The sequence below is a fragment of the Caballeronia sp. AZ7_KS35 genome (assembly GCF_023631045.1).
Lineage (GTDB): Bacteria > Pseudomonadota > Gammaproteobacteria > Burkholderiales > Burkholderiaceae > Caballeronia > Caballeronia zhejiangensis.
The window spans coordinates 57672-114749 of sequence record NZ_JALQDV010000038.1 but is presented as its reverse complement, the minus strand read 5'-3'; the positions used below and the strand labels follow the sequence as shown (position 1 = coordinate 114749).

Annotated in this window: 55 protein-coding genes (2 of these 55 running past the window's edge); 40 read left to right on the top strand and 15 right to left on the bottom strand. The window is 62.8% G+C overall.

Going from position 1 to position 57078, the window contains the following annotated elements; all coding sequences use genetic code 11:
• The 6 genes from NCT05_RS23230 to NCT05_RS23205 form a co-directional block, all read right to left on the bottom strand.
• Window positions 1-342: the 5' portion of an NAD(P)H-quinone oxidoreductase gene (locus NCT05_RS23230; RefSeq protein WP_250503261.1), read on the bottom strand. 678 nt of this gene lie to the left of the window's left edge; only the first 342 of its 1020 coding nucleotides appear in the window; its start codon is at window positions 340-342; its stop codon lies off the left edge, out of view.
• The gene (locus tag NCT05_RS23225) at window positions 339-875 is read right to left on the bottom strand and encodes a 2,4'-dihydroxyacetophenone dioxygenase family protein (protein ID WP_250503260.1); all 537 of its coding nucleotides are present in this window, start codon (window positions 873-875) and stop codon (window positions 339-341) included. Before NCT05_RS23225 ends, NCT05_RS23230 begins: the two co-directional genes overlap by 4 nt.
• A gap of 48 nt (window positions 876-923) precedes the next feature.
• Window positions 924-1628 carry an ABC transporter ATP-binding protein gene (locus NCT05_RS23220; RefSeq protein ID WP_250503259.1) on the bottom strand — a complete coding sequence of 235 codons (705 nt, stop codon included), beginning with the start codon at window positions 1626-1628 and terminating at the stop codon, window positions 924-926.
• Entirely contained in the window at window positions 1612-3396 is a 1785-nt protein-coding gene (locus tag NCT05_RS23215; RefSeq protein WP_008348195.1) for a branched-chain amino acid ABC transporter ATP-binding protein/permease, read from the bottom strand. The genes NCT05_RS23220 and NCT05_RS23215 overlap by 17 nt, the downstream gene beginning before the upstream one ends.
• A gap of 18 nt (window positions 3397-3414) precedes the next feature.
• Window positions 3415-4287, bottom strand: coding sequence for a branched-chain amino acid ABC transporter permease (locus NCT05_RS23210; RefSeq protein WP_034470891.1), 873 nt, complete (start codon window positions 4285-4287; stop codon window positions 3415-3417).
• A gap of 83 nt (window positions 4288-4370) precedes the next feature.
• Window positions 4371-5588: an ABC transporter substrate-binding protein gene (locus NCT05_RS23205; protein WP_250503258.1), complete on the bottom strand. Its 1218-nt coding sequence runs from the start codon at window positions 5586-5588 to the stop codon at window positions 4371-4373.
• Between the two features lie 290 nt (window positions 5589-5878).
• On the opposite strand from NCT05_RS23205, the gene deoC reads away from it, so the two are divergent.
• From deoC to NCT05_RS23165, 8 genes are read left to right on the top strand one after another with little or no spacing between them, the layout of a single operon-like run.
• A complete protein-coding gene (gene deoC, locus NCT05_RS23200; RefSeq protein ID WP_250436587.1) occupies window positions 5879-6886 on the top strand; it encodes a deoxyribose-phosphate aldolase in 1008 nt (335 codons plus the stop codon).
• A gap of 26 nt (window positions 6887-6912) precedes the next feature.
• Entirely contained in the window at window positions 6913-9303 is a 2391-nt protein-coding gene (locus NCT05_RS23195; protein WP_250503257.1) for an aldehyde dehydrogenase family protein, read from the top strand.
• 60 nt (window positions 9304-9363) lie between these two features.
• On the top strand, window positions 9364-9846 hold the full coding sequence (locus NCT05_RS23190; protein ID WP_008348185.1) for an RbsD/FucU family protein: 483 nt from the start codon (window positions 9364-9366) through the stop codon (window positions 9844-9846).
• Complete coding sequence (gene rbsK / locus NCT05_RS23185) at window positions 9843-10775, top strand: ribokinase (protein ID WP_250503256.1); 933 nt, start codon at window positions 9843-9845, stop codon at window positions 10773-10775. Before NCT05_RS23190 ends, rbsK begins: the two co-directional genes overlap by 4 nt.
• Window positions 10772-11815, top strand: coding sequence for an ABC transporter permease (locus tag NCT05_RS23180; RefSeq protein WP_008348180.1), 1044 nt, complete (start codon window positions 10772-10774; stop codon window positions 11813-11815). The genes rbsK and NCT05_RS23180 overlap by 4 nt, the downstream gene beginning before the upstream one ends.
• Window positions 11816-11867: 52 nt before the next feature.
• Window positions 11868-12872 (top strand): substrate-binding domain-containing protein, encoded by a 1005-nt coding sequence (locus tag NCT05_RS23175; protein ID WP_250436582.1) that lies wholly within the window; start codon window positions 11868-11870, stop codon window positions 12870-12872.
• Window positions 12873-12919: 47 nt separating this feature from the next.
• Window positions 12920-14440 (top strand): sugar ABC transporter ATP-binding protein, encoded by a 1521-nt coding sequence (locus tag NCT05_RS23170; RefSeq protein ID WP_250503255.1) that lies wholly within the window; start codon window positions 12920-12922, stop codon window positions 14438-14440.
• Window positions 14441-14478: 38 nt separating this feature from the next.
• Window positions 14479-15498, top strand: coding sequence for an ABC transporter permease (locus tag NCT05_RS23165; RefSeq protein ID WP_250503331.1), 1020 nt, complete (start codon window positions 14479-14481; stop codon window positions 15496-15498).
• 74 nt (window positions 15499-15572) lie between these two features.
• On the opposite strand, the gene NCT05_RS23160 is transcribed toward NCT05_RS23165, so the two are convergent.
• Window positions 15573-16295, bottom strand: coding sequence for a DeoR/GlpR family DNA-binding transcription regulator (locus tag NCT05_RS23160; protein ID WP_008348173.1), 723 nt, complete (start codon window positions 16293-16295; stop codon window positions 15573-15575).
• Window positions 16296-16407: 112 nt separating this feature from the next.
• Window positions 16408-17088, bottom strand: a complete 681-nt coding sequence (locus tag NCT05_RS23155; protein ID WP_250503254.1) for a dihydrofolate reductase family protein — start codon at window positions 17086-17088, stop codon at window positions 16408-16410.
• A gap of 125 nt (window positions 17089-17213) precedes the next feature.
• On the opposite strand from NCT05_RS23155, the gene NCT05_RS23150 reads away from it, so the two are divergent.
• From NCT05_RS23150 to NCT05_RS23130, 5 genes are all read left to right on the top strand, one after another.
• Window positions 17214-18428 carry a YeeE/YedE family protein gene (locus NCT05_RS23150; protein WP_250503253.1) on the top strand — a complete coding sequence of 405 codons (1215 nt, stop codon included), beginning with the start codon at window positions 17214-17216 and terminating at the stop codon, window positions 18426-18428.
• Between the two features lie 79 nt (window positions 18429-18507).
• Window positions 18508-18759 (top strand): hypothetical protein, encoded by a 252-nt coding sequence (locus tag NCT05_RS23145; RefSeq protein ID WP_250440998.1) that lies wholly within the window; start codon window positions 18508-18510, stop codon window positions 18757-18759.
• Between the two features lie 262 nt (window positions 18760-19021).
• Window positions 19022-19309, top strand: coding sequence for a DUF3649 domain-containing protein (locus NCT05_RS23140; RefSeq protein WP_175980978.1), 288 nt, complete (start codon window positions 19022-19024; stop codon window positions 19307-19309).
• Window positions 19276-20934, top strand: coding sequence for a PepSY-associated TM helix domain-containing protein (locus NCT05_RS23135; protein WP_502800891.1), 1659 nt, complete (start codon window positions 19276-19278; stop codon window positions 20932-20934). The genes NCT05_RS23140 and NCT05_RS23135 overlap by 34 nt, the downstream gene beginning before the upstream one ends.
• Window positions 20931-21227, top strand: coding sequence for a DUF3325 domain-containing protein (locus NCT05_RS23130; protein WP_034470898.1), 297 nt, complete (start codon window positions 20931-20933; stop codon window positions 21225-21227). The genes NCT05_RS23135 and NCT05_RS23130 overlap by 4 nt, the downstream gene beginning before the upstream one ends.
• On the opposite strand, the gene NCT05_RS23125 is transcribed toward NCT05_RS23130, so the two are convergent.
• Both NCT05_RS23125 and NCT05_RS23120 read right to left on the bottom strand, forming a co-directional pair.
• A complete protein-coding gene (locus NCT05_RS23125; RefSeq protein ID WP_250503251.1) occupies window positions 21215-22339 on the bottom strand; it encodes a DSD1 family PLP-dependent enzyme in 1125 nt (374 codons plus the stop codon). The two genes, NCT05_RS23130 and NCT05_RS23125, sit on opposite strands and share 13 nt — an antisense overlap.
• 22 nt (window positions 22340-22361) lie before the next feature.
• The gene (locus NCT05_RS23120; protein WP_250503250.1) at window positions 22362-22658 is read right to left on the bottom strand and encodes a hypothetical protein; all 297 of its coding nucleotides are present in this window, start codon (window positions 22656-22658) and stop codon (window positions 22362-22364) included.
• A gap of 166 nt (window positions 22659-22824) precedes the next feature.
• On the opposite strand from NCT05_RS23120, the gene NCT05_RS23115 reads away from it, so the two are divergent.
• The 13 genes from NCT05_RS23115 (at window position 22825) to NCT05_RS23055 (ending at window position 36628) form a co-directional block, all read left to right on the top strand.
• Window positions 22825-23130 carry a non-heme iron oxygenase ferredoxin subunit gene (locus NCT05_RS23115; protein WP_250440994.1) on the top strand — a complete coding sequence of 102 codons (306 nt, stop codon included), beginning with the start codon at window positions 22825-22827 and terminating at the stop codon, window positions 23128-23130.
• Window positions 23131-23144: 14 nt separating this feature from the next.
• Window positions 23145-24389 carry an NAD(P)/FAD-dependent oxidoreductase gene (locus NCT05_RS23110; protein WP_250503249.1) on the top strand — a complete coding sequence of 415 codons (1245 nt, stop codon included), beginning with the start codon at window positions 23145-23147 and terminating at the stop codon, window positions 24387-24389.
• Window positions 24376-25668: an aromatic ring-hydroxylating dioxygenase subunit alpha gene (locus tag NCT05_RS23105; protein WP_034470908.1), complete on the top strand. Its 1293-nt coding sequence runs from the start codon at window positions 24376-24378 to the stop codon at window positions 25666-25668. Before NCT05_RS23110 ends, NCT05_RS23105 begins: the two co-directional genes overlap by 14 nt.
• A complete protein-coding gene (locus NCT05_RS23100) occupies window positions 25669-26178 on the top strand; it encodes an aromatic-ring-hydroxylating dioxygenase subunit beta (RefSeq protein WP_034470910.1) in 510 nt (169 codons plus the stop codon).
• Between the two features lie 20 nt (window positions 26179-26198).
• Window positions 26199-28604: a xanthine dehydrogenase family protein molybdopterin-binding subunit gene (locus NCT05_RS23095; protein ID WP_250503248.1), complete on the top strand. Its 2406-nt coding sequence runs from the start codon at window positions 26199-26201 to the stop codon at window positions 28602-28604.
• Window positions 28601-29437: an FAD binding domain-containing protein gene (locus NCT05_RS23090; RefSeq protein WP_250503247.1), complete on the top strand. Its 837-nt coding sequence runs from the start codon at window positions 28601-28603 to the stop codon at window positions 29435-29437. Before NCT05_RS23095 ends, NCT05_RS23090 begins: the two co-directional genes overlap by 4 nt.
• A 10-nt stretch (window positions 29438-29447) precedes the next feature.
• A complete protein-coding gene (locus NCT05_RS23085) occupies window positions 29448-30638 on the top strand; it encodes a xanthine dehydrogenase family Fe-S subunit (protein ID WP_250503246.1) in 1191 nt (396 codons plus the stop codon).
• Between the two features lie 71 nt (window positions 30639-30709).
• The gene (locus NCT05_RS23080) at window positions 30710-31675 is read left to right on the top strand and encodes an amidohydrolase family protein (RefSeq protein ID WP_250503245.1); all 966 of its coding nucleotides are present in this window, start codon (window positions 30710-30712) and stop codon (window positions 31673-31675) included.
• Window positions 31676-31709: 34 nt separating this feature from the next.
• On the top strand, window positions 31710-32462 hold the full coding sequence (locus NCT05_RS23075; protein WP_034471022.1) for a maleate cis-trans isomerase family protein: 753 nt from the start codon (window positions 31710-31712) through the stop codon (window positions 32460-32462).
• Window positions 32463-32473: 11 nt separating this feature from the next.
• A complete protein-coding gene (locus tag NCT05_RS23070) occupies window positions 32474-33322 on the top strand; it encodes an alpha/beta fold hydrolase (protein WP_034470923.1) in 849 nt (282 codons plus the stop codon).
• Window positions 33309-34343 (top strand): 2,5-dihydroxypyridine 5,6-dioxygenase NicX family protein, encoded by a 1035-nt coding sequence (locus tag NCT05_RS23065; protein WP_250503244.1) that lies wholly within the window; start codon window positions 33309-33311, stop codon window positions 34341-34343. The genes NCT05_RS23070 and NCT05_RS23065 overlap by 14 nt, the downstream gene beginning before the upstream one ends.
• Window positions 34344-34361: 18 nt before the next feature.
• Window positions 34362-34985 carry an N-carbamoylsarcosine amidohydrolase gene (locus tag NCT05_RS23060; protein ID WP_008348163.1) on the top strand — a complete coding sequence of 208 codons (624 nt, stop codon included), beginning with the start codon at window positions 34362-34364 and terminating at the stop codon, window positions 34983-34985.
• 47 nt (window positions 34986-35032) lie between these two features.
• Complete coding sequence (locus NCT05_RS23055; protein ID WP_250503243.1) at window positions 35033-36628, top strand: MFS transporter; 1596 nt, start codon at window positions 35033-35035, stop codon at window positions 36626-36628.
• Here the strand turns inward: NCT05_RS23055 and NCT05_RS23050 are convergent, their stop codons facing one another.
• The gene (locus tag NCT05_RS23050) at window positions 36629-37135 is read right to left on the bottom strand and encodes a MarR family winged helix-turn-helix transcriptional regulator (RefSeq protein WP_200889168.1); all 507 of its coding nucleotides are present in this window, start codon (window positions 37133-37135) and stop codon (window positions 36629-36631) included.
• A 290-nt stretch (window positions 37136-37425) separates the two neighbouring features.
• Between NCT05_RS23050 and NCT05_RS23045 the strand changes: the two genes are divergently transcribed.
• Both NCT05_RS23045 and NCT05_RS23040 read left to right on the top strand, forming a co-directional pair.
• Window positions 37426-38748, top strand: a complete 1323-nt coding sequence (locus NCT05_RS23045) for an MFS transporter (protein ID WP_239294831.1) — start codon at window positions 37426-37428, stop codon at window positions 38746-38748.
• 75 nt (window positions 38749-38823) lie between these two features.
• Window positions 38824-40032, top strand: a complete 1209-nt coding sequence (locus NCT05_RS23040) for a benzoate/H(+) symporter BenE family transporter (RefSeq protein ID WP_250503242.1) — start codon at window positions 38824-38826, stop codon at window positions 40030-40032.
• A 1-nt stretch (window position 40033) separates the two neighbouring features.
• Here NCT05_RS23040 and ptsG read toward each other — a convergent pair whose 3' ends face one another.
• The gene (gene ptsG / locus NCT05_RS23035; protein ID WP_250503241.1) at window positions 40034-41818 is read right to left on the bottom strand and encodes a PTS glucose transporter subunit IIBC; all 1785 of its coding nucleotides are present in this window, start codon (window positions 41816-41818) and stop codon (window positions 40034-40036) included.
• Window positions 41819-41841: 23 nt separating this feature from the next.
• Complete coding sequence (gene ptsP / locus NCT05_RS23030) at window positions 41842-44373, bottom strand: phosphoenolpyruvate--protein phosphotransferase (protein WP_175980932.1); 2532 nt, start codon at window positions 44371-44373, stop codon at window positions 41842-41844.
• Window positions 44374-44693: 320 nt separating this feature from the next.
• Between ptsP and NCT05_RS23025 the strand changes: the two genes are divergently transcribed.
• Both NCT05_RS23025 and NCT05_RS23020 read left to right on the top strand, forming a co-directional pair.
• Window positions 44694-44906: a DUF6900 domain-containing protein gene (locus tag NCT05_RS23025; RefSeq protein WP_250440982.1), complete on the top strand. Its 213-nt coding sequence runs from the start codon at window positions 44694-44696 to the stop codon at window positions 44904-44906.
• Between the two features lie 152 nt (window positions 44907-45058).
• The gene (locus NCT05_RS23020; RefSeq protein WP_008348147.1) at window positions 45059-45970 is read left to right on the top strand and encodes a LysR family transcriptional regulator; all 912 of its coding nucleotides are present in this window, start codon (window positions 45059-45061) and stop codon (window positions 45968-45970) included.
• A 9-nt stretch (window positions 45971-45979) separates the two neighbouring features.
• Here the strand turns inward: NCT05_RS23020 and NCT05_RS23015 are convergent, their stop codons facing one another.
• Together NCT05_RS23015 and NCT05_RS23010 are read right to left on the bottom strand one after the other, a co-directional pair.
• Window positions 45980-47284 carry an MFS transporter gene (locus tag NCT05_RS23015; protein ID WP_175980928.1) on the bottom strand — a complete coding sequence of 435 codons (1305 nt, stop codon included), beginning with the start codon at window positions 47282-47284 and terminating at the stop codon, window positions 45980-45982.
• Window positions 47285-47384: 100 nt separating this feature from the next.
• Window positions 47385-48194 carry a class II aldolase/adducin family protein gene (locus NCT05_RS23010; protein ID WP_250503240.1) on the bottom strand — a complete coding sequence of 270 codons (810 nt, stop codon included), beginning with the start codon at window positions 48192-48194 and terminating at the stop codon, window positions 47385-47387.
• 337 nt (window positions 48195-48531) lie between these two features.
• Between NCT05_RS23010 and NCT05_RS23005 the strand changes: the two genes are divergently transcribed.
• The 10 genes from NCT05_RS23005 to NCT05_RS22960 form a co-directional block, all read left to right on the top strand.
• Window positions 48532-49764, top strand: a complete 1233-nt coding sequence (locus NCT05_RS23005) for an urea ABC transporter substrate-binding protein (protein ID WP_008348141.1) — start codon at window positions 48532-48534, stop codon at window positions 49762-49764.
• Between the two features lie 72 nt (window positions 49765-49836).
• A complete protein-coding gene (locus NCT05_RS23000; RefSeq protein ID WP_008348139.1) occupies window positions 49837-50706 on the top strand; it encodes an ABC transporter permease subunit in 870 nt (289 codons plus the stop codon).
• A gap of 8 nt (window positions 50707-50714) precedes the next feature.
• Complete coding sequence (locus tag NCT05_RS22995) at window positions 50715-51797, top strand: ABC transporter permease subunit (RefSeq protein WP_250503239.1); 1083 nt, start codon at window positions 50715-50717, stop codon at window positions 51795-51797.
• A complete protein-coding gene (locus NCT05_RS22990) occupies window positions 51794-52504 on the top strand; it encodes an ABC transporter ATP-binding protein (RefSeq protein ID WP_008348134.1) in 711 nt (236 codons plus the stop codon). Before NCT05_RS22995 ends, NCT05_RS22990 begins: the two co-directional genes overlap by 4 nt.
• Window positions 52501-53208, top strand: coding sequence for an ABC transporter ATP-binding protein (locus tag NCT05_RS22985; protein WP_250503238.1), 708 nt, complete (start codon window positions 52501-52503; stop codon window positions 53206-53208). Before NCT05_RS22990 ends, NCT05_RS22985 begins: the two co-directional genes overlap by 4 nt.
• A 12-nt stretch (window positions 53209-53220) precedes the next feature.
• Window positions 53221-54207 (top strand): acetamidase/formamidase family protein, encoded by a 987-nt coding sequence (locus tag NCT05_RS22980; RefSeq protein WP_008348131.1) that lies wholly within the window; start codon window positions 53221-53223, stop codon window positions 54205-54207.
• 81 nt (window positions 54208-54288) lie between these two features.
• Window positions 54289-55443, top strand: a complete 1155-nt coding sequence (locus NCT05_RS22975) for a transporter substrate-binding domain-containing protein (RefSeq protein ID WP_008348129.1) — start codon at window positions 54289-54291, stop codon at window positions 55441-55443.
• A gap of 1 nt (window position 55444) precedes the next feature.
• The gene (locus tag NCT05_RS22970) at window positions 55445-56095 is read left to right on the top strand and encodes an ANTAR domain-containing response regulator (RefSeq protein ID WP_008348127.1); all 651 of its coding nucleotides are present in this window, start codon (window positions 55445-55447) and stop codon (window positions 56093-56095) included.
• A gap of 46 nt (window positions 56096-56141) precedes the next feature.
• Entirely contained in the window at window positions 56142-56906 is a 765-nt protein-coding gene (locus NCT05_RS22965; protein ID WP_008348126.1) for an SDR family NAD(P)-dependent oxidoreductase, read from the top strand.
• Window positions 56907-56935: 29 nt separating this feature from the next.
• A protein-coding gene (locus NCT05_RS22960) for an amidase (protein WP_250503237.1) crosses the window boundary here: on the top strand, window positions 56936-57078 show its start. 1399 nt of this gene lie beyond the right edge of the window; the window shows 143 of its 1542 coding nt (coding positions 1-143); it begins with the start codon at window positions 56936-56938; its stop codon lies off the right edge, out of view.

Here is a 57078-nt window from a genome sequence, read left to right as displayed (position 1 = left end):
CGATGCATCCGTGATGCAGTATTGCGCGTAGCCGCCGCCGGGCACGAGCGCGCAGACTTCATCGCCGGCGCGCCATTGCGTGACCTCCGCGCCCGTCGCGACGATGCGCCCCGACACCTCGAGTCCCAGATGCGGCGATGCGCCCGGCGGCGGCGGATACGAACCCGAGCGTTGCAGCACGTCGGGTCGGTTCACGCCTGCGTAGGCGACTTCGATCAGCACGTCGTTCGGGCCGGGCGAGGGCAGGGGTCCCTGCGCGAGCCGCATGCAGTCGGGCGCGCCGCCCGCGCCGTGGTCGACGTATTGCATCGATGCGGGAAGAGTGGATGTCATGGCGTTCATCGGATGATGGATTCGATGTAATCGGCGGGCAGACCGATCGACGCATAGTGCCGGCGCGCCGCCTCGATCTTCGTGAAGACGTCTTCGTAACCCTGCGCGACGCCTTGCGGATCGACATAGGTATAGCCGCCCGTGACATGGAACCAGGTAATCATCTCGGGCACGTCTTCGGGCACGAAGAGCGTGTGCGTTTCGCCCGCGGGCTCGAACGCATAGCCGCCTTGCTCCGCGACCCAGTCGTGTTCGAGGTAGTACCAGCGGCCCTTGAGCACCATCGCATGAACGGCGCCGCTATGACGATGCCGCGAGATCACGCCGCTGCGGCGCACGCGCAGCAGATTCACGTAATAGCCCTGGCTCGCGTTGAGAATGAGCGGCTTGAACGACACGGTTTCGGTCGCGGGCACCCACAGGTTGTCGTCTTCGAGCCAGTCGGTCATGACGCCGCCGTGCACGAGATCCTTCGACATGTACGGCACTTGCGGCAACTGATAGGCGATGACTTGTTCGTCGGGTTTCACTTCGATTTGCATGAGTTTTAATCTCCGTGGTTTCTGGATGCGATGCGCCGGTTCGCTGAATCAATGACCGAGATAGGCGCGCCGCACGTGGGGACTATCGAGCAATTCTGCGCCCGTTCCGGAAAGCGCGATGGCGCCGTTTTCGAGCACGTATCCGCGGTTCGCGAGCTTGAGCGTGTGGAACACGTTCTGTTCGACGAGCAGCACCGTCACGCCGCGCGCCGCGACCGTGCCGACGACTTCGAACATCTGCTCGACGAGCAAGGGCGAAAGACCGAGCGACGGTTCGTCGAAGATCAGGAGCTTCGGCGCGGACATCATGCCGCGCGCGATGGCGACCATCTGCTGCTCGCCGCCCGACAGCGATCCGGCAAGTTGCGTGAGACGCTCGCGCACGCGCGGAAAGAGCTCGAGCACTTCGTCCATGCGTTCGCGCCGCGCGCTTCGTGCGGCGTGACGAAACGCGCCCATCAGCAGGTTCTCTTCGACGCTCAGGAACGGGAAGAGCTGACGGCCTTCGGGAATCATCGTGACGCCCATCGCGACGATGTCGTGCGAGGACTTGCCGACGAGTTCCTGTCCCTGAAACGCGATGCTGCCGCCGCGCGCCGCGACGATTCCGCATAGCGTCTTCAGCGTCGTGGTCTTGCCCGCGCCGTTCGCGCCGACGAGCGTGACGATCTCGCCTTCCTGCACATCGAGCGAGACGCCGCGCAGAACTTCGCTCTTGCCGTAGCCGGCCGAGACGTTATGCAGCTTGAGCATCGAGATACCCCTTGCCGAGATAGGCCTGAATCACCTCAGGATCGTTGACGACATCGGACGGCTTGCCTTCCTTCAGCATGCGCCCGGCATTGATGACGATGATGCGGTCCGACAGCGCCATCGTCGCCTGCATCATGTGCTCGATCATCAGCACGGCGATTCCCGAATCGCGGATGCGCCGCACCATGTTGATCGCGCGCGCGATGTCGGCGGGATTGAGACCGGCCATCACTTCGTCGAGCAGAAGCGCGCGCGGGCGCGTGGCGAGCGCGCGCGCCACTTCGAGACGCTTCATGCCGCCGACCGTGAGGCTGCGCGCTTCGGTATCGAGCAAGGACGTGAGATCGGTGATCTCCGCGACTTCGCGTGCGATCGATTCCGCTTCGACGCGGACCCGCGTATGCATGAACGCGCCGAGCATGATGTTCTCCAGCACCGAGAGACCCGCGAACGGCTGCGCGATCTGGAACGTACGGCCGACGCCGTCCTTCGCGAACGCATCGGGCGTGCGCGGTTCGGCCCAGGTGCCATCGGCGAGGCGAATCTTCACGATGCCTTCGTTCGGCCGGATGAAGCCCGAAAGCTGATTGAAGACCGTCGTCTTGCCCGCGCCGTTCGGGCCGATCACACCGAGAATCTCGCCGGCGTGCAGCGTGAGGGAAACATCGTCGGTCGCGACGAGTCCGCCGAAGCGCTTCTTCAGATGCTCCGCGACGAGCAGCGGCGTGCCGAGCGGCAACGCATCGGCGGGCGCGATCGACTTCGCCCGTGCGGGCGGCGGCGTGCGCGCGCCGGGCAGACGGTCGATGAAGCGCAGCACGAAGCCGCCCAGATGCCCGACGAGTCCGCGCGGAATGAACAGCACGACGAGCACCAACACGACACCGTAGACGAAGCCGTGCGTGCCGCTGCCGAACGAGCTGAGCCAGCCGCGCGCAAGCTCGGCGATCGGCAGCACGAGGACGGTGCCCGCGAGCGGCCCGGCGACGCTGCCGAGTCCGCCGATCAGCGCGAACATCGCGATCTGCACCGACAGTTCCAGCGAGAACGCCGCGGACGGATCGATGAAGGTGAGATACATCGCGTGGAAAGAGCCGATGAGACTCGTCAGCACCGCCGAGATCACCGCCGCGCCGATCTTCACCTTCACCGCGTTCACGCCGACCGCGCGCGCCGCATCTTCACGTTCGCGCACGGCGATCAGGTAGAAGCCGAAGCGCGAGCGGCGGATGAGCCACGCGGCCCACAACGTCACCAGAAGAAAGCCGAACGCGATCAGCAGATACGCCCACTTTTCGCGGAACACCATCCATTGCAGGCCGATGTTGAGCGGCACGTTCAGGCCCGCCGAGCCGCCCGTCCAGCTTTCCTCGTGCACCGTGAGCAGGCGGCACACTTCGAGGAACGCGATCGTGGCGAGCGCGAAGAACGGTCCGCGCAGACGCAGCGTCGGATACGCGATGACGATCGCCGCCATCGCCGAGATCACCGCGCCCGCGAACATGCCGAGCCACGGCGTGATGCCGAAGTTGATGACGAGCAGCGTCGCCGCGTACGAGCCGATGCCGTAGAACACCGCGTGTCCGAGCGACAACTGCCCGGCGAATCCGCCGACGATATTCCACGCCGTCGCGAGCGCGCCGAAGATGCACACGAGCACGGCCAGGTGAAACGCGAACGGCGATTGCAGCGCGAACGGCACGGCGAGCAGCGCGACGAGCGCCAGCGCGCCCATGTAGCCGCGCGGATGCAGGAGATTGGGAAACATCGAATGCCTCGCTGAACGTTATTCGGAGCCGCGTCCGAGACCGAAGAGACCGGTCGGGCGCACCACAAGAATCACGAGGAAGATCGCGAAGTAGACGACTTCCTTCATGTCGGGCGAGATGTAGTAGCCCGCGAGACTGTCGATGAGCCCGATCACGATCGAGCCGACGAGCGCGCCCGGCAAGCTGCCGAGACCGCCCAGCACGACGATGACGAACGCGGTCAGCACGAAGTACTGGCCGACGGTCGGGAACACCGGATACTGCGCGACCAGCAAGCCCGACGCGAGCCCGACCAGCGCCGCGCCGATGCCGAACGCGAGCACGTACGTCGTCTTCACGTTGACGCCCATCAGCGAGGCCGCGTAGCGATGTTGCGCCACCGCGCGAAACGCGCGACCGGTGTAGGTGCGTTGCAGGAACAGATGCAGCCCGCCCGCGACCGCGAGCGCGGCGGCAAACGTGATCAGTTGCCCGCTCACGATGTTGATGTCGCCGAACTGCAGATGCTCGGTGCCGAAGCTCACATCGACGGGATGCACGTCCGCGCCGAAGATCATCAGCGCGAGATTCACGAGCGCGGTCGACACGCCGACGGTCGCGAAAATCTGAATGTGCGCGTCGGCGGAAAGCAGCGGCTGGATGATGAAGCGCTGGATCAGCACGCCGAATGCGAAGAGCAGCAGCGCGACCGGCACCGCCGACACATACGGATGCCAGCCGAGCTTCGCGGCGAGCAGCCAGACGGCGTACATGCCGACCATCAGCAGCTCGCCGTGCGCGAAGTTGACCACGCGCACGACGCCGAAGATCAGCGTGAGGCCGATGCTGATGATCGCGTACGCGCCGCCCAGCAACAGGCCGTTGACCAGAAGTTGCAGAAGAATGGACATGCTCGTTTCCTGGACACCGCGCAGCGCGTGTCACGCGCCGCACGGTTCGAGTGAAAGAGAAATGCGGGTCGACAGCGGCGGTTTTACTGCGCCGCGACGGGCTTCGCGATCGCGACCGCTTCCGGATAGACGGTGACGAGCTTGCCGCCTTGCCACTGCATCACGTTGGTGGTCGCGAGCTGGTTCTGGCCGTTGTCGGCGAACTGGAAGCCCCAGCCAGCGGCGGTCGTGCCCGTCGGCTTCTTGTAGGCGAGCACGGCGGCGCGGATCTTGTCCTTGTCGGTGGATTTCGCGTTGGCGAGCACATCGAGGAACGCTTTCGCGCCGACATAGTTCACGAGGCTATGGCCCGAGCGCGGCGCCATGCCGAAGTGCTTCTGATATTCGGTGGTGAATGTTTCGAGGCCGGGTGCGCCTTTCTCGTTCATCGCGACTTGCGGGAAGTCGATGTCATATACGCCGTTCATTTGCGCGCCGACGGCCTTGGCCGTATCCGACAGCGAATAGCCGCCGCCCGCGCCGATGACCGCCTTCGGCTTGAAGCCGGCCTGCGCGGCCTGGCGGAAGAACAGGATCGAGTCGTTCTGATACGAGGTCTGCAGCACGATATCGACGTCCGCGCCCTTCAGACGCAGAATCAGCGACGACAGATCGACGCTCTTCGCCGAATACGGCAGCACCTGCACGACGTTCAGACCGAGCTTCTTCGCGCCTTCCTTCTGAAAGCCGGAGACGAGCGTGCCGTACGGCCCGTCTTCCGCGATGATCGCGATCTTCAGCGTCTTCGGATCCACCTTGAGTTGCGGCGCGACGACCTTGGTCAGCGCTTCGAGCGTGCCGTCCGCGAAGGTCTTCGTGGTCGAGTTGCTGCGATACAGATACTTGAAGCCGCGGCTCGTGATGGTGTCCGCCGTCGCGCCGAGTTCGAAGAACGGCACGCCCGCGAGCTCGGTCACTTGCGTCGCCGCCGACGACACCGCCGACGAATAACTTCCGAACACCGCCGACACGTTTTCCACCGACGTCAGACGCCGCGCTTCGCCGACGGCCTGATTGGCATCGACGGCATCGGCCTTGACGAGCACCACTTTCTCGCCGTTGATGCCGCCCGCCGCGTTGCGCTCGTCGACGGCGAGTTGCACGCCGCGATAGCTTTCGTCGCCGAGCAGCGCGAGTCCGCCGCTGAAGGGGAAGAGCGCGCCGATCTTGATGTCGGCGGCGTGCGCGGCAGTGAGACTCGATGCTGCGACGCACGCGGCGGCGAGCGCGCGCAGGACAGTGCGGGGAAAGTGCGAGGACATGCGGTGTCTCCTTGTATCGTTCGAAATTGAAGCGCTTCAAATCGAAAGCAAGAAAGTTCGGTCGCGTTGCCGAATTTGCTCTGTTTGGGTTGATCGATTGGATTTGAAGCGCTTCAAGTTTGCGTCGATGAACGCAAAGACGTCAACCGAGGGTTTGCACGGAAGAGTGAGACTCGGCGCGGTCGTCTCCGAACTTTCCCTATGTCACGATCCTAACAAGAATGCTATAAACTGAGATCAATCTATCAAAAACTGTTGTGCGTCGCACAAGACGCCGGCATACCGATCTCATGCTGGAAACTGCATCGAAGTCCATCGTCGCGTGGCCCGGCAAGGCCCAGGTTCACGCCAGCGCGCGCAATCCCGGCGTGCCGTTCGATCTCGCCTGGCTCGACGGCCTGCGCGTGAATCAGTCGGCGGTGACGCGCCGCGCGTCGACGCTCGGCACGCGCCGCGCGGTCAAGAAAGACGCGCAGGCGGCGTGGCTGCTCAAGGCCATCACCTGCATCGATCTCACGACGCTTTCCGGCGACGACACGCATGGCCGCGTCGAACGTCTCTGTGCGAAGGCGCGCCGTCCATTGCGCGACGATCTGCTCGACGCGCTCGGCATGCCGCCTCTGTCGATCAAAACGGGGGCGGTGTGCGTCTATCACCGTTACGTCAGGACGGCAGTGAACGCGCTCGAGGGCAGCGGCATTCCGGTCGCGGCCGTATCGACGGGCTTTCCCGCTGGCCTCAATCCGCACGAACTGAAGTTGCGCGAGATCGAAGCATCGGTGAGAGATGGCGCGTCCGAGATCGATATCGTCGTCACGCGCGAGCATGTGCTGACGGGTAACTGGAAAGCGCTCTACGACGAGATGCGCGATTTCCGCGCGGCATGCGGCGACGCGCACGTCAAGGCGATTCTCGCGACCGGCGATATCCGCACGCTGTCGAATGTCGCGAAGGCATCGATGATCTGCATGATGGCCGGCGCCGATTTCATCAAGACATCGACGGGCAAGGAAAGCGTCAACGCGACGCTCGACGTGTCGCTCGTGATGGTGCGGATGATCCGCGACTATCTCGCGCGCACGGGCGTCATGATCGGCTTCAAGCCGGCGGGCGGCGTGTCGACTGCGAAGTCGGTGCTCGAGTATCAGATCCTCATGAAGGAAGAGCTCGGGCGCGAATGGCTCGAAGCGGATCTGTTTCGCATCGGCGCATCGAGCCTGCTCGCGGATATCGAACGCCAACTCGAACACCATGTGAGCGGACGTTATTCGTCGTTCAATCGCCATCCCGTCGCCTGATCCAACAGACTTCACTAAACAGCCTCATGAGCGTTGCCGAATACTTCTCTTCGATGGAATACGGACCCGCACCGGAAGACGATCGCGCCGCGCGCGCATGGCTCGATCAGCATGACGGGCGCTTCGGTCACTTCGTCAACGGCGCATGGCGCGACAGCGACGACGCCGCGCGCTTCGACTCACGAGAACCCGCGACCGGCCGCGTGCTCGCATCGATCGCGCAAGGCACGGGAGCGGATGTCGATGCCGCTGTGCAAGCCGCGCACGATGCGCTCGAAGGCTGGCAAGCCATCGGCGGAGCGGGGCGCGCGCGTCATCTCTATGCGCTTTCGCGCATGGTGCAGCGGCACAGCCGTCTCTTCGCCGTGCTCGAATCGCTCGACAACGGCAAGCCGATCCGCGAGTCGCGCGATATCGATATACCCCTTGTAGCAAGGCATTTTCTGCATCACGCGGGATGGGCGCAACTGCAGGACAAGGAGTTCGCGGACTGGGCGCCGCTCGGCGTGATCGGCCAGATCGTGCCGTGGAATTTCCCGCTGCTGATGCTCGCGTGGAAGATCGCGCCGGCGCTCGCGCTCGGCAATACCGTCGTGCTGAAGCCCGCGGAATTCACGTCGTTGACGGCGTTGCTGTTCGCTGAATTGGCGCATCGCGCGGGCTTGCCGAAGGGCGTGCTCAACATCGTCACCGGCGATGGCAGCACGGGCGCGGCGCTCGTCGAACATCAACGCGTCGCGAAGATCGCATTCACGGGATCGACCGAAGTGGGCCGTCAGATTCGCGCGAGCACGGCGGGTTCGGGCAAGTCGCTCACGCTCGAACTCGGCGGCAAGTCGCCGTTCATCGTGTTCGACGATGCCGATATCGACAGCGCCGTCGAAGGTGTCGTCGATGCGATCTGGTTCAATCAGGGACAAGTGTGTTGCGCGGGCTCCCGTCTGCTCGTGCAGGAAGGCATCGAAGCGCGCTTCGTCGAGAAGCTGAAGCGCCGCATGGATACGCTGCGCGTCGGCACGTCGCTGGATAAGGGCATCGACATGAGCGCGGTCGTCGACGACATTCAGCTCGAACGCATTCGCGCGCTCGTCGACAAGGGCGAGCGCGAAGGCTGCGAAGTCTATCGATCGCCGCGTGCCACGTTGCCCGAGAGCGGTGCATTCTTTCCGCCGACGCTCGTCACCAACGTCGCGCCCGCATCGACGCTCGCGCAGGAAGAGATCTTCGGGCCCGTGCTCGTGACGATGAGCTTCCGCACGCCGGAAGAAGCCGTTGCGCTCGCAAATAACACGCGCTACGGCCTTGCCGCGAGCGTGTGGAGCGAGAACATCAGCCGCGCGCTCGACGTCGCCCCGCGCCTGCAATGCGGCGTCGTGTGGATCAACGCGACCAATCTCTTCGATGCGGCGGTCGGCTTCGGCGGATATCGCGAGTCGGGCTTCGGACGCGAAGGCGGACGCGAGGGCATCTACGAATACCTGAAGCCGCGCGCATGGGCCAAGCTTCCGGTTCGCGGCGAAACGAAATCGTTGCAGGCGCAACCGGATTCGCTCGTCGATGCGGGCAATGTGAGTGCGCTCGATCGCACGGCGAAGCTCTTCATCGCCGGCAAGCAGGCGCGGCCCGACAGCGGTTATTCGCGGCTCGTGCATTCGCCCGCCGGTGAGATCGTCGGCGAAGTGGGCGAAGGCAATCGCAAGGACATACGCAATGCGGTCGCGGCCGCGCGCGGCATGACGAAATGGTCGTCGGCGAGCGCGCACAACCGCGCGCAAGTGCTGTACTACCTCGCGGAAAACCTGAGCGCACGCGCCGATGAATTCGCGAAGCAGCTCGTCACGCGCGCCGGTTCGAGCGAGCGCGATGCGAAGCGCGAAGTCGATGCATCGATCGCGCGGTTCTTCACGTATGCCGCCTGGGCCGACAAGTACGACGGCGCCGTGCATGCGCCCCCGCTGCATGGCGTCGCGCTGGCGATGCACGAAGCGCTGGGCGTGATCGGCATCGTGTGTCCCGATGAAGCGCCGTTGCTCGGGTTCGTGTCCCTCGTCGCGCCCGCGCTCGCGCTGGGCAATCGCGTGGTCGTCGTGCCGAGCGAGACGTGTCCGCTGATGGCGACGGACTTCTATCAGGTCGTCGAGACATCGGATGTGCCGGGCGGCGCGCTGAACATCGTCACCGGCGACGCGCGTTCGCTGGCTCAAACGCTCGCGCAACACGATGACGTCGATGCGCTCTGGTGCTTCCACGGCGCGTCGCTATCGGCGATGGTGGAGCGCGAGTCGATCGGCAATCTGAAGCGCACGTTCGTCGATCAGGGCCGCGTGTTCGACTGGCACGATGCCGCAAGCGAAGGGCTGCCTTTCCTTCGACAGGCGGTGCAAGTGAAGAACATCTGGGTGCCGTACGGAGACTGATCAAGGAATTGACTCGGCGCGATTCCGATACGGAACGCGCTCATGCATGGAGGAGACGCTGTGCTGAAGAACATCGATCCGCTCTTGAACGCCGATATCCTGTACGCGCTTGCCGCGATGGGCCACGGCGACGAAGTGGTGATCTGCGATGCCCATTTCCCCGCTGACTCTGTCGCGCGTAAAACGGTGCTCGGCCGCGTGCTGCGCATGGACGGCGTGAGCGCGCCGCGTGCGGTGCGCGCCGTGTTGTCGGTGCTGCCGCTCGATACGTTCGTCGACGATCCCGCGGGCCGCATGGAGATAGTTGGCGATGCAACTACCTTGCCCGCCGTGCAACGCGAAGCCCAACGCGAAGTGGACGATGCCGAAGGCCGCGCGCTGCCCTTCGCGCCGGTCGAACGCTTCGCGTTCTACGAGCGCGCGAAGAACGCATATTGCGTGATCGCGACGGGCGAAGCGCGCGGCTATGGCTGCTTCATCTTCAAGAAGGGCGTGCAACTCGCGCCGGATGCGCCCGAAGCCGCGCACGGAGGCACGCGATGAAAAGCGTCGTCATTCTCGGCATCTATGTGACGGACCTCGCGTTTCGCGCGCAACGCATGCCGCTGCTCGGCGAAACGGTCGCGGGTTCCGCGTTCCAGATGGGACCGGGCGGCAAGGGCTCGAATCAGGCGGTGGCCGCCGCACGCGCGGGCGCGGACGTGATCTTCTGCACCCGCATCGGCGCGGATGCGTTCGGCGATATCGCGCAGGCGACATGGAGCGCCGAAGGCATCACATCGCGCGCAACGGTAATGAACGATGTCGCGACGGGTGCCGCGCATATCTATGTCGATGAGAACACGGGCGGCAATGCGATCATCGTCGCGGCGGGCGCTGCGGGCACGCTCGCGCCCGAAGACGTCGATGCGATCGAAGACGATATCGCGCGTGCCGGCGTCTTCGTCACGCAGCTCGAACAACCGATTCCGGCCGCGCGCCGTGGACTCGAACTCGCGCGCAAACATGGCGTGACGACGGTGTTCAATCCCGCGCCCGCCTTGCCGCTGACGGACGATATCTATCCACTTTGCGACTACATCACGCCGAACGAAACCGAAGCGCAGGCGCTCACCGGCATCGAGATCGCTTCGGTGGACGACGCACGCCGCGCCGCGAACGTACTGCTCCAAAAAGGCGCACGCGCCGTGATCGTCACGCTCGGCGAAGCGGGCGCGCTCTTGCATACGTCGAACGAATCGACGCTCGTGCCTGCTTTCGAATGCGGCCGCGTCGTCGAGACGGCGGGCGCGGGCGATGGCTTCACCGGCGGCTTCGCGGCGGCCCTCGCACGCGGCGAAAGCCCTGTGGATGCAGTGCGCTTCGGCTGCGCGCTCGCGAGCATTTCGGTGACGCGTCCGGGCACCGCGCCGTCGATGCCGCGTCTCGACGAAATCAACGCGCTGCTAGCGGAAAGGAGCGTCACGCAATGAAAGCGTCGAAGTGGCTCGCGGATCGCCAGTTCAACTTTCTGATCGGCGTGAACGTGCTCGTGGTGATCGTCGCAACGTGGATGTCGCACGGCCAGTTCCTCGACATCGACAATCTTCAGTCGATGGGCGGCCAGTTGCCCGAGCTCGGCCTGCTTGCGCTCGGCATCATGCTGTCGATGGTGTCGGGCAACGGCGGCATCGATCTGTCGGGCGTGGGCCTTGCGAATCTCTCCGGCATGGTCGCCGCGATGATGCTGCCGCATATGGTCTCCGCCGACGATTCGCCCGCGCTCTATACCGCGGTATTCGTATGCATCGTCATGGTGATGGGTGCGCTCGGCGGCTTGCTCAATGGCGTCGTCATCGCGAAGCTGAAGCTCACGCCGATTCTCTGCACGCTCGGCACGCAGTTGCTCTTCACCGGCATCGCGGTGGTGTTGAGCAACGGCGCATCCGTGCGCGTGGAATACGTCGATCCGCTGTCGAACATCGGCAACGGCACCTTCCTGCAAGTGCCCATTTCACTGTGGATCTTCATCGCCGCGGTTCTGCTGCTCGGCTGGATTCTGAAGCGTACGCCGTTCGGCCTGCGTCTCTATCTGATGGGCACGAACCCGAAGGCCGCGTTCTACGCGGGCATTCCGCGCGCGCGCATGCTGATTCTCACGTATGGGATGTGCGGCGTGCTCGCCTCGCTCGCGGGTCTCATCAGCGCAACGCATACGTCGAGCGCGAAGTGGGACTACGGCAATTCGTATCTGCTGATCGCGATCCTGATCGCGGTGATGGGCGGCGTGAATCCGGCGGGCGGTTATGGACGCATCGTCTGCGTGTTTCTCGCCGCGACCGTGTTGCAATTTCTGTCGAGCCTCTTCAATCTGCTCGGCGTATCGCAGTTTTTCGGCGATTGCGCTTGGGGCTTCCTGCTGCTCGCATCGCTTGCATTCGCGGGCGGCGATCGCGTGCGCGCGATCTTCGGCATCGGCGGAGCCGCGCCCAAGAGCAATGTTCCACCGCCGCCCGCATCGACCGGACGTTAGTGTTGCGTGTGATGTTCAAAGAGACCAATGGATAGATAAAGGAGACAACGCAATGAAGCTGAGCAAACTGGGCACCGCACTCACCGCGATCGCACTCGCGGCGGGCGCGATCGCAGCGGCGCAGGCCGCGACCAACGAAACCATCGTGACGGTCGTGAAAGTGACCGGCATCAACTGGTTCAATCGCATGGACGAAGGCGTGAAGGAGTTCGGCAAGGAGAATCCGAACATCAACGCATATCAGACGGGTCCGGGCCGCGCCGACGCCGCGCAGCAACTCAAGATCATCGAGGATCTGATCGCGAAGAAGGTCACGGCAATTGCGGTAGTGCCCTACGATCCGCCGACGCTCGAACCCGCCCTCAAGAAAGCGATGGATCGGGGCATCAAGGTTGTCACGCATGAAGCGGACAACGCGAAGAACACGATGGTCGACATCGAAGCCTTCGACAACACCGCATACGGCGCGGGCCTGAACGAGCGTCTCGCGAAGTGCATGAACAATCAGGGCAAGTGGGCGGTGCTGGTCGGCTCGCTCGGCTCGCGCTCGCAGGTGCAATGGGCCGATGGCGGCATCGGCAATGCGAAGGCCAAGTATCCGAAGATGGATCTGGTCGAACCGAAGCTCGAAACGAATAACGATGGCGAGCGCGCGTATCAGGTCGCGAAGGAAGTGCTGCGCAAGCATCCGGATCTGACGGGCTTCCAGGGTTCGTCGTCGCTCGACGTCATCGGTATCGGCCGCGCGGTCGAAGAGGCCGGCAAGGTCGGGAAGATCTGCGTGTACGGCACCGGCTTGCCGACGGAAGCGGCCAAGTTCCTCGAAAGCGGCGCGATCAACGGCATCGCGTTCTGGGATCCGAAGCTCGCCGGTCTCGCGATGAACAAGGTCGCGCAGATGCTCGTCGACGGCAAGGAAGTGCAGAACGGCGCAGACCTCGGCATCACCGGCTATAACAAGGTGACGGTCACGAAGGGCCCGGGCAAGGGCGTGATCGTGCGCGGCACCGGCTGGGTCGATGTCGACAAGTCGAACTACAAGCAATACAACTTCTGATGCCATTCGCGAGGCGCACTGCGGTGTGCCTCGCTCGACTACACGATATGACACCGCTCCTCGAAGTCGTCGATATCCATAAACGTTTCACCGGCGTCTATGCGCTGCGTGGCGTAAGCCTCTCGTTCGAGCGCGGCCAGATCTATCACTTGCTCGGCGAGAACGGTTGCGGCAAGAGCACGCTCATCAAGATCATCTCGGGCGCGCAACCGCCCGATGAAGGCGAGCTCGTGATCGAAGGCGCGCGTCACAAGAAGCTTTCGCCGCTCGAATCGCTTTCAGCGGGCATCGAAACCGTTTATCAGGACTTGTCGCTGCTGCCGAACATGAGCGTCGCGGAGAACGTCGCGCTGACATCCGAACTCGCGGAACATGCGGGCAAGCTCGCGCGCACGTTCGATCGCAAAGCGCTCGCACAAACCGCCGCGCGTGCGCTAGAAGCCGTCGGACTGCCGGGCGACGCGGATTTCCAGAAGACGCTCATCGAGCAACTGCCGCTCGCGACGCGCCAGCTCGTTGCGATCGCGCGCGCCATTGCGAGCGAAGCGAAGTTCGTCATCATGGACGAGCCGACGACATCGCTCACGCAGAAAGAAGTCGATAACCTCATCGCCGTGCTTGCGCGTTTGCGCGCGGATGGCGTCGCCGTGCTGTTCGTGAGTCACAAGCTCGACGAGTGCTATGCGATCGGCGGCGAAGTGATCGTGCTGCGCGACGGCCAGAAGATGGCGCAAGGTCCGATCGAAAACTATACGAAGGCGCAGATCAGCGAGCTCATGACGGGCAAGCATCTGTCGACGGAACGCTATCGCGCGGAAGATGACGGAGCCGCGTCGCAGATCGTGCTCGACGTGCAAGGTCTCGGCCGCAAGGGCCAGTTCGCCGATGTGTCGTTCAAGCTGCACAAGGGCGAGATTCTCGGCGTGACGGGGCTGCTCGATTCGGGCCGCAACGAACTTGCGCGTGCGCTTGCGGGCGTCGCGCCTGCGGACACGGGCACGGTGACGCTCGACGGCATGCGCGTGCGTCTGCATTCGCCCGCGGATGCGAAGGCGCAACGTATCGGCTATGTGCCCGAAGACCGCCTGAACGAAGGGCTTTTTCTCGACAAGCCGATTCGCGACAACGTCGTCACCGCGATGATCGCGAGCCTGCGCGACCGCTTCGGTCAGATCGATCGCAAGCGTGCGCAAGAGCTTGCCGAGCGCACCGTGAAGGACTTGCAGATCGCGACGCCCGATGTTGACAAGCCGGTGCAATCGCTTTCGGGCGGCAACCAGCAGCGCGTGCTGATCGGCCGCTGGCTCGCGATCGATCCGCGCGTGCTGATCCTGCATGGTCCGACCGTGGGCGTCGATGTGGGATCGAAGGACATCATTTATCGCATCATGCAGCGGCTGTCGAAGGAGGGCATCGGCATCATATTGATCAGCGACGACCTGCCCGAACTGCTGCAGAACTGCGACCGTATTCTGATGATGAAGAAAGGCCGCGTCGCGAACGAATATCGCGCGGACCGCTTGAACGAGGCCGATCTTTATCACGCGCTACTTTCAGAGGCAGCATGAGCATGAGCGAATCCATCCGCCGCACGGGAAGCGAGACGATGCCGCAACACGCGGCCCAGGTCGCGCCGCGCGTGCGCAAGGGCAATCTGTATGCGCAACTGATGCGCAATCCGGAGTGGTTCACGGTCGGGCTGATCGTGGTGACGTGTCTCGTCGTGGGCAGCATCAATCCGCGCTTCTTCCAGTTCGCGACACTGTTCGACATGCTCCATTCCGCGACGACGGTCTCGCTCTTCGCGCTCGGCACGCTCGTCGTGCTGGCGTCGGGCGGCATCGACGTGTCGTTCACGGCAATCGCCGCGTTGACGATGTATTCGATCACGAAGGCTGTCTTCGCTTGGTGGCCGGAGTGCCCGTTCGTGCTGATTCTGCTTGCGGGCGCAATCGGCGGCGTGATTCTCGGCGTCATCAACGGCATGCTCGTGCATCGATTGAAAGCGCCTTCGCTGATCGTCACCATCGGCACGCAATATTTGTATCGCGGATTGTTGCTGACGTTCGTCGGCACGCAGTTCTTCATGAACATTCCGCACAGCATGGATACGTTCGGGCGCCTGCCGCTGTTTTTCTATCACACGCCGGATGGCTTGCGCGCGGTTTTGCCGGTGTCCGTGCTCGCGCTCGTGATCGCGGCGATCGTGACCTGGTGGCTGCTCAATCGCACGATGATGGGCCGCGGCGTCTATGCGATGGGCGGCTCGCTCGCCATTGCAGAACGTCTCGGTTATGACTTGCGCGCCATTCATCTTTTCGTGTTCGGCTATACCGGCTTGCTGGCGGGCGTGGCGGGCATCCTGCACGTGTCGACGAACCGGCTTGCGAACCCGTTCGATCTCGTCGGCACGGAACTCGATGTGATCGCGGCGGTGATTCTCGGCGGTGCCCGCATCACGGGCGGTACGGGAACGGTGGTGGGTACGCTTTTGGGCGTCGTGCTGGTGACGCTCATCAATAGCGTGCTGATTCTCATCGGCGTGCCGAGCACCTGGCAGAAGGTCATCATCGGCGCGTTCATTCTCGTTGCGGGGACGTTGTTCGCGCTGGGACGCAGACAGTAACGCCCTTCGAAAAGCGGAACAAAAAAGGCTCGTTCGAAACCTGAACGAGCCTTGCTGATTTTTATCGGAACGATTCAGACGCGTTTGCGGAGCTTCTGACCTTCCTCGGTAATCACCGAATCGAACTCGGAAAGCTGCGAGAAGCGCACGGCCTTGACCTTGCCGAACTTGCTCGCATCGACGACGAGATGACGTTCCACCGAACTCGCCATCGCGGCTTGCTTGATGGCGACTTCATGAAAGTTCCAGCACGTCACGCCGCGCGCTTCATCGACGCCGCCCGCCGACATGAACGCCTTGTTGATGCCCATGCGCCGCAAGGTTTCGACGCTCTCGTCGCTGGCGAACGATTCCGATGACGGCACATAGACGCCGCCGAGCAGGATCATCCGCACGTTGGGCTTGCGCCGCAAAATTTCCGCGACATTGAGCGAATAGCACACGACAGTGAGATGCATCTCCGTGGGAATCTGCCGCGCGAGCGTGGTCAGCGTCGTGCCGCAATCGATGAAGATGGTTTCGCTATCCGCGAGCAGACGCGCCGCGTGATTCGAAGCGACGGCCTTCGCTTGCGCGAAATGGTCTTTCTCTTCCTCGATCGTGTAGCCCGCGTTGGGGACATCGGCGGCGCTGACGATATAGCCGCCGAGATAGGTGAACTGGCCGGGATGCGCGGCGATATCGCGGCGCACCGTCATCTCCGAAACGCCGAGCAGCGCGGCCGCATCGCGCAGACGCATCACGTTCTGTTTTTCGAGCGCGCCGGAAAGGGCACGCAGGCGGTCGTTCTTGGCCATCGGAGCGGCGCGAGGAATGATGTTAGCTTTTATTCGCGGGATGAAAGAATTATAACAATGCAAGCCGCATTTTTAACGGCTTGCATGCGGTGGCGCGGGTAAATCCCGAGGTTCAGGACTTGCGCGTATAGCGCAGCCACACGACGTCGTGTTCCAGTTTTTCGATGGAATCCAGCTTGAGGTAGGCGGGCGTTTTCCACTTGTCCATCGCGACTTCGAACGACGACGTATGCGCTTTGCGTCCATCGACGAGCGGCATGATCAGCACGCTGACTTCATCGGCAAGCTGCGCATTGACGAACGCGCCCGACACATGTCCGCCGCCTTCGACGATCAGCTTCTTGATCTTCAACTCGCGTTCGAGCGTTTCGACGACGCGCTTCAGTTCGATATCGTCCTTGCCGCCGAACACATACGATGCGTCGATCGATTGCAGATACGCGAGGTAATCGTCATCGACGCTCTCGCTCAGCACTTCGACGATATGCGATTCGAGCGCCGTATTGCTCTTCCAGGCGACACGTCCCTTCGGATCGATGGAAATCGCGTACTGGCTCGCGTCGCGTTTCGCGAAATGATCGGTGCGTGGAATCGGACCCTTCGCGAGCCCGCGCGGATAGTCGCGGTCCTTGCCATGCGAGATTTCCTGCATCGTGACGCGGCCGCATACCCACGCATCGGCGTTGAAGCGCGCGGCGGTGTCTTCGTAGGTGGGCGACGCGAAATCGAGGTTCCAGTTGTCGGTGAGACTGCGGCCGTCGATCGACGACATCATGTGACAGACGATATGCATCTTCTTCTCCGTGCAGGAAAGGGCTTCGATGCATCGGCCGATGCAAGCGCTGTGCCGCCTGCGAAGATCAGCCAAACGCGAGAAAATAAGTAGCTCTTCCGCATTTTTTCGAAACGCTTATCGTCATGTCAGATCTCGCTACTCCTCTTGCACGCCGCGCGGATATCGATCCGAAGCCGCTCGGCATCGCCGCGTTGTTGATCGTGCTCGGCGCGGTGTATCTCGGGCAAACCGTCGGCGCGCGCCAGGCTGCGCTTTACGTGGTCGGCGCGCTGCTCGGCGTCTCGCTTTATCACGCGGCGTTCGGTTTCACGTCGGCGTGGCGCGTGTTCATCTCCGATGGCCGCGGCGCCGGGCTGCGCGCGCAAATGCTGATGCTCGCGGTCGGCGTCGCGCTGTTCTTTCCCGCGCTCGCGGCAGGGACGCTGTTCGGTACGCCCGTGACCGGGCTCGTGTCGCCGGTAGGGACGTCGGTGGTCGTGGGCGCGTTCATCTTCGGTATCGGCATGCAACTGGGCGGCGGCTGTGCGTCGGGCACGTTGTACACCGTCGGCGGCGGCAGCACGCGAATGATCGTGACGCTCGCTGCGTTCATCGCGGGTTCCGTCATCGCGACCGCGCACATGCCGTTCTGGACCGCATTGCCGCAAATGCAACCGGTATCGCTCGTGAAGACGCTCGGCGCGGGGCCCGCGCTCGCCGTCAACTGGATCGTGTTCGCGCTGATCGCGGCGGTCACGGTCGTCATCGAGAAGCGCCGTCATGGCAAGCTCGTCGCCGCGCACGTGCAGCCGGCGCATACATCGCCATGGCTGCATGGACCGTGGCCGCTCGTGGCAGGCGGCATCGCCCTCGCCGTGCTCAACTTCGCGACGCTCGCACTGTCCGGGCGTCCGTGGGGCATCACGTCCGCGTTCGCGTTGTGGGGCGCGAAAGCGGCGGCCCTGTTCGGCGTCGATACCGCGAGCTGGCCATACTGGATGAGCAAGGCCAACGCGGCCGCGCTCGCCGCGCCGATTTCTCACGACGTTACATCCGTGATGGATATCGGCATCGTGCTCGGCGCGATGCTCGCCGCCGCGCTCGCGGGCCGCTATGCGCCCGTCTGGCGCGTGCCGATGCGCTCGCTGATCGCGGCGATCGTCGGCGGCTTGCTGCTCGGTTATGGCGCGCGGCTCGCGTACGGCTGCAACATCGGTGCGTATTTCAGCGGCATCGTATCGGGCAGCCTGCATGGCTGGCTGTGGCTCGTCGCGGCCTTCTTCGGCAATGTAGTCGGCACGCGACTGCGTCCGTTTTTCGGACTCGAAGTCGAGCGCGTGCGGCCGACGGCTTGCTGAGAGTTACACCGCGCGTGACACGTTCGTTCCGTTTTTTTGCGGAACGGAGCGGTCCGCGCGATATGCGAAAATCGCCGGCATGAAAAAGACTACCTTGCTCATCGTTCCGGCCTTGCTGATCGCGCTCGGCCCGTTGGCACATGCGAGCGTCGAATCGGGCGCCCATCAGTTCAAGGAAGACGTGAAATCGGCCGGGCGCCAGACCGGACGTGCGGCGCGGGATGCGGCGCACGCCATCGGCGACGGCGCGAAATCGGCCGGACATGCCATCGCCGATACGTCGAAGCGCGGCTATCACGCGACGAAAAAGTGGGTCACGGGCAAAGAATAAACGCCGCCAGTTCGTCCATTTTGTGCTCGCCGATGCGCCACACGCGGATCGCATTCTGTTCGCGCGATCACGCCACAGCGTTCCACTTTTAAGCGTTGCTTGACAAGCTTGCGGAGCGTTATTGATAATTATTATCATTTACGCCGCGCAACGCGCACCTCAACGCGCCTGATTCCGTCTCGTCGTTGCAGACGTGCATCCGGCCAATCTTTCGCATAAGAACGCCTTGAAAGCCTATGACGCGCCGACGCGTACACGACCAATGAGCGCGCTCGTCCGGCACGGCCCGCTCGTCTCTCGCATCGTGGCCGCGATATTCGGCGGATACGCGCTCGCCGCGCTCGCGAGCGTCGCGGCACTCGCCCTGCCGATGAGCAAGCCACAAGCCGTGCTCGCCGGCATGCTCGTGAGCTTCGTCGTCTACGTGTGCGCGGTGATCTGGGTGTTCGCGGTTCGCAGCGCGCGTCGGGCATGGAGCGGGCTCGCGTTCATCGCCGTGCCGCTGTTGATGGCCGCATGGACGGTATGGCCGGGAGGACACGTCTCGTGAGAAGCGCGCGCGATTCCAAAGCGAAAGGCCGCGGCATTCGCCAGAGCATGTCCGATCTGCATACGTGGGCGGGCCTGCTCGCAGGCTGGATTCTCTACGCGATGTTCCTTACCGGGACCGTCAGCTACTTCAAGGACGAAACGTCGCAATGGATGCGGCCCGAGCAAGCGCAGCAGCGCGACATGCCGGATGCGGCGCTCGTCGCGCAACGCGTCGTCGAGACGCTCGGCAAGATCGCGGCGGGCAGTACGCAGTGGAGCTTCGCATTGCCGGACGAACGCACGAGCGTCATCGATTCGTTCTGGCGCACGCCGGGCGCATCCAAGGGCAAGCGCGCATTCGAATCAGCCCGTTTCGATCCGGTCACGGGCGAGCGCACAACCGCGCGCGAGACCCTCGGCGGTGAATTTTTCTATCGCTTTCATTTCCAGTTTTATTACATGCCGGTGTTATGGGGGCGCTGGCTCGCGGGCCTGTGCGCCATGTTCATGCTCGTCGCGATCGTGAGCGGCGTCATTACGCACAAGAAAATTTTCGTCGACTTTTTCACTTTTCGATGGGGCAAGGGTCAGCGTTCTTGGCTCGACGCGCATAACGCGCTGTCGGTATTCGGTCTGCCATTTCACGCGATGATCACCTACACCGGCCTCGTCACGTTGATGGCGATGTACATGCCGTGGGGCGCGCAGACCGCCTTCAGGACACCCGCCGAACGCGCCGCGATGACTTCGCAACTCAGCGCGTTCATTCAGCCTCGCGAGTCTTCCGGACAGAACGCGCCGCTTGCACGCGTCGATGCGATGGTGCGCGAAGCGCAAGCGCGCTGGGGCCGCGACAAGGTCGGTCGCGTGACGATCACCAATCCCGGCGACAGCACCGCGCGCGTGGCTGTTTCGCGAGGTGAGGCGTCGCGCGTGTCGATGAGTCCGCAGTACATGCTCTTCGATGGCGTGACGGGCAAGCTCATCGAAGTGAAGGACAGCGTCGGCGGCGCGGCCGAAACGCGCGGCGTGCTGTATGCGCTGCATCTCGGACGCTTCAGCGATATGCAACTGCGCTGGCTGTACTTCATCGTCAGTCTCGCGGGCACGGCGATGGTCGGCACGGGGCTTGTCATGTGGACGGTCAAGCGCCGTCAGAAGCTGGCCGACCCGGCGCGGCCGTACGTCGGCTTCTGGCTCGTCGAACGTTTGAATATCGCGAGCATCGCGGGACTTTCCATCGCGATGACGAGCTTTCTGTGGGGCAATCGGCTGCTGCCGCTCGGCATCGCCGCGCGTGACGATGCCGAGGTCAATGTTTTCTTCGCGATGTGGGGCGCGACGCTGCTATATGCGTTCGTGCGTCCCGCAAGGCGCGCGTGGATCGAACTGCTTTGGCTCGCCACGACGATGCTCGCGCTCGTGCCGGCGCTCAATGCGCTGACCACGAACCGGCCCTTGTGGCGCAGCATCGCGCAAGGCGATTGGGTGTTCGCCGGCTTCGATCTGATGATGTGGGCATTCGCCCTGCTGCATGCGGCATTGGCGATACGCGTGACACGCCATCGTCCGCGCGCGAAGCCCGTTGGCAAGCGCATCGCGGCGCGTGCCGTCATGCCCGAGCGCGAAAAGGAAAGCGCATGACGCATCTCTTGAGCATCGTTTTCTGCCTGATGGCCTTCGCTTGCCTCGCGGTCTCGATGGATCGTCATCAGATGATGCTATTCGGCCGCGCGCTTCGCGCAGGGCAAACGCGCGGCTTTCGAATAGCAGGATGGTGCGGTCTCGTGCTCGCGCTGCGCTTCATCGTCGACTATCAAGGATGGGCGCTCGGCCTCGTCAGCTATAGCGGCTGCACGAGTGTTTCGGCGGGAATCGTGTTTGGCGGTCTCATCGTTTATGAGCGGCTTTCCGCTCGTCGATCTCACCAGCCGTGAAAGCGCGGCCATGCGATGGTGCTGCCGTCGGCGGCTAACGCCTGGTACTCGGGGTATTGCGCGCCCGTCGCGCATGCATGATTCGGCAGGATGCGCAGCTTCATGCCGATGGGAAACCGCTTCGTGATCTCATCGCCACATTCGACGGCGAGAATGCCGTGCTCCTGATTCGCACCGACGAGTTCGCAGCCTTCGAGAGGCGTACCGTCGAGCGCGCATGCAAGTCCATAACCGTAATCGTGCGTCTGCTTCGACGTGCCGCGGTCGCGGCTCATCGCCATCCATCCCGCATCGACGATGACCCAGCCCTTGTCGGGTTGATGACCGATGACGCTCGTGAGCACGCTCAACGCGACATCGTTTGCATCGCAAACACCGACGTTCGCCATCACGAGATCGAAGAACACATAAACGCCGGCGCGCACTTCGGTGACGCCTTCCAGATGCTTCGCGGCGAGCGCGGTCGGCGTCGAGCCGACGCTCACGGTCCTGCATGCGATGCCCGCAGCGCGAAGCCGTTCGGCCGCGCGCACGCATCCCGCGCGCTCCTGTTCCGCGAGCGCGGCGAGCGCTTCTTGATCGTTCAATTCGTAGCTGGAGCCAGCGTGCGTCATCACGCCGCCGACTTCGATGCCGCGTTCCTGAAGCACGCGGCCGATCTCGATGAGCGCGTCGTCATCGGGCGCGAGGCCTGAACGATGACCATCCGTATCGATTTCGAGCCACACTTCGAATATGTCGTTCGCGTGCTTGCAATACGCGACGATCGCCGATGCCGCCGCCGCGTTGTCGGCGATGATCTTCAGATCGCAGCCTTTTTGCTTGAGGGCCATCGCGCGCGGCAACTTCGCGGGCACGATACCCACCGCGTAGAGAATGTCGTCGATGCCCGCCGCGAAGAATGCTTCCGCTTCTTTCAGCGTGGATACGGTGATGCCTTGCGCGCCTGCTGCAATCTGCGCGCGCACGACGCCGGCGCATTTCGTCGTCTTCACATGCGGCCGGAACTTCACGCCGAGCGCGTTCATGCGCGTCTGCATCCGGTCGATGTTGTGCTGCATTCGCGCGATATCGATGATCGCGGCGGGCGTGTCGAGTGCTTCGAGATTCATGATGTCCTTGGTCGAGCGATGATCAGGCGATCGGTCCCGTCGGCAGCGCTATCGCCGTTGCGTGGCAGCGCCAGGTCTGTCCCCTGAAGCCGAGCCGCTTCACGCGATCGATCAGCGAGCGCTGGCCGACAGCGCACATCGCCACGGGCGGAATCAGGCCGAACAACATGCAAAAGAACGTGAGCTCGTTGGCGGGATAGCGCAGCGCGATGGCTTTCGCGAGCGGATCGACAATTGCGAGGCACAGCATCGATGCAAGGATGAAGCCAATGCTCGCGAGCGGCAGCGGGTTCGTGCGCGTGACGGCGGTGGAAGGCATGACGCTGATCGATGGGACGAATCTTCGAATCATCGCACGAACGCGTTCTTGCCGGATTCTCTACGGGAAAGCCATTATTTTTGATCGGTTGACTCGGCGAAAAGTCCTGCTAGCATACGAACAACAGATTCATCAGCATACTGATCGATTTTCGAAGGGGCGACGAATGGCACTCAAGTTCGCGGCGAAGCTCGCCGATCTAGTGGAAGACGAACCGTTCGGCGTGACGATCGGCGAAGAGCGCATCGCGCTCTATTTGCTCGACGGAGAAGTCCATGCCACGCACAACGTTTGCACGCACCAGTTCGCGCTCTTGAGCGACGGCTATATGGAAGACGGCTGCATCGAATGTCCGCTGCATCAGGGGCGTTTCGATATCCGCACGGGCGCTGCCCTTTGCGCGCCAGTCACGCAACCGATTCGCGTATACGGCGTGCAGGTGGAAGGCGGCGAGATCTACGTCGATCTTTGATGCACGCGCAAATCATGACTCGGACTGCATTGATCATCGGAGCGGGGCAGGCTGGCGCGCGCGCGGCAGAAGCGTTGCGCACACATGGTTATGAAGGGCGCATCGTGCTGGTCGGCGATGAGCGTCATGCGCCGTATGAAAGGCCGCCGCTGTCAAAGGATGTCCTCATCGCGAAGGACGATGACGATTGCTTCAACGGCTGGGTGCATGCCGTCGAGCGATACGGCGATGCGCGCATCGAATGGCTCAACGATCGAGTGCTGCGGCTCGATACGCAATCGTGCGTCGCGACGCTCGAACGTAATGGCGAACTGCGCTACGACCATTGCATCCTGACGACGGGTGGTCGTGCGCGGCAGTTGCCGGGCGCGCCGGAAGGTCCGCATACGTTCTATCTGCGCACGCTCGACGATGCGATGCGCTTGCGTGCGCGGCTCGCAACGGCGCAATCGGTGGCTGTGATCGGCGCTGGATTTCTAGGGTTGGAATTCGCGGCGAGCGCAAGAACGCGCGGCCTCGACGTGAGCGTGTTCGAAACGGCATCGGGCTTGCTGAGCCGCGCGCTGCCGCCCATGTTCGCCGAACGTCTGCGCATGAAGCACGAAACTCACGGCGTGCGCTTCATATTCGACGTGAAGCATCTGCAAGTCACGGAGCACGCGGACGGCGTGCAAGTCGATGCAACGCCGTTCGACTTGGGCGTGATCGCTATCGGCCAGGAGCCGAACGACGAACTCGCCAAAGCTGCGGGCATGGCGACGAACAACGGCATCGTCGTCGATCGGCATTGCCGCACGTCCGGCGAGAATGTCTATGCGGCAGGCGATTGCGCCAACTTCCCATACGGCGCAAACGGTCGCGCGACGCGTCTCGAATCGTGGCAGAACGCGCAGGAACAGGCGATCGTGGCGGCGCGCAACATCGCCGGAGAAGAGATTGCTTATGCACCGACGCCGTGGTTCTGGACCGACCAATACGACTGGAACATCCAGATGCTCGGCCTGCCCGATGGCGAGATCGATCAGTGGATCGAACGCGCGGGCGTCGATGACAAGACCGTGCTGATGGGTCTGCGCGGCGGCGTCATCGCGCATGTGCTCGCGATCAATCAAGGCGGCGAGTTGCGCGCCATCAGAAGGCTCGTCGAAGAAGGCGTTGCGGTCGATCCCCGCATGCTCGCCGACCCCACGATCAAGCTGCGCCAGCTCGACAAGCTGGTTCGCTCAACACACTCGGGAGATCAAGGTGTACTCGTCTGAAACGATCATCGGCATTCATACGCCTCAATCGAAAAACCCGCCGATAGAAGGGCTCGTTTGGCCCGAAGAAGGGCTGCAATGCATCCCGGACTGGGTGTACACGAGCGAGGCGGTCTATACGCGCGAAGTCGAACGGATCTTCCACGGGCGCACCTGGAACTTCGTCGCGCTCGAAGCGGAAGTGCCCAATTCCGGCGATTTCAAGCGCTCTTATGTCGGCCCGACGCCGGTCGTCGTATCGCGCGCGGAGGACGGCTCGATCAACGTGTTCGAAAACCGCTGCGCGCATCGCGGGGCGGAGTTCTGCCGGCATAGCCGCGGCAACAACAAGGAGTTCGTGTGCCCGTATCACCAATGGTCGTATGACCTCAAGGGCAATCTGCAAGGCGTGCCGTTCCGGCGTGGGGTGAACAAGCTGGGCGGCATGCCGAAGGATTTCCGCAACGATGATCACGGTCTTCGCAAACTTGCGGTTGCGACGCGCAATGGGGTCGTGTTCGCATCGTTCGCGCACGACATGGAATCGCTTGAAGACTATCTCACGCCCGAGATACTCGAGGACTTCGACGCGGTGTTCAACGGCAAGCGCCTGCGCGTGCTCGGCTTCTACAAGAACGAGCTGCCGTGCAACTGGAAGATGTATCACGAGAACTTGAAGGATCCGTATCACGCGACGTTGCTGCACTCGTTCCTCGTCGTGTTCGGCCTGCTCGTGGCGGGCAATCGTTCGGCGATGGTCGCGGACAGCAAATACGGCATTCACGGCACGATGGCCTCCGCAAAAAGCGATTCGCTCTACGCCACCATCGATGAAGACAAGAAGAAGGAGATGCGTTCCTTCCACGACGGCATGATCTTGCGTGACGAGCGCTTCCTCGAATTCATCAAGGAGTTCGATTCCGAATGGTCGGTGACGATGCAGACCATCTGGCCGAACCTCATCGTGCAGCGCGAGATGAATACGCTCGGCATTCGGCATATCGTGCCGAACGGACCGAACAGCATGATCATGCTCTGGACGATGTTCGGTTATGAAGACGACACGGAAGACATGGTGCGTCACCGTTTGCGTCAGGGCAATCTGATGGGACCGTCGGGCTTTCTCGGCCTCGAAGACAACGAAGCGATGAAGTTCGTTCAGGAAGGCGTGCGCCGCTCGGTGAGCGACCGCAGCATCATCAAGCTGGATGGCGACAAGATCGGAACGGCCGACAACCTGATCTCCGAAGCCGCCATTCGCGCCATGTACAAGCACTATCGTGAAGTGATGGGGTTCTAGATGCTGCCAGGATTCGAAAAACAGAACATCGCGCACGACAAGGCGCTGATCGCACGCGCGGCGGTCGAAGACTTTCATGCGGAGTATTGCGCGGCGCTCGATGGCGGGGACATCGAGCGCTGGCCTGAATTCTTTACCGAGAACTGTCTTTATCGCGTGACCGAATACGAGAACGCGGCCAATGGATTTCCCGTCGGGCTCGTGTACGCCGAAGGACGCGACATGCTGCGCGATCGTGCGGTCGCGATTGCACGCACGCAGATGTTCGCGCCGCGTCAAATGCTGCACTTCGTTTCCAACGTGCGTATCTTGAACGCGACCGACGAGGAAATCGTCGCGCAGAGCAACTACATGCTGCTGCAAACGCTCGTCGAAGGCGCGACTACGCTGCATCAGGCGGGCAGGCTTTTTGACCGCTTCGCGCGCAATGGTAACGTTCTTCTGCTGAAGGAAAGACAGGCTGTCTACGACACCGCGATGATCGCGAACGATCTCGCCTACCCTGTCTGAACATCGTTGGGAGAGAGCGCATGAGTGACACGGAACACATGGAAGCGCCAGCCGAAAGCGGTGGCGTCGGCGTGCGCGTGAGGCGGCGCGAAGACGAGCGGCATCTTCATGGCAAGGGCAAGTTCGTCGCCGACTACACGTTTCCCGATCTGCAGGAGGTCGCGTTCTTGCGCAGTCCGGTTGCGCATGCGCGTATCGTGCATATCGGCAAGCCGGCGAGTCATGCGGCACAGGTGATCGTGCGCGACGACATGCACGACGCCACGGATATCGTCGCCGATTCGAGCCTGCCGACGTACAAGCCTTCGTCGCATCCGCCGCTCGCATCGGGCAAGGTGCGCTTCGTCGGCGAGCCGGTCGCGATGTGCTTCGCGAAGACCCGCGCGCAAGCCGAAGATATCGCCGAGGAAATCGAGCTCGATCTCGACGAGCTGCCAGCCTTCGCCAGCGCGTTCACCGCTCGCGAACGCACCGACGTGCGCGTGCACGATCACTGGACGGACAATCTCTTTCTGGACCTCAAGGCGGACATCGACTTCGACGAGCGTTCAAAGGACGCGCCCGTTGTCGTCAAGCAGAGGGTCGATCTCGCGCGTCAATGCATGGTGCCGATGGAAGGCAAGGCCGTGCTCGCGTATTGGGACCATACGCATTCGCAACTCGTGGTCATCACCTCGACGCAAGTGCCGCATATGATTCGCACGGTGCTGTCGCAATGTCTCGGCATCGATCATGCGCAGGTGCGCGTCATTTCACCCGATGTCGGCGGCGCGTTCGGCTACAAGTGCGTGTTGCAGCAGGAAGAGCTGTGCATTGCGTGGCTCGCGCTGACGTACAAGAAGCCTTTTCGTTTCATCGAGGATCGGCGCGAGCATTTGATCGCGGGCGCGAACTCGCGTCAGCACCACTACGAACTCACTGCGTATGCCGATACAAACGGCCGTCTGCTCGCGCTCGATGCGGAGCTTTTGATCGACGGCGGGGCGTACTCCGCATGGCCCTTTACGATCGGTCTTGAAACAGGGCAGGCGCTCGGCAACCTTCCGGGGCCTTACGATTTCAGCGGCTATCGCTGCCGTACGCAATGCGCCGCGACCAACAAGCCGGGCTTTCTGCCGTATCGCGGCGTAGCGCGCACGGGCGTGTGCTTCGCAATCGAACTCACGATGGATGCGATCGCGCGCGCGGTCGGACGCGAAGCGTGGGAAGTGCGCCATGACAATCTCGTGCGTGGCGCGGACATGCCTTATACCAATGTCGTGAAGAAACACTACGACAGCGGCGACTTCCAGGAGAGCCTGCGACGCGCAGTGGCGCAACTCGATGTGCCGAAGTGGCGCGCACGGCAGAAAGAGGGCGAGAAGGATGGGCGTCTCGTCGGCATCGGATTCGCGACGTTCACCGAGCAATCGGCGCATGGCACGGCCGTGTTCGCATCATGGGGCTTGCCGGTCGTGCCGGGATACGATCTCGCGACCGTGCGTATCACGGCCGATGGAGGACTCGAACTGCGCGCGGGCATCCACTCGCACGGACAAGGCATGGAGACGACGCTCGCGCAGATCGCGAACGAAGTGCTCGGCGTGCCGCTGCAAAAGATCAAGGTCGTGCATGGCGATACCGCCCTTACGCCGTATTCGACAGGCACGTATGCATCGCGCAGCATCGTCATGGCTGGCGGCGCAGTGGCCGCGACGTGCCGCGAACTCGTGCCGCGCCTGCTCTTCATCGGTGCTCATCTGCTTGGGGAAGAACAGGAGGTGGTGCGCTTCGAGAACGGTGAAGTGATCGGCTTAACGGGCCGCGTGACGATTCAGGAGATCGCGGCTGCATGGTATCTCCGTCCCGAGCGCTTGCCTGCGGGCGTGAATCTCGCGGGTCTCGAAGCGACGCAAGGCTTCAAGCCGAAGGTCGATACCGGCGCGTTCAGCTATGCGACGCACGCGGCGGCAGTCGCCGTCGATCCGAAGACAGGCGACGTCGAGATTCTCGACTATGTGATCGTCGAAGATTGCGGTCGCATGATCAATCCGATGGTCGTCGAAGGGCAGACAATCGGTGGCACGGCGCAAGGCATCGGCACCGCGTTCTATGAGGAAACGCTCTACGACGACAACGCGCAACCGCTCACGTCGACACTCGCCGACTACATGTTGCCGGGACCGACCGAGTTGCCGTCGCTGACGATCATCCATATGGAAACGCCGTCGCCTTATACGGAATTCGGCGCGAAGGGCGTGGGCGAGGGCGGAGCGATCGCGCCGCCGGCTGCACTCTTCAATGCAGTGAACGATGCGCTCACGCCCATCGGCGCGCTCGTGTCGGAAACGCCGTTGACGCCGCGCCGTTTGCTGGCCGCGATCGAGGCCGCGAAGGCTCGCAAGGCGGCGCGCAAGGAAGAACTCAGTCAGGAGGTGGCGGGATGAAAGCCGCTGCGTTCGAGTATGTAAGGGCGATGTCATTGCCCGACGCGCTCAAGGAGTTGACTCGCGCAAAGCCGATATCGGGCAGTCAGTCGATGGGCCCGATGCTTAACTTGCGGCTTGCACGGCCTGGCCGCGTAGTGGATGTATCGCGCATCGCGGACCTGCGCAGTGTCTCCGACGCGGGCGATCACGTGCGTATCGGCGCGGCGGTCACGCATGCGGAGATCGAAGACGGCAAGCACGCACTGCTGCGTCATCCGTACATGCAGCATGTGGCGGGCGGCATCGCGTATCGTGCGATTCGCAATCGCGGGACCATCGGCGGCAGTCTTGCTCATGCCGATCCCGCCGCCGACTGGCCGCTTGCATTGTCCGCTGTCGATGCCCGTCTGGAGCTATCGAAAGCAGGCGGCGCGCGGCAAGTCCGCGTGAGCGAATTCATGCTGGGTGCGTTCACGACGTTGCTCGTTGACGGCGAGATCATTACCGCCGTGTTGCTGCCGAAGCTCGGTCCGACGCTTCGCTGGGGTTATTACAAGCTGTGCCGCAAGACCGGCGAATTCGCACATGCAAGCGCAGCGGCTGCATTCGATGCACGCACGGGACTCGCGCGCATCGTGCTCGGCGCGCTCGATGCCCCGCCGGCCGCACTCGATGATCTCGCACGGCAGATCGCGCAACGCGGCCCGTCTGCCGCCAACGGCGAAGCGCTCGCGCAAGCCGTGACGAGTGCGATGCCGAACGCGGACGGCATCGATCGGCAGATTCATACCGCAGCGCTCGAACGTTGTCTTCTGCAGGCGTTCGGCGTGTCCAACGCGAATACGGTTTAAAGAGACTGCCATGTCCGTCATCGAACTTACTATCAACGATCGATCCGTGCGCGAGGATGTCGAATCGCGCGTGCATCTCGGCGACTTTCTTCGCGATGCACACAACTTGACCGGCACGCACCTCGGTTGCGAGCACGGCGTGTGCGGCGCCTGCACCGTGCTCGTCGATGGCGAGCCGGTGCGCTCGTGCATCACATTCGCCGTCGGTTGCGATCAGCAGAAAATACGCACCATCGAAGGCTTCGAGGACGACGAACTGATGAAGCGTCTGCGTCGTGCGTTCTCGATCCATCACGGCCTGCAATGCGGTTATTGCACGCCCGGCATGCTGATCACCGCGCGGGATATCGTGCGCCGCTTTCCCGATGCGGACGAAGCACGCATCCGGCTCGAACTGTCGGGCAATCTGTGCCGCTGCACAGGCTATATGGGCATCGTCGCTGCGATCAAGGCGGTTCTCGCCGATCTGAAAGCGGAACCGATTGCGGATGCGCCTATCGCACGCGCAATAGTTAGCGATGCAACTATTTCGGCGCCAGCGTTTCAGACGTTCGCCGCTACACCGGTTGCCGCGCCGCAGGCACCCGTGGCCGCGAGCACTGCATCGACGGATCAACCCGCCGCGCAACGCAAAGGGTGGACCGCAATAGACGACAGCTTCGTCGTTCCCTTCGCGCTCGACAAGGTGTGGGCGTTCATGGGCGATCTGCCTTCGGTCACGTCGTGTCTTCCGGGCGCGGAACTCGTGGAGCACGACGGCGAAAGCGTGAAGGGCAAGATCGCGATCAAGTTCGGACCGATGTCGGCGAACTTCGCTGGCGCGGCGCGCCTGGAACGCGACGATGCCGCGCATCGCGCGGTCATGCGTGGAGCGGGGCAGGACAACATCAGCCGTTCGCGAGCGAATGGCGATGTGACATATGCATTGACGAGCGAAGGCGGGGGCGCGCAAACGCGGGTCGCGGTCACGCTCGAATACATGTTGCAAGGACCGCTCGCGCAGTTCTCGCGTTCGGGCCTCGTGAAGGATTTCGTGCGCAGGATGATCGCGGATTTCGGCGCGCGCATCACGGCGCAGCTCGGCGGTAACGCGGCGCCCGAGGCGGCGCTGTCCTCAGCGTCCGCGAAGTTCAATGCGGGCAGCCTCGTGTGGAGCGTCATCTGGGCGCGCATCAAACAGCTTTTCGGAAAGGGCGATTGAGCACGCGAGATGAGCCGGTCCCGGCTCGTCGCACGACCATATCGTCAGCCTACTGATCAAATGGAGTTCAAATGAACAAGCGGATTCGCAAGATCGCCCTGGAAGAGCATTTCGGCACGCCCGGTTTCCAGAGCTATTCGAAGAGCTTCACGCAGCACATCGCGCCTGAAGTCCTGCGCGATCTCGCCGCGCGCCTGACCGATTTCGACGAACAGCGCATCGTCGAAATGGATCGCGCGGGCATCGACTACACGATACTTTCGCAAACGGGCCCGAGCGTGCAGGGCGAGCCGGATGCGGCGCTCGCGATCAGCCGCGCGAAGGCGAGCAACGACTTTCTCGCGCAGCAGATCGCGCGTCATCCGTTGCGCTTCGGCGGCTTTGCGACGTTGCCGATGCATACCGCGAAGGCCGCATCCGATGAACTGACGCGCGCCGTGCGCGAACTCGGCTTCAAGGGCGCGCTCGTCAATGGTCACACACTCGGCACCTACTACGACGACCGCGCTTACGATCCCTTCTGGGCGACGATGCAGGAACTCGACGTACCTTTATATCTGCATCCGACGGATGCATTCGTGACCCCGCGCGTGCTCGACGGTCATCCCGAACTCACCGGCGCGACTTGGGGCTGGGGCATCGAAACCGGCAGCCACGCATTGCGCCTGCTGTTCAGCGGCGTGTTCGATCGCTTCCCCAATCTGAAGATCATTCTCGGGCACATGGGCGAAGGTCTGCCGTTCTTGCGCTGGCGCTTCGACAGCCGTTTCGCGGTTTATTCGCATGGCCTGAGTCTTGAACGGGCGCCTTCGGATTACATCGGCACCAACATCCTGATCACGACCTCGGGCGTGTGCTCGGCCCCGGCGCTCATCGGCGCGATCGGCGAAATGGGCGCGCAAGCGGTGATGTTCTCGGTTGACTATCCGTATGAATCGACGGAGATCGCAGCGGACTTCATAGAACGCGCGCCGCTCGACGACGCCACGCGAGCGCTCGTCTGTCACGGCAATGCGGAACGCCTCTTCCGCCTTTGACCACCCCGAAGAACACAAGCACATGGAGCAGCACATGACCAAGCACTACCGCATCGGCCAGATCGTGCCGAGTTCGAACACGACGATGGAGACCGAGATTCCCGCGATGTTGCTCGCGCGCCAGACGATTCGCCCCGAGCGCTTCACGTTTCATTCGAGCCGCATGCGGATGAAAAAGGTCGTGAAGGAAGAACTCGCCGCGATGGATGCTGAGTCGGACCGCTGCGCAGTTGAACTCTCCGATGCGCGCGTCGATGTGCTCGGCTATGCGTGTCTCGTCGCGATCATGGCGATGGGTCATGGCTATCATCGCGTATCGCAAAAGCGCTTGCACGAGCGCACCGTCGACAACGGCGGCGATGCGCCCGTCATCACGAGCGCGGGCGCGCTGGTCGATGCATTGAAGGTGATCGGCGCGAAGCGCGTGGTCGTCGTCACGCCTTATATGAAGCCGTTGACCGAACTCGTGGTCGACTATATCCGCAATGAGGATTACGACGTGATCGACTATCGCGCGCTCGAGATTCCCGACAATCTCGAAGTCGCGCGTCATGATCCGAGCCGCCTTCCCGAGATCGTCATGTCGATGCGATATGAGGAAGCCGATGCCATCGTGCTGTCGGCATGCGTGCAGATGCCTTCGTTGCCGGTGATCGCGAAGGTCGAGGCAATGACGGGCAAGCCGGTCGTCACCGCGGCCGTCGCGACGACCTATGCGATGCTCAAGCAACTCGGTCTCGAAGCCGTCGTGCCGGGCGCGGGCGCGTTGCTGTCCGGCGCATATTGAGCGAGGGCGACATGTCGACTTATCTGTACGGCGCGAACGTTCAGGCGAATGGCATCCGTCAGCACTATCTGCGTTACGGTGGCGCACGCACGGGACTCGATCCGGTGATCATCGTGCCGGGCATTACGAGTCCTGCGGTGACGTGGGGCTTCGTCGCGGAGCATATTGGCCAAGTGTTCGATACCTATGTGCTCGATGTGCGCGGACGAGGCTTGTCGTCGGCATCGGATTCGCTCGACTACAGCCTCGACGCACAAGCCGCCGATCTGGTTGCGTTCGCAACTACCTTGGGATTCGAGCGCTACAGCGTCGTCGGTCACTCGATGGGCGCGCGCATCGGCATACGCGCTGCGCGTTCGGAGCCCGCAGGCATGACGCGTCTCGCGATGATCGATCCGCCCGTTTCGGGACCGGGACGTCGTGTCTATCCGTCGCAATTGCCGTGGTACATCGATTCGATCCGGCAGTCGCGCGAAGGCATGACGGCCGACGCAATGCGCGCCTTCTGTCCCACATGGACCCATGAACAACTCGCGTTGCGCGCGGAGTGGCTTCATACATGTGACGAACGCGCGATACGCGCGAGCTTTGAAGGCTTCCATACCGACGACATTCACGCCGATCTCGCGCATCTGCGGATTGCCGCGCTGCTCGTCACCGCGGGCAGAGGCGACGTTGTGCGCGACGAAGACGTCGAAGAGATTCGCGCACTCGTGCCGCATCTTCAGCACACGCGCGTGCGTGACGCTGGTCACATGATTCCGTGGGACGACGAAGCCGGCTTTCACGCCGCGCTCGGCGATTTCCTCGGCGCATCCATTCCGACGCTCGTTGAAGGAGGCAATCATGCCAGTCAGTGATTATCAGATGGTCGATGCGTGGACGAAGGTGCTCGAGCTCTCGCGTCTCGAAGCAGGGCAGACCGTCACCATTCTCACGAGCGCGTCGACGCATCCGCAAACGCTATCGACCGCACTGATCGCGACGCAAGCGATGGGCGCAATCGTCAATCGCCTCGACTTGCCGCCGGTGAACGGCGAGAAGGCGTTGAGCCGCGATTCCCTCGCGTATCTCGGCACGACGCCGTTGACCGGCAACCGGGCCGCGATTGCCGCGTTGAAGGAAAGCGATCTCGTGCTCGATCTGATGACCTTGCTGTTCTCGCCCGAGCAACTCGACATACTCAAGGCCGGCACGAAGATCCTGCTCGCGGTCGAGCCACCCGAAGTGCTTACGCGCCTCGTGCCGACACCCGCCGATCGCGAACGCGTGCTCGCCGCACGGGCGCGCATCGCGCGCGCTAAGGAGATGCATATCGTCTCCGCCGCGGGGACGGATTTTCGCTGTCCGCTCGGCGAGTTCGAACCGATCGCCGAATACGGTTTCGTCGATGAACCGGGGCGCTGGGATCACTGGCCAAGCGGATTCGCGCTGACGTTTCCTAACGATGGCAAGGCGCATGGCCGCATCGCGATCGAGCGCGGCGATATTTTGTTGCCGCAGAAAAGCTATGTGCAGGAACGCATCGAACTGACCGTCGAAGGCGGTTATGCAAAGCGCATCGAAGGCGGCATCGACGCGCAATTGCTAAGCGAATACATGGCGACGTTCAACGATCCAGAGGCCTACGCGATTTCGCACATTGGCTGGGGCCTGCAGCCGCGCGCTCACTGGTCGACGCTCGGGCTCTACGATCGCGAGGCGACCATCGGCATGGATGCGCGCGCGTTCGAAGGCAACTTCCTGTTTTCGCTCGGACCGAATAACGAAGCCGGCGGCAGCCGCTCGACGACCTGTCATATCGACATTCCGCTGCGTCATTGCGATGTATTCCTCGATGGCGAAGCCGTCGTGCGCGATGGCGTGGTCCTCGACCGCTAACCCAGGAAAACCCCGCACATGTCCCACGATATCGAAACCTACAAGCGTCAGAGCTTCGGCTCGACGCTCGAACCGAAAGCGCCGGTCGGCCTTTTGATCGTCGATCTGGTGAACGGCTTCGCGAATCCCGAAGTGTTCGGCGGCGGCAATATTCCGCAAGCCATCGAGAACACCGTGCCCTTGCTTGCGCATGCGCGCGAGAAGGGCTGGCCGGTTGCGCATAGCCGTATCGTCTTCGCCGACGATGACTCCGATCACAACGTCTTCACGATGAAAGTGCCGGGCCTGCTCGCGCTGAAGGAAGATTCGCACGACAGCGCGATCGTGCCGCAGCTCACGCCGCGCGCAGGCGAACTCGTCGTGCGCAAAACAGCGCCATCGGCGTTCTTCGGGACGTCGCTCGCGGCATGGCTCACGCAGCATGGCGTGCGAACGCTCGTCGTCGCGGGTGCAGTGACGAGCGGTTGCGTGCGGTCGTCCGTCGTCGATGCGATGCAATACGGATTTCGTCCATTCGTGTTGTCGGATTGCGTCGGTGATCGCGCGATTGCGCCGCACGAGGCGAATCTCTTCGACATGGCGCAGAAATACGCTGCCGTGATGAAGCGTGATGAAGCGCTCGAATTGCTCAAAGATCTTTGATCATCTCGTAGCACGGCTCGCCTGATGCCAGGGCGCATGGGATCGACATGGCCACGTCTCTTTCGGAGCGGTCGCACCGCGCAGTCACGCGTCATGAATTCACGCTAATCGTCGCGTCTTCGTTCGGTGCGTTGCTCGAATGGTATGACTTCTATATCTACGCTGCGCTAGCGGGCACGTTCAGCACGTTGTTCTTTCCGAGCGGCAACGATACGGTGGCGTTTCTCGCGAGTCTCGCGACGTTCGGCGCGGGCTTCCTCGTACGTCCGCTCGGCGCGCTCTTCTTTGGCAGGCTCGGCGATCGCATCGGGCGAAAGTACACGTTCATGGCGACCATCGTGTTGATGGGCGTCGCGACCATCGGCGTGGGCTTGCTGCCGTCGTTCGACAAGATCGGCATGCTGGCGCCTGGCTTGCTCGTTGCGTTGCGGCTCTTGCAAGGCTTCGCGCTCGGCGGCGAAACGGGCGGCGCGGCGACCTATCTCGCGGAACATTCGCCTGTGGATCGGCGCGGCTTTTATACGAGCTCGCTGCAAACGACAGCGACGCTGGGCCTGCTCGCATCGATCGCGGCGGTCAGCATCAGCCGTGCATCGATGGACGAAGCCGCATTCCAGAGTTGGGGCTGGCGCGTGCCGTTCCTCGTGTCGATCGTGTTGCTCGCGATCTCGGTGTATCTGCGCACGAAGCTCGCCGAATCGCCGACCTTTCGTGAGATGAAGCGCGCGAACAGGTTATCGACTTCGCCGATAGGCGAGAGCTTCGGCGAATGGGCGAACCTCAAATACGTGTTGATCATGCTGTTCAGCACGGCATCGGGCGTGGGTGTCGTCTTCGGCACTGGACATTTCTACTCCATGTACTTTCTGCAGAACACGCTGAAAGTCGCGCCCAATACGGTGAACCTGTTCCTCGCGATTGCATTGATCGCGGTATTTCCGTTCTACCTCGTGTTCGGCTGGCTATCGGATCGCATTGGACGAAAGTGGATCATGATGCTCGCGTGCCTGTTGCTCGCCGCGACGACGCAACCGATCTTTCATGCGCTCACGCACTACGCGAATCCTCGGTTGGAAGCGTTTCAGAAGCGCGCACCTGTCACGGTCCACGCGGACGATTGCCGCTTTACGCTGTTCTCCGCGCCAGTGACGGAATGCGATCGCATACGCTCGTTTCTCAGCGCATCGGGTGTTTCGTATGACCGCGCTCCGTTGCAAGCGGGAGAAGCGGCATCGACGCAAATCGGCTCGATCGTCGTTCATGGAAGCGACAAACGCGAACTGGAAAAGGCGTTGATCGCCTCGGGCTGGTCGGCGCATGCGGATGCATCGAAAATCAACGCGCCAATGGTCGTATTTCTGATGTGGCTTCTGCTGCTTTATCTCGCGATGGTCTATGGCCCGATGGCCGCATTCATGGTCGAGCTGTTTCCGGCGCGCATTCGATATACGTCGCTATCGTTGCCGTTCCATCTGGGTTCGGGCTGGTTCGGCGGAATGCTGCCGTTCGTGGTTTCGGCGATGGCTGTGGCGCGCGGCAACGTCTACTTCGGGCTCTGGTATCCGATCGTGATCGCGGTAGTGTCGTTCGCGGTCGGCGCGCTCTTCGTGCCCGAAACGTACCGCCGCGATATCACGCGATAGTCAGTCGAAATGCTTGAGGGAAGTGCGGCCGTACTGATTATTGCCTTCGACGAGCTGCATCATCATTCGCACGAAATGAGCGCGATCTTCGGGGCTCAGCGGGCCAAGGAATCTGACTTGAGCTTCACGCATGCTGCCGTACATGTCCTTCATCGTGCGGCGTCCTTTCGCCGTGATGTTCGCGATCTTGAGGCGCCCGTCGTGCGGACTCGGCTCGCGCTTGACGAGTCCGCGTTCCTCCAGACGGCGCAGCACGTCGGCCATCGTCGTGCGATCGACGCCCACTTCCGCACACAGCGATGTCTGGTCGAGACCGGGCCGCTCGCTCAATGTGGTCAGCAAGCCGTACTGCACGGGCGTGATGGCGAAGTCCTTGCAGCACTCGAAGAAGAGCGCGATATGGATCTGATTGAGCCGCCGGATCAGAAACCCCGGCCGCTGCCACAAGTGTCCGGTCTCGATGCCGCCATCGGAAACAGCAGCTTTTTTATCGGCAACGGTACTCATCCTTAACCCTTTATCGAAGAAGTTTTGCCACGCAGGAATCTAAAGATTGTAGGTGCAATCACAGTTGCGCTCCCAATTTTTTCCGGATACAAATCTATCCGTCAGCGTACTGACGAAATGCTGATGGCTGGAGCGCCGGATGTCAATGATTGAAGTCAATACGCGAAGTCAATAGAACGATGCGTCGCACAGGGTCATGCGCAGGTGAAGAAGGCGCGCATGAATAATCAGCATGCTGATTAAATGGCGAATGCGTTGAACGTCACCTCACTCAGAGTTTGGAGCCAAAGATGAGTTCTACCCCGGTACAGACGGACGACGTCGCCATTCATGGGCGGTCGATGTCACGCAACGATATCAAGACGCTGATGCTGGCGTCGCTAGGCGGCGCGCTGGAGTACTACGACTTCATCGTCGCGGTGTTCTTCACGAAGCTGCTCGCCACCGTGTTCTTTCCGCCGCAGACGCCCGAATGGCTCGCGCAGCTCGAAGTGTTCTGCATCTTCGCAGCGGGTTATCTCGTGCGTCCGATCGGCGGCATCTTCTTCGCGCACTTTGGCGATCGCATCGGCCGCAAGAAGATGTTCGCGCTGAGCCTTTTTCTCATGGCCGCGCCGACGTTGCTCATCGGCTTGTTGCCGAGCTATGCGACGCTCGGCATCGTCGCGCCGTTGCTCTTTCTCTTGTGCCGCGTTTTGCAGGGTCTTTCGGTCGGCGGGGAAGTGCCGGGTGCGTGGATCTTCTGCTCCGAGCATGTGAGGCGCGATCGTATCGGTCTCGCATGCGGTCTTCTGATGTCGGGTCTTTGCACCGGCATTCTGCTCGGCGCGCTGTCGGCGAAGTTCCTCATCGGCAACATGGAGCCGGCGGATCTGAAGAGCTGGGGCTGGCGTCTGCCGTTCATCGCGGGCGGCGCGTTCGGTCTGATCTCCGTTTATTTGCGCCGCTATCTGCAGGAAACGCCGGTGTTCGAAGCGCTGCGTGCGAAGCGTGAAGCGGATGCGCGTCTGCCGCTCGCGGTCGTGCTGAAAGAGCATCGCGGCGCGGTAATCGTCTCGCTGCTGGCGACGTGGGTGTTCTCCGGCATCTTCGTGCTGTACTTCCTCTACACGCCGACGTTCCTGCAATCGCAGTTCCACTTCGCGCCGAAGGATGTCTTCACGAACAACTCGTGGTCGATCTTCGGGCTGATCGTCGGCAGCACCTTCGCTGGATGGGCAGCCGACAAGATCGGCGGCGGGCGCGCGTATGCGATCGGCAGTGTCGCGATGCTGCTCGTCACCGGCGCGTTCTACATGAACCTGAACGCGGGCAGTCAGTCCGTGTGGGCGCTGTATATCCTCGGCGGCTTCCTGATCGGGACGATCACGCTCGGGCCTTACATCATCGTGAAGAGCTTTCCGCCGGAAGTGCGCTTCACCGGTTTCGCGCTCTCGTACAACACGGCGTATGCGATCTTCGGCGGCACCGCGCCCGCAATCGCCTCGTTTCTGGTAGGGCGGCAGGGCATCACGATGGCCCCCGCCTGGTACATTGGCGCGCTTTGCGTGCTCGGCGTGATCATCGGTCTCGCATGGCGTGCGCCCGTACATGCCGAATCGACGGCGCATTGAGGCCGGCCCTTCAATCCGCAGCATTTTCTTGCGTCGATGCCGACGCGAGAAAACGCTTCCGTTCGAGCGAGACACATGTCTGTTGGCGGCGCTTCCGATAGCGGCATCGGCCGGTCATGGCTTTTGTACTTTTCGCTTGCGTTCGCGAGCATGACCTTTTCCGCGACGGGACCGGTCGCGATCATCATCGCCGCGTCGCGCGAGGGCGGCTTGAGCTTCGCGCAGACATCGTCGTGGCTGTTCGCGTCGATCGGAATGAACGGGCTGGCGAGCATCGTCATCAGCTGGAAGACGCGTCAGCCTTTGCTCTTTCTGTGGACGATTCCCGGCGCGATTCTCGCCGCGCCGGTGATCGCGCAATACGGATTCGGCGCAGCCGTGGGCACGTATCTCGTGTGCGCCGCGGTGCTGCTCGTGCTCGGCGTGACGAACCTCGTCGCGCTGCTCGACCGATGGGTGCCCATGGCGATCGTCATGGCGATGATCGCCGGACTCTTCATCAAGTACGTGCTGGCCGTCGTGCATTCGACGATAGCCGCGCCGCTCATAGGCGCCAGCATGTCGATCGCGTTCTTCGGGCTGATGTGGCTCGAGCGACGCAACGCAGCGCCCATGCCGCCGCTCATCGGCGCGATGCTGGCAGGCGCGGCGATTCTCTTCGCAACGGGCTTCCGTTTGCCGAGTCACAGCGGCGGCGCATGGACGGCGACGCCTGCGCTCGTCGCGCCGCGCTTCGATATTCACGCGATCTCGCAACTCTTGTTGCCGATGCTCATCACCGTGATTTTCGTGCAGAACGCGCAGGGAATCGCGGTGACGCGGGCATCGGGATATCGCACGTCGTTGCGGCTCGTGACGATCTATAGCGGCGTACTGAGCGCGATCACCGCGCCGTTCGGCGGCTGTCCTTCGGTGCTTGCGGGGCCGAGCAATGCGATTCTCGTGTCGGGCGGCACGCATGGCCGGCATTACATCGGCGCGTTGATCGCGGGCGTCATATGCGTGGCGATCGGCGTGTTCGCCACGGCATATGTGTTTCTGCTGGCGAATCTGCCCGGCGCGTATATCGCGATTCTCGCCGGGCTCGCGATGATGGGCGTGCTCGAAAAGTCTTTCGTCAGCGCGTTTCGTTCGGCGTTGCCGCTGAGCGCGATGATCGTGTTCGTCGTTACGCTCAGCGACGTGACCTTGCTTGGTATCGGCGCGGCTTTCTGGGGCGTCGTGGCGGGGTGCCTCGCTTACTACGCCGTGGAAAAGCCGCGCTCGGGCGACGTGCCCGCGTGAATCAACGCATCGCGCCCGCAAGGTTCTCCGCTTCGAGTCCAACGATCAGATCGACTTCGCCGTTGGCAAGCGGCTGCGTCGCCGGCACGCCCGCCGCTTTCAGCGCGGCGCCGTCGAGCCGCGACGCATCGCCGAGCGCGACGCGCAAGCGCGTGGCCGCGAGCGGTTCGAGCTTGAGGATATTGGCCGCGCCGCCCAGCGCCGCGCGAATCTTTTCCGCGCGCGCCTTCTGCTGCGCTGCATCCTGCGCGGGCGCCGCAGCCGGGGCGCTCATCGCGTCGGAAGCTGTGGCGGTGGATGCTGCGCCCGCCACTGGCAGATCGGCGTCGCTTCCCGCGGTCTTCAGATAGTCCTGCATGTCGGTCTTCATGTTCTCCGACAGCGGCCCGAAAATCGCCTGCACGCCGTTGCCGACGCGCACGACGCCCGCAGCGCCGAGTGCCTTCAACCTTGCATCATCGACGAGCGACGGATCGTTCACCGTGATCCGCAGGCGCGTGATGCACGCATCGAGGCTCTTGATGTTCGAGCGGCCGCCGAACGCGAGCACGAGATCGCGCGAGCGTCCGCCGACGCCACTGGAACTTACCGCGGCAGTGGCCGCCGTATCGTCCTCACGTCCCGGCGTCTTGAGATTGAAGCGCGTAATCACGAAACGGAACACGACGTAATAGATCGCCGCATAGATCGGCCCGAGGATGAACACGTACCACGCGTGCGTCGCCTTGTTGCCGATCAGGTTGAACATCAAAAAGTCGATCGCGCCTTGCGAGAACGTGAAGCCCATGTGCATGTTCAGCGTATTGGCGACGAATTGCGCCGACGCCGCGAGACACGCGTGAATGAAGTACAGCACGGGCGCGACGAACAGGAACGCGAACTCGATCGGCTCCGTGATGCCGGTGAGGAAGGAAGTCAGCGCTGCCGACACCATCATGCCGCCGACCGCGACCTTCTTTTCGGGTTTGGCGCAATGCCAGATCGCGATCGCGGCGGCGGGCAGGCCGAACATCTTGAACAGGAAGGCGCCCGACAGAATGCCCGCGGTCGGATCGCCGGCGAAGAAACGGTTGATGTCGCCATGAACGATCTTGCCTGTCGTCGGATCGAGGAAGCTGCCCGCCTCGAAAAAAAACGGAACGTTCCAGATGTGATGCAAACCGAACGGAATCAGCAGACGTTCGACAAAACCGTACACGGTCGCCGCGGTGCGGGGATCGGAGACCGCCGCCCATTGCGAGAACGCCTTGATGACACCGCCGATCGGCGGCCACACGACCGACAGCACCGCGCCGAGCACGATCGCACCGATGGCCGTGACGATCGGCACGAAGCGCTTGCCGGCGAAGAAACCGAGATAGGCTGGCAGCGTGATGCGGTAATAGCGGTTGAACATCCACGCCGCGAGACCGCCCGCGAGAATGCCGCCGAACACGCCGGTCTGAATCGACGGAATGCCCATGATCATCGTCGGCTCGACGCCTTCGAGCTTCGCGATGACGCCGAGCGTCGCCGTCATCACGAGATAGCCGATGGTCGCCGCGATTCCCGATACGCCATCGTTTTCCGTGAAGCCGAGCGCCACGCCGATCGCGAAGATCAACGGCAGATTGCCGAAGATCACGTCGCCGGCGTTCTTCATCAGTTCGAGGATGATGGCGGGCACGTAGCCATGAAAATCGGTCGCGCCGAGACCGAGCAAGAGGCCGGCGACGGGCAGCACCGCGACCGGCAGCATCAGCGACTTGCCGACCTTCTGCACCACGCCGAATGCGTTTTTGAACATTTTTTTGTCTCCGCTTGTTCCGCTTATTCCGCGTACGGGGCGAGCAGGGCGCGCACTTCGGCGGCCGTGCCCAACGTGATTACCTTTGCCGCGAGCTGGCGGGCTTCGTCCATCGTGAGGCGCGCGAGTTGCGCCTTGATCGAGCCGACGGCAGGCACGCTGACCGACAGCTCGTCGATGCCGAGGCCGACGAGCACCGGCACCGCCATCGCATCGGACGCGATGCCGCCGCACACGCCGACCCACTTGCCATGCTTGTGCGCGCCATCGACGGTCATGCCGATCAGACGCAGCACCGCCGGATGCAGCGCGTCCGCCTGTTTCGCGAGCTTCGGATGTCCGCGATCCATCGCGACCGTGTACTGCGTCAGATCGTTGGTGCCGATGGAAAAGAAATCGACTTCGCGCGCGAGCGGCTCGGCGATGAGCGCGGCGGACGGCACTTCTATCATCACGCCGACCTTGACGCTGTCGATGCGATCGCCGGCTTCTTCCTGAAGAAGCCGCTTGGCGGCGCGCACTTCCTCGATGGACGCGACCATCGGGAACATGATGTGCAGATTGCCGATCGGCGCGGCCCGCAAAATCGCGCGCAATTGCGTGCGGAACATATCGGGACGATCGAGGCTCACGCGCACGCCGCGCAGCCCGAGGAACGGGTTGTCCTCTTTCGGCAGCGGCAGGTACGACAGCGGTTTGTCGCCGCCGACGTCGAGCGTTCGCACGACGAGCGGACGCTCGCGGCCGAGCGCTTCGGCCACGGCGCAATATTCGGCGGCCTGTTCGTCTTCCGACGGCGCGGTGTCGCGGTTATCGAACAAAAATTCGGAACGCAGCAGTCCGACGCCTTCCGCGCCCGCCGCGACCGCATCGCGCGCTTCCTGCGCATTCCGGATATTTGCAACGACTTCGACGCGATGCCCGTCCGCCGTGACGGCCTGCTTGCTCGCGGCGACTTTCTCTTCCTCGCGCTTTTTCGTCTGACGGTCGATGCGCTCGCGCGCCTTGGCCAGATCGTCCGCACTGGGATTGCGCCGCAGGCTGCCGTGCGAACCGTCGAGCACGACGAGCGTGCCATCGGGCAATTGCAGCGCATCTTCGTCGATGCCGCAGATCGCCGGAATGCCGAGCGAGCGCGCCAGAATCGCGACGTGACTCGTCGCGCCGCCGGTCGTCGTGCAGAAACCGAGCACCTTGCTGCGATCGAGCGAGGCCGTGTCCGAGGGCGAAAGCTCCTCGGCGATGAGGATCGATTCGTCCGCCACGTCGATATGCGCCTGCTTTACGCCCGCGAGCAGCGCCAGCACGCGGCGGCCGACATCGCGGATATCGCCCGCACGCTCGCGCAGAAGCGCGTTGTCGACCCTCTCCAGATTGCTCGCCTGCGTCTCGAACGCGGCGCGCCACGCAAAACCCGCGCTCTTGCCGTCGCTGATGCCGGCGATGGCCGCGTCGGTGAGATCGGGATCGTCGAGCAGTTCGAGGTGCGCGTCGAGGATCTGCGCCTTGGACGGATCGGTCAGATTCGCCTTCAGCGCCTCGATTTGCTGACGCGCTTCGTGATGCGCGGCGTCGAGCCGTGCGCGTTCGCGTTGCGGCGATTCGCCCGCCTCGGCCACGTCGATGACTTCGCGGCGGAACTGCACGATCTTGCCGACCGCGAGTCCCGGCGACGCGGAGACGCCCGTGAATTCGTTGGCGTTCGTGGACGGGGCGCGCGCCGGTGCGACCGGTTCGGCCGCGGCAACGGCGGGCGCGGGCGCGTCGCCGGGCTTTTCGCCCGAGCCCGACGCGAGCAGGCGCGCGAGCGCGGCGGCGGCTTCGCCGGCATCGGGGCCGGCGGCCTCGACGCGCAATTTGTCGCCGAAGCTCGTCGCGAGCGCCATCAGCGCGACGACGGATTTCGCGTTCGCGCTGTCGTCGCCGCGCAGGACGCGAATGTCGGATTTGTATTTCTTGGCTTCGGCGGCGAATACCGCAGCGGGCCGCGCGTGCAGGCCTTGCGGATTCGGCAGCGTGATTTCGTCTGACCGGATGGCGCCTGCTGGGCCGCCGCTCGCGTCGTCCGCGGCGGCGCCGACGAATTCGACCGTCAACGCGACGTCCTTGCCCGCCGTGACGAGGCCCGTGGCGGGCACGTAGCGGGTCACGAGCTCACCGTTGGCGATGACCATCTGCGTGAGCAGGCTCACGGCCCGCGCGCCGACGACGACCGGATCGAAGCGGATCAGCGGCTGGCCGGTCGTGACGGTGTCGCCTTCCTTGACGAGCGGCGTGAAGCCTTCCCCGCGCAGCATCACGGTGTCGAGGCCGATGTGGATCAGCACCTGGAGACCGCTTTCGCCGGTGATCGTCGCCGCGTGCGCCGCTCGATGCAGCTGCGTGACTGTCCCCGAGAGCGGGGCGAGCAATTCGTCCGAAGTGGGATCGATCGATACGCCGTCGCCGACCATCTTCTGCGCGAAAACTGGATCGGGCACGGTGTCGAGTTGGACCATCACGCCTGACAACGGCGCTATCAACTCGATTCGTGCCAAACGTTGAGGAGCTTTCATGTGAACGACTCCTTGTCCTTTGACGATGAGCTGGAACCGGCCTGAGATCAATCATAGGCAACGGCTCCATGATTCGCTGACCGAATGGATGTGCGTTCGCAAAAGCGCGCAGTACGTGCCGGAATGCCCACATCGATTCGGATTCTGAAACGCCGCGTTCTGCTTTCAAGAGCAGTGGCGGCAAAAAGCGCGCTATTGTTTCGCGGCGCAATGACGATTTCTAGAGACGACATTCGAATCGCGGCGATCCGTCGCAGGTAACGGGGGCTCGCGCTCCTAATCTTGTTAAGTAACAAATGCAAGAGAAAGGAGCGCAAACAATGACCTACCGCAACAAGACTGAAGCTCATTGGGAGCCGCTGTTGACAATCGCGCGCGACGAGCTAGGCATTCAATCGTTCGATCCGATCGGCAAGCCGAGCGCGGACATCCGCATGTGTCGCGTCGAGGAACTCGGGCGCGCGCTCGAACGCGCTTACGACTTGGGTCTTTTGGTCGGAAACGGCGTGAAGCGCGCGGCGAGCACCGTCTGAAGACGGTTGGCGAGACGGTTTCTGAGGTCGCGAGCCCGTGCTCGAGCCGCTCGAATCGGCCGGGAATCCATACCCGTGCAACTCCCGATATAGAAGTAAGCAGCCGCTGGCTAAGATCGCTGGTTGATCATCGCTTAGGCCGCACCGAGTACATGAAGGACGAACGCCTCGTCGAAATGAGGATTTTCAAGGCCGTCGCGGAAACCGGCGGATTCACCGCTGCGGCGCTCATGCTCAACCTTCAGCAGCCGTATGTCAGCCGCGCGGTCTCGGCGCTCGAAAAGCGCCTCGGCGTCGCGCTGCTCAGGCGCTCGACGCGCAGTCTGCAGGTCACGCAGGAAGGCAACGAATATCTCGCGCTGTGCAAGCGCATTCTCGACGACATCGACACCGGCGAAGCCCAACTCGCGCGCGCGGGTCAGCACATGACCGGCAGTATCCGCGTGACGGTGGCGACTTCGTTCGGCATGGATCAGATCGTGCCGCTCATTCCGGGCTTTCTGGAGCGCTATCCCGGCCTGCGGGTGCGCCTGTCGCTGTCGGATACGCTCGCGGATGTGATCGGCGAAGGATTCGATGTCGCGATCCGCATGGGAAGCCTGCAGGACTCGAATCTCGTCAGCCGCAAGCTGTGTCATCTGCAACGCGTCGTGACCGCGTCGCCTTCGTATATCGCGCGGCACGGCGTGCCTTCGGTGCCGGCGGATCTCGTCAACCACAATTGCCTGATGTGGGAGCCGCCGATGGATCATCTCAACCATTGGCCCTTCATGGTCGATGGCGAGCGCACGTCCATGCTCATCGACGGCAACTTTCAGACGAGCAGCGGCGTGAGCTCGGTGTACATGTGCCTCGCTGGCGTCGGCATCACGCGCATGGCCGAGCATATGGTGCTTCCGTCGATTCGCAGCAACATGCTCGTGCCGCTCTTGACCGACTTCCAGCCGAAGGACGAAACCGCGATTTATGCGCTGTATCCGCGCGACTCGTCGCTGCATCCGCGTGTGCGGGCGTTCATCGACTACGTGACGGAAAGGCTCAAGCGGCCGCCGTGGGCCGCCTGAGCCGGCGTTTCACTTGTCGTCGAGCGTCTTCGGCAGACGCATGGTCATCGCCGCGCCGAGCACGAGAAACGCGGAGATCACGTACATGCCGATTTCCGCGTGACCGACCATCACATTGAGCATGCCGACGAGATAAGGCGATACGAAGCCCGCGATATTCCCGACCGAATTGATGAACGCGAGCGCCGCCGCGACCGATGCGCCGACGAAGAGGCTCGTCGGCAGCGCCCAGAAGAGCGCGACGCACGAATAGACGCCCGCCGCCGCGATCGACAGACATAGCGTCGTCATGATCGGGCCTGCCGAAAGCCACATGCTCGTGGCCAGTCCAACCGCGCCGATCAGCATGAAGAGGGCGAAATGCGCGCGGCGTCCGCCGGTGCGGTCGGCGCTGCGATTCGACACGAACAGCGCGATCGCCGCCACGACGTTCGGCACCGCCGAATACAGGCCGATGGACAACGGATCGGTCACGCCGCTGCGCTTGATGAGCGAGGGCATCCAGAAGCCGAGCGCGTAGAGGCCCATGATGAGGCAGAAGAAGATAGCGCAGAACCACCACAGCTTCCGGTTGGCGAGAAACGCGCGCACGCTCGGATGATCGATCTTGCCAGCGTTCTCCGCGCGAATTTCGGCCAGCACGTTCGAGCGCTCGTCCTCGCTGATCCATCGCGAGCGCGCGGGATCGTCATCGAGAAAGGCAAGCACGACGAACGCGAGCACGACGGCCGGAATCGCTTCGATCAGAAAAAGCCATTGCCACGCAGCCATATGCGCGTTGCCGGAGAACGCATGCAGGATGTAGCCGGAGATCGGACCGCCGACGACGAACGCGAGCGGCGCGCCCATCACGTAGATGGACATCGCGCGGCCGCGATAGCGGGCCGGAAACCACAGCGTGAGCAGATACATGATCGCGGGCGCGAAACCGGCTTCGGCGGCGCCGAGCAGAAAGCGCGCGATGTAGAACTGCATCGGCGTCTGCACGAAGATCATCGCCGCCGAGATGACGCCCCACGTCAGCATGATGCGGGCGATCCACTTACGCGCGCCGACACGGCGCATGATCAGGTTGCTCGGCACCTCGAAGAAGAAGTAGCCCGCGAAGAAGATGCCCGAGCCGAGGCCGTAGATCGCGTCGTCGAAACGCAGTGCGTCGAGCATCTGCAGTTTCGCAAAGCCAACGTTGACGCGGTCGAGATAGGCAACGAGATAACAGATCAGCAATAGCGGCAGCAGCCGCCAGTAGGCTCGGTAGTAAGTGCGGCTCATGTCCGTCTGTCTGACGGCTTCTTCGCCATATAGCGCGTCCATGCGTGTCTCCAATATAGATTTTCTTGAGCGCTCTCGGGCGGCATGCGCGGGCAAGTTGCGACATGGCGCATCCCGCCGCCGTACCTCGCACACCGATGGGTCAGTCGAGGTAATCCGGCTCCTGCTCGTTGATTTCGTAGAGCATGGTCTGGAAATGCAGCCAGCTGATGAACGAATTGCCCAGATGGCGATGCGAATACTCCGCGAACTCCGGATCGATCTCGATCGGGCGCGACTCGGCCGCGTCCATCAGCAGTTGCATCCTGCAGCAATGATCGAGCGCGATGAACGTCCACACGGCATCGTCGATACTGTGACGGCTCGCGGTCAGCAGCCCGTGATTCTGGTGGATGATGGCCTTGTGATCGTTGAAGGCGCGCGCGATCGGATTGCCCGATTCATTCGCGACCGGCACCTTGCCCGCGCCATCGCGCACCACCGTATGGCTGCCGTAGAACATGCACGCGTCCTGCGTCACGTAGTCGAGCGGCTTGCCCATCGCGGCCCAGGCGTCGCCGTTGACGGTATGCGCGTGACACGAGCCGATGATGTCGGGGTTCTCCGAGTGAATCGCCGAATGCAGCACATAGCCCGCGCGATTCACGGCGTACTTGCCTTCGATCACCGTGCCCGAATGATCGACGAGCACCAGTTGCGATGTCTTCGTGCGCGACCACGGCACGCACATCGGATTGGTCCAGAAAAGCTCCGGATGCTCGGGATCGCGCACCGTCAGATGGCCTCCGAAGCCGAAGCTGAAGCCATGACGCGCGAAGATCCGGCACGCGGCCGCGAGATGCTCCTTGCGATAGCGGCGTTCCTCGGCGGAACTCGAAAACGTCGGTTCTTGCGGAAAAATCAGGTCGTCCTGTGTCGGACTGTAGACCGAGTCCTTGGCGTCCATCAACATCGTTTCGTCTCCTCGTGAAGGTATGGAATGCCAGTATAGAAGCGGACTTTCGGCGGATTCAGGGGCTATCCGGAATAGGATTTATGCATATCGTCCGGCCCGCCGCTTCACCGGCGCCTGTGCCGCGCGTGCGATTTCGGCCATCCGGCGATTTTTGTCCACCGTTGACAAGGAAAAATTTGACGCATTAGACTGGGCTCCATACCTCGCGGCCTGACAAAGATGTCCGCCCGAGGATCCGGCACAGAAGCCCCCTGACGAACCCGCGGTTCGTCAGGGGGCTTTTTTTTGTCCGCGTTTTTCCCCCTGTTCTAGCGCTCATTTCTGGAGAATCCGCATGTTGCTGAAGCCGTCGGGCTGGATGCGTCTCGCCCTTACCGCAGGACTTGCACTGACTTCGCTCGCATCGAGTGCCGCCGATCCCGTGAAGATCGGCCTGCTGGAAGATGCCTCGGGAAACTTCGCACTGGCGACCATTCCGAAGATTCACGCCACGCAACTCGCAGTCGATGAGATCAACGCGAAGGGCGGCATCCTCGGACGTCCGGTCTCGCTGATCGCCTACGACACGCAATCCGACAACACCAAGTTCCAGGAACTGGCACGGCGTCTCGTTCAGACGGACAAGCCCGATGTGATCTTCGGCGCATTCTCGAGCGCATCTCGCGAAGCGATTCGGCCGATCATGGACCGCGCGAAACAGCTTTACTGGTACGACAATCAGTACGAAGGCGGCGTGTGCGATACCAACACGTTCGTCACGGGCGCCGTGCCCGAACAGCAATTCTCGACGCTGATCCCGTGGATGATGCAGAAGTACGGCAAGAAGGTGTACACCATCGCCGCCGACTACAACTTCGGGCAGATTTCCGCCGAGTGGGTCCGCAACATCGTCAAGGAGAACGGCGGCACGATGGCCGGCGAGGAATTCATTCCGCTGTCGGTATCGCAGTTCGGACAGACGATCCAGAACATCCAGAAGGCGAAGCCCGACTTCGTGGTGACGTTGCTGGTCGGCGCGAATCAGGCGTCGTACTACGAGCAGCAGGCGTCGGCACATCTGAATCTGCCGATGGCGAGTTCGGTCAACGTCGGTCAGGCGTATGAGCACAAGCGCTTCAAACCGCCTGCGCTGAAGGACATGTACGTGACGGCGAACTACGTCGAAGAAGTCGATACGCCCGCCAGCAACGACTTCAAGAAGCGCTTCCACGCGAAGTTCCCGAACGAGCCGTACATCAATCAGGAGGCAGCGAACGCGTACGACGCCATCTATCTCTACAAGGCCGCCGTCGAAAAAGCCAAGACGACGAATCAGGACGCGGTGCGCAAGGCGCTCGAAAGCGGCATCTGCACGGAAGGCGCGCAGGGCAAGGTGTGCATGGACCCGAAGAGCCATCACGCGAGCCACACCATTTACCTCGTGCATGTGAAGGACGATCACTCGGTCGATATTCCGAAGGTCTGGGACGACGTCCAGCCGTACTGGCTCGGCAAGGTGGGCTGCGATCTGCCCAACAAGCCGGATCATCGCCAGTACACGCCGTCGAACCTGCCCAAGAAGTCCTGATCGTCCTGATCCGGGCCGGCGCGCGCGCCGCACACGACGGGCGCGCGCAGGTCTCTTGAACGTGGAGCATGCATGGCCACCTTTTCGGTTCTCTATTCGCTCGTCTATCAGTTCGGCGACAGCTTCGCCTATCTGGTGCTCGCGGCGCTCGGTCTCGCGGTCATCTTCGGCATGATGGGCGTCATCAATCTCGCGCATGGCGAGTTCATCATGTGCGGCGCCTACGTGACGATCATCGCGGCCAAGCGCGGCTTGCCGCTTCCTCTCGCCATGCTGCTCGGGGCGCTCGCGGCGGCGTTCGCGGGCGTGGTGATCGAGCGGCTCGTGATTCGCCACTTGTACGACCGCTTGTTCGATTCCGTCGTGGCGACGTGGGCAATCAGCCTCATCGTGCAGCAGACCATGCTGCTCGTCGCCGGACCTTCGATAGAAGGCATCGGCACGCCGTTCGGATCGTTCTCGCTCGGCGATTATTCGTTTTCGACGTACCGCGCCGTGCTGCCCGGCATCGCCCTGGCCATCCTGTTCGCGCTCTATCTGCTGTTCTTCAAGACGAACTACGGCGTCTGCGCCCGCGCGACGATCCAGAACGCCAGCATCGCGCAATGTCTCGGCCTGCGCACGGACCGTCTCTATACGCTGACGTTCGCGCTCGGCGCGGGACTCGCGGGCCTGACCGGCGCGCTCTATGCGCCGACCATGACCGCCGTGCCGACGATGGGCAGCAACTTCATCGTGCAGGCGTTCGTGTCGGTGGTCGTCGGCGGCGCGAACGTGATCGCGGGGACGACGCCCGCCGCGGCCGTGCTCGCCGTCATCCAGACCGCGCTCACGGCCTCGTATGGTCAGTTGTTCGGGCAGATCGGCTTGCTGGTGACGGTCATCGTCGTGATCCGGCTGATGCCGCAAGGTCTCGGCAACCTCTTTTCCCGCGCGCGCTAGGAGGCAATGTGAAGCAAACGAAAGAGCCTTCGCGGCTATCTCCCGCGAGCGCCACGACTCGCGCGGCGCACTACGTGCCCTGGCTCGTGGCGCTCACGCTGCCGCTCGTCGTGGATGCCACAACGAGCGGCAATCTCGCGTACTGCCTGTTGTGGGCGTTCGGCGCGGTCGGCCTCGCCGCAATGTGGGGCTATGGCGGCATCCTGTCCTTCGGGCAGACCGCCTTCTTCGGATTGGCGGGCTACAGCTACGGCATCTTCACGCTGAATTACGGCGATGCCTGGTTCGAATCGTGGCTCGGTCTCGGCGCGGGACTGGTGGTGAGCATCGTCGCGGCGGCGCTGATCGGCTACATGATCTTCTATGGCCGCATCAAGGGCGTGTTCATCGGCATCGTCACGTTGTCGGTGACGCTCGTGCTCGAAACGTTCATGTCGCAGACGGCCGGTCCGCAATGGGCGATCGGCGAAGCGCGCCTGAACGGCTACAACGGCATGGGCGGCATGCCGCCGCTCACGGTTCCCTGGCCGGGCGGACCGCTCTCGCTGGAAAACGCGAGCTTCTACTACCTCGTGCTGATTCTGCTGATCGTCGTCTATGCCGCGATGCGCAAGCTGCTCGACGGCACGTTCGGCCTCACGCTCATCGCCATTCGCGAGAATCCGCAGCGCGCCGAGATGCTGGGCGTCGATATCCGCCGGCATCAGTTGCTCGTGTTCGTGCTCGGCTGCGCGCTCGGCGGATTGTCGGGCGCCCTGTACACGATCTGGGGCTCCTACATCACGCCCTCGACGATGGGCCTCACGTCCGCCGCCATGCCTGTGATCTGGGTGGCGACGTCGGGCAGAAAGAGCATCGGCGGGACCATTCTCGGCACGGCGCTCCTCGTGTGGCTTTCGCAGAATCTCGCGGTGTACGGCAGCCAGTACGCGCTGATCCTGCTCGGCGCGATCCTGTTGATCGTCGTGCTCGCGGCGCCGGAAGGTCTGCTGCCGTTCGTCGCGCGGCATCTGCGGCGTATGCAGGGCCGCGCGGGTCAGGATGCGCCTCGCGGCGGCGCATGTCTCAAACGGGAGGAGGGCAAGTCATGACCACGCTGCTGGAAACGCGCGGACTCAAGAAGCACTTCGGCGGCGCGCACGTCATCAACGGCATCGACTTCCGCATCGATGCAGGCGAGATTCGCTGCGTGATCGGGCCGAACGGCGCGGGCAAGAGCACGTTCTTCAAGCTCATCACGGGGGAGCACCGGCCGTCGGAAGGCAGCGTGATGTTTCTCGGCCAGGACATGAGTCATGTGCTGCCGCACGAACGCATTCGCATGGGCATGAGCATCAAGTTCCAGATTCCCGGCGTGTTCCCGGACCTGAGCGTGCGTCAGCACTTGCAACTGTCGCTGCATCGCGCGAAGGACGATCGCCCCGAAAGCCTCGATGAACTCTTGCAGCGCTTCATGCTGGAAAACGAGGAACATGTGCTCGCGCGCAATCTGTCGCACGGCAAGAAGCAATGGCTCGAAATCGCGATGGCCGTATCGCTGCGTCCGAAGCTGCTCTTTCTCGATGAACCCGTCGCCGGCATGTCCGTCGAGGAAACCCATGCGACCGGCGAGCTCATCAAGCGTCTGTCGGCTGCGGGTCTCACGATGATGGTGGTCGAGCACGACATGACCTTCGTCAAGCAGATCGCGTCGCGCGTGACGGTGTTGCACGGAGGAAGCCTGCTCGCCGATGGCCCGCTCGACGAGATCCTCGCACGCGACGATGTCGCGGAAGTCTATCTGGGGAAGAAGAAATGAGCGCGTTGCTTCAAGTGTCGGGCGTGGAAGCGGGATACGGCGGCGGACGCGTGCTCAACGGCGTGTCGTTGAGCGTCGGGGCGGGCGAAGTGCTGGCGCTCATCGGGCGCAACGGCGTCGGCAAGACGACGCTGATGCGCGCGTTGATCGGGCTGATCGATCTCGATGCGGGGAGCATCGAACTCGATGGCGAATCCATCGGCCACGAAAAGCCGTATGTTCGCGCGCAGAAGGGCATGGGCTACGTGCCGCAAGGCCGCGAGATTTTCGGCGCGTTGACTGTCGCGGAAAACATGCAGGTCGGCGCGCAGGCGAATCGCGCGCAGGCGGCGCAGATGAAGGACAAGGTGGTCGGCTATTTTCCGATTCTGAAGAAGCGCTACCAGCAGAAGGCCGGAACCATGAGCGGCGGCGAACAGCAGCAGCTCGCGATCGCGCGGGCGCTCATCAGTTCGCCGAAAGTGGTATTGCTCGATGAGCCGTCCGAAGGCATCCAGCCATCGATCGTCGATCTGATCGGCGAGACGCTTCAGCAGATCGCGCGTGAAACGGGCATCGGCGTGGTGCTGGTCGAGCAGGACATGGGGATGGTCGAACGCATCGCGACGCGCTGCTGCGTGATGGACAAGGGCCGCATCGTCGAGACGCTGAGCCCCGCGCAGCTCGCGGACGAACAACTGATTCGCCAGTATCTGGCACTGTGACGGAGACGAAACATGAAATGGCTTGAAGACTCGATCATGATGAAGCGTGGCGTCGGCGCCGATCGCGAGCCGGTGGAGCACCATCTGACCGAGGAAATGCAGAAGACGTATCACTACACGATCGGCCCGTACTCGCAGCCGGTCTTGCATGTGAAGCCCGGCGATCGCGTCGTCGTGGAAACGCGCGACGCGTTCGAAGGCAAGATCAGGGAGGAGACGGACAAGCCGTCGCAAGTGCTGCAGGTGCCGTTCCTCAATCCGCAGAACGGGCCGATCATGATCGAGGGCGCGGAGAAGGGCGATGTGGTCGCCGTCTACATCGAAAAGATGGCGCCGCGCGGCGACGATCCGCACGGCTTCTGCTGCATGATCCCGAACTTCGGCGGATTGACGGGCACGGACTACACCGCGCTCCTGAACGAGCCGCTGCCCGAAGTGGTGCGCAAGATCAAGATCGACGAAGAAAACGTGTACTGGAGCAAACGCAACACGCTGCCGTACAAGCCGCATATCGGCACGCTGAGTCTTTCACCCGAAATCGATTCGATCAATTCGCTCACCCCCGACAATCACGGCGGCAACATGGACGTGCCCGACATGGGGCCGGGCAGCATCACGTACTTGCCGGTGCGCTCGCCGGGCGGACGGCTGTTCATCGGCGATGCACACGCCTGTCAGGGCGACGGCGAAGTCTGCGGCACGGCTGTCGAATATCAGAGCACGACGACCGTGCGCGTCGATCTCATCAAGAAGTGGCAGATCGACTGGCCGCGCCTCGAAAACGAAGATGCGCTGATGAGCATCGGCAGCGCGCGGCCGCTGGAAGACGCGACGCGCATCGCGTACCGTGAACTCGTGCTGTGGATGGCCGCGGAGTACGGCTTCGACAAGTGGGACGCGTACATGATGCTGAGTCAGGTCGGCAAGGTTCGACTGGGCAATTTTGTCGATCCAAAATATACCGTTGGCGCAATGGTCGCCAAGCACTACCTCAAATAACGCGTCAGTCAGACGAATCCAGAGCAGTTGGTATCACGCGCGGGGCCGCCGTTCCGCGCGCATTCGAGAGCGTGTCACGAAATGGCTTTGTCCGATCCCATCCGAGTGGGCCTGTTGTGCTCGACGAGCGGCTCGACCGCGTTGCTCGAGCAGTCTCAATGGCGTGGTGCGCGCCTCGCCGTCGAAGAGATCAATGCGCGCGGCGGCATAGGCGGGCGCGAGCTCGTCGCCGTCCACTACGATCCCGCGTCCGATCCGGCTGCGTTCCGCGAGCTTGCGGAGCGTCTGATCGTGAAGGACGGCGTCAATACGATTTTCGGCGGATACACATCGACGAGCCGCAAGGCGATGCTGCCCGTCGTCGAAAAGCACAACCGTCTGCTGATTTACGCGCAGATGTACGAGGGCTTCGAGTATTCGGACAACATCATCTACAGCGGCGCGTCGCCCAATCAGAACGGCGTGCAACTCGCGGACTTCATGACGGAGACGTTCGGCGCGCGCGTGTATTTCGTCGGTTCGAGCTATGTCTATCCGTACGAATGCAACCGCACCATGCAGGAGCTGCTGCTTCAGCATCCGGAAGGCGCGATCCTCGGCGAACGCTATCTTTCGCTCGACGCCACGCGCGAGCAGTTCGAACAGGTCGTCGCGGACATCCGGCGCAAGTCGCCGGACTGGATCTTCAGCACGGTCATCGGCGCGACCGTGCCGTATCTCTACGATGCCTACGCGCACGCGGACTTCGATCCGTCGCGCATGCCGATCGGCAGCCTGAACACATCGGAGACGGAAATCCACGCGATGCAGCGTGGCATCGCGGCGGGGCACATCACGGCGGCGCCGTATTTTCAGAGCATCGACACGGAAGAGAATCATCGCGCGGTGGCGCATCATCAGTCGCGCTACGGCTCCGATACCCCGACCGACATGAACTGGGAGGCCGCGTACTATCAGATGCACATGTTCGCCGAAGCCTACGCGCGCTCGGGCTCCGACGAGATCGGCGCGATCATGCCGCATCTGCTCGGCTCGGAATACGCTGCGCCGCAAGGCCGCGTGCGTATCGATCCGGTCAATCATCACATGGCGCTCTATCCGCGCATCGGCCGCGCGAATGCCGACGGCCAGTTCACGATCCTGCGCGAGTCCAAGTTCGCCGTCGGCCCCGATCCGTACATGACGCGTCAGACGCTCGGGGACTGGGTCACGAAGCTGAGCACGCGAGAGTACTGACGTGAGCGCGCGAACAGACAGAGGCCAGCGAAGCCTGACGGGTTCGATTCTCGAGCGCAATGCGCGCGTCGTCGTGTTTCATCCCGATGACGATGACGGACTGACGCTCACGAATCATCTGAGGCGCATGGGCTTTCAGGTGGAGCGATGCTGGCCGCCCACGGACACGCTGCCCGAGAAGACCGATCTGGTGTTTCGCGCGTTGCTGCCCGAAGAGCGTGCGCCGAAGGGCGAGTGGAGCGGTCCGGATGCGCCGCCCGTCATCTGCGTGGTGGCGTATGAGAACCCGACGTTCATCGATCAGGCCATCAAGCTGGGATCGGACGGCATCGTCACGACGCCCATTCGCGCCTCCGGTCTCTTGTCCACCGTGGTGATGGCGCTCTATCACGCGAGGCGCGCGCGTCAGCATACGCAACGCATCGCGAGGCTCGAACAGAAGCTGCTCGACAGCCGGCATCTGCAGGAAGCCAAGAACATTTTGATGATCATGCATCGCGTGAGCGAGCGCGAAGCGTACGACATGTTGCGCGCGCAGGCGATGGAAAAGCGCGTGACCATCGACGATATCTGCCACTCCGTCATTCAGGCGGGCGAAGTCCTGCAGATCGCGCGCGGACTTTCAACGGAGGACGGGCGCGACCGGGAGTGAGCGCGTCGTGCCGCCATTTTCATCGACGTACAAAGGAGCGACGAACATGGACCTGCAACTGAAGGGCTTGAAGGCGATCGTCACCGGCGGAACCAAGGGCATCGGTCTCGCGATTGCGCGGACGCTGGCTGCCGAGGGCGCCGACGTGGCCATTTGCGCACGCGACGCGGCCAGCGTCGCGGCGACTGCGAGCGCGCTGTCCGAACTGAGCGGCGCTCGGGCATCGGGCGCGGCCGTCGATGTGTCGGATGGCGCGGCGCTCAAGGCCTGGGTCGAGCGCGTGGGTGCCGAGTGGGGCGGGCTCGATATCCTCGTGGCCAACGTGAGCGCGCTTGCTATCGGCAACGACATCGAATCGTGGCGCAAGGAGTTCGAGACCGATCTGCTCGGCACGGTCAATCTCGTCGATGCCGCCATGCCGTATCTCACCGCGAGCAAGGCTGCTTCGATCGTCGCGATTTCGAGCGTATCGGGACGCGAGATCGACTTCGCTGCGGGACCTTATGGCGTCTTCAAGGCCGCGCTCGTGCATTACATGCAGGGGCTCGCGAATCAACTCGCATCGAAGGGAATTCGCGCGAACACGGTTTCGCCGGGCAACGTGTACTTCGAAGGCGGCGTGTGGGACTGGATCGAGCACAACGATCCGGCGCTGTTCGAACGCGCGCTGGCGCTCAATCCGACCGGCCGCATGGGCAAGCCGCAGGAGATCGCGAATGCGGTGGCGTTCGTTGCGAGTCCGGCGGCGAGCTTCGTGAGCGGCGCGAACATCGTCGTCGATGGTGCGCTTACGCGCGGCGTTCAACTCTGACAAACCGGGCAACTCAACGGGGGCATCGAATGGAAACACGCAGTGCGATCGACATCGATCTCGTCAACCTCACGGTCGAGAGCGTGCAGGACGGATTCAAGCGCGGCAAGTTCACGGCCGAGCAACTGGCGCGGGCCTGCTTCGACTGGATCGAGCGCCATAACGGCACCTA

Bases quoted from the DNA above. Each gene is read 5' to 3' on its own strand.
- NCT05_RS23070 (WP_034470923.1), top strand. From the start codon at position 32,474: ATGTCGACTTATCTGTACGGCGCGAACGTTCAGGCGAATGGCATCCGT.
- NCT05_RS23125 (WP_250503251.1), bottom strand. From the start codon at position 22,339: ATGAATCTCGAAGCACTCGACACGCCCGCCGCGATCATCGATATCGCG.
- ptsP (WP_175980932.1), bottom strand. From the start codon at position 44,373: ATGAAAGCTCCTCAACGTTTGGCACGAATCGAGTTGATAGCGCCGTTG.
- NCT05_RS23005 (WP_008348141.1), top strand. From the start codon at position 48,532: ATGTTGCTGAAGCCGTCGGGCTGGATGCGTCTCGCCCTTACCGCAGGA.
- NCT05_RS22985 (WP_250503238.1), top strand. From the start codon at position 52,501: ATGAGCGCGTTGCTTCAAGTGTCGGGCGTGGAAGCGGGATACGGCGGC.
- NCT05_RS23015 (WP_175980928.1), bottom strand. From the start codon at position 47,284: ATGGACGCGCTATATGGCGAAGAAGCCGTCAGACAGACGGACATGAGC.
- NCT05_RS23215 (WP_008348195.1), bottom strand. From the start codon at position 3,396: ATGTTTCCCAATCTCCTGCATCCGCGCGGCTACATGGGCGCGCTGGCG.
- NCT05_RS23220 (WP_250503259.1), bottom strand. From the start codon at position 1,628: ATGCTCAAGCTGCATAACGTCTCGGCCGGCTACGGCAAGAGCGAAGTT.
- NCT05_RS23085 (WP_250503246.1), top strand. From the start codon at position 29,448: ATGTCCGTCATCGAACTTACTATCAACGATCGATCCGTGCGCGAGGAT.
- NCT05_RS23090 (WP_250503247.1), top strand. From the start codon at position 28,601: ATGAAAGCCGCTGCGTTCGAGTATGTAAGGGCGATGTCATTGCCCGAC.
- NCT05_RS23140 (WP_175980978.1), top strand. From the start codon at position 19,022: ATGAGCGCGCTCGTCCGGCACGGCCCGCTCGTCTCTCGCATCGTGGCC.
- NCT05_RS23050 (WP_200889168.1), bottom strand. From the start codon at position 37,135: ATGAGTACCGTTGCCGATAAAAAAGCTGCTGTTTCCGATGGCGGCATC.
- NCT05_RS23060 (WP_008348163.1), top strand. From the start codon at position 34,362: ATGTCCCACGATATCGAAACCTACAAGCGTCAGAGCTTCGGCTCGACG.
- NCT05_RS23210 (WP_034470891.1), bottom strand. From the start codon at position 4,287: ATGTCCATTCTTCTGCAACTTCTGGTCAACGGCCTGTTGCTGGGCGGC.
- NCT05_RS23010 (WP_250503240.1), bottom strand. From the start codon at position 48,194: ATGTTGATGGACGCCAAGGACTCGGTCTACAGTCCGACACAGGACGAC.
- NCT05_RS23045 (WP_239294831.1), top strand. From the start codon at position 37,426: ATGAGTTCTACCCCGGTACAGACGGACGACGTCGCCATTCATGGGCGG.
- NCT05_RS23025 (WP_250440982.1), top strand. From the start codon at position 44,694: ATGACCTACCGCAACAAGACTGAAGCTCATTGGGAGCCGCTGTTGACA.
- NCT05_RS23055 (WP_250503243.1), top strand. From the start codon at position 35,033: ATGGCCACGTCTCTTTCGGAGCGGTCGCACCGCGCAGTCACGCGTCAT.
- NCT05_RS23130 (WP_034470898.1), top strand. From the start codon at position 20,931: ATGACGCATCTCTTGAGCATCGTTTTCTGCCTGATGGCCTTCGCTTGC.
- NCT05_RS23180 (WP_008348180.1), top strand. From the start codon at position 10,772: ATGAAAGCGTCGAAGTGGCTCGCGGATCGCCAGTTCAACTTTCTGATC.
- NCT05_RS23120 (WP_250503250.1), bottom strand. From the start codon at position 22,658: ATGCCTTCCACCGCCGTCACGCGCACGAACCCGCTGCCGCTCGCGAGC.
- NCT05_RS23100 (WP_034470910.1), top strand. From the start codon at position 25,669: ATGCTGCCAGGATTCGAAAAACAGAACATCGCGCACGACAAGGCGCTG.
- NCT05_RS23000 (WP_008348139.1), top strand. From the start codon at position 49,837: ATGGCCACCTTTTCGGTTCTCTATTCGCTCGTCTATCAGTTCGGCGAC.
- NCT05_RS23065 (WP_250503244.1), top strand. From the start codon at position 33,309: ATGCCAGTCAGTGATTATCAGATGGTCGATGCGTGGACGAAGGTGCTC.
- deoC (WP_250436587.1), top strand. From the start codon at position 5,879: ATGCTGGAAACTGCATCGAAGTCCATCGTCGCGTGGCCCGGCAAGGCC.
- NCT05_RS23080 (WP_250503245.1), top strand. From the start codon at position 30,710: ATGAACAAGCGGATTCGCAAGATCGCCCTGGAAGAGCATTTCGGCACG.
- NCT05_RS23195 (WP_250503257.1), top strand. From the start codon at position 6,913: ATGAGCGTTGCCGAATACTTCTCTTCGATGGAATACGGACCCGCACCG.
- NCT05_RS23170 (WP_250503255.1), top strand. From the start codon at position 12,920: ATGACACCGCTCCTCGAAGTCGTCGATATCCATAAACGTTTCACCGGC.
- NCT05_RS22975 (WP_008348129.1), top strand. From the start codon at position 54,289: ATGGCTTTGTCCGATCCCATCCGAGTGGGCCTGTTGTGCTCGACGAGC.
- NCT05_RS23135 (WP_502800891.1), top strand. From the start codon at position 19,276: ATGGACGGTATGGCCGGGAGGACACGTCTCGTGAGAAGCGCGCGCGAT.
- NCT05_RS22965 (WP_008348126.1), top strand. From the start codon at position 56,142: ATGGACCTGCAACTGAAGGGCTTGAAGGCGATCGTCACCGGCGGAACC.
- NCT05_RS23075 (WP_034471022.1), top strand. From the start codon at position 31,710: ATGACCAAGCACTACCGCATCGGCCAGATCGTGCCGAGTTCGAACACG.
- ptsG (WP_250503241.1), bottom strand. From the start codon at position 41,818: ATGTTCAAAAACGCATTCGGCGTGGTGCAGAAGGTCGGCAAGTCGCTG.
- NCT05_RS23155 (WP_250503254.1), bottom strand. From the start codon at position 17,088: ATGCATATCGTCTGTCACATGATGTCGTCGATCGACGGCCGCAGTCTC.
- NCT05_RS23110 (WP_250503249.1), top strand. From the start codon at position 23,145: ATGACTCGGACTGCATTGATCATCGGAGCGGGGCAGGCTGGCGCGCGC.
- NCT05_RS22990 (WP_008348134.1), top strand. From the start codon at position 51,794: ATGACCACGCTGCTGGAAACGCGCGGACTCAAGAAGCACTTCGGCGGC.
- NCT05_RS23225 (WP_250503260.1), bottom strand. From the start codon at position 875: ATGCAAATCGAAGTGAAACCCGACGAACAAGTCATCGCCTATCAGTTG.
- NCT05_RS23115 (WP_250440994.1), top strand. From the start codon at position 22,825: ATGGCACTCAAGTTCGCGGCGAAGCTCGCCGATCTAGTGGAAGACGAA.
- NCT05_RS23160 (WP_008348173.1), bottom strand. From the start codon at position 16,295: ATGGCCAAGAACGACCGCCTGCGTGCCCTTTCCGGCGCGCTCGAAAAA.
- NCT05_RS23165 (WP_250503331.1), top strand. From the start codon at position 14,479: ATGCCGCAACACGCGGCCCAGGTCGCGCCGCGCGTGCGCAAGGGCAAT.
- NCT05_RS23095 (WP_250503248.1), top strand. From the start codon at position 26,199: ATGAGTGACACGGAACACATGGAAGCGCCAGCCGAAAGCGGTGGCGTC.
- NCT05_RS23175 (WP_250436582.1), top strand. From the start codon at position 11,868: ATGAAGCTGAGCAAACTGGGCACCGCACTCACCGCGATCGCACTCGCG.
- NCT05_RS23020 (WP_008348147.1), top strand. From the start codon at position 45,059: ATGAAGGACGAACGCCTCGTCGAAATGAGGATTTTCAAGGCCGTCGCG.
- NCT05_RS23205 (WP_250503258.1), bottom strand. From the start codon at position 5,588: ATGTCCTCGCACTTTCCCCGCACTGTCCTGCGCGCGCTCGCCGCCGCG.
- NCT05_RS23150 (WP_250503253.1), top strand. From the start codon at position 17,214: ATGTCAGATCTCGCTACTCCTCTTGCACGCCGCGCGGATATCGATCCG.
- NCT05_RS23040 (WP_250503242.1), top strand. From the start codon at position 38,824: ATGTCTGTTGGCGGCGCTTCCGATAGCGGCATCGGCCGGTCATGGCTT.
- NCT05_RS22980 (WP_008348131.1), top strand. From the start codon at position 53,221: ATGAAATGGCTTGAAGACTCGATCATGATGAAGCGTGGCGTCGGCGCC.
- rbsK (WP_250503256.1), top strand. From the start codon at position 9,843: ATGAAAAGCGTCGTCATTCTCGGCATCTATGTGACGGACCTCGCGTTT.
- NCT05_RS23145 (WP_250440998.1), top strand. From the start codon at position 18,508: ATGAAAAAGACTACCTTGCTCATCGTTCCGGCCTTGCTGATCGCGCTC.